We start from the raw sequence: 44,641 nt of genomic DNA on the forward strand, positions 1-44,641 counted from the left end.
AGAATACTTTCATCAAGATATCGGAATCGAAGAAGGCGCTTCGGATTAAGATTTAATTTGATCGCTGGTATTTATAATTATGAACTTTCTTTAAAGACTAAATTAGAGATCGCCTGAGACTTTCGCAAGAGGTCTAATAATCTTGGCTACTTCCTCACCACAAAGGATGCTAGCGATCGTCAGGCCAAAATCGATACCTGCTGTCACGCCTCCACCAGTAATACGATTGCGATCGATTACTATGCGCTCTGTGCCAACCTCAACGCCCAACTTTGCGAGTTGTTGGCGCATTGCCCAGTGAGTCGCCGCTCGATAGCCGAACAGCAGTCCGGTTTTCGCCAGAAATAGCGATCCACCGCAGACAGAAGTGATAAATTTGGCGGTGCTGCCTTGTTTGCGAAGAAATGCTAGTATCTCTGGATCGTCTTCTACTGCCCCTTGCTCCAAGCCGCCGCCAATACAGATAACCTCCAAGCGCGGGCAATTTTCAAAGGTGGTATCAGGCAAAACCATCATGCCGTCATCGGTTTTAATCGGATCTAGCGTTTTCCAGATCCGATGAATCTGGACACCTGGCAACGCACTAAAAACTTGCTGTGGTCCCACCATATCCAGCGATGCCATGCCAGGATAAAATACCAAACCAATGATATGCTTTTGTGAGTCAGTCATGAATTCATCTCCTTGGGGCGATTGCGATTAAATCTGTCCTTATAATAGAAGTAGCAACCGACTTCGCCTAGTCCTCGATCGGGTACTCTTTTTGGCAGCATGACAATTTCCTTGCAGCTTTTATTTAAAGAAATCGACCAGGTGACGGATGAACAAGATTTGCGATCGCAAGTCGTGCCCAAAATCGGTGAGTATTTTGCAGCTAAACGATCGGGAATCTTCTTTTTCGACCAGCTTTTAGCCGATCGAAATCTTCAGAAATTACTAAAAGTCGCGTTATCTGTCGAACATAATCCTGTTGCACGTTACTTAGCGGAGCGCCATACGCCTGTGCATGAAGGATTAGTAACATCGCCCAAGGCGTGGGCAATCATTTGTCCCCGACCCGATCATTGGCACGTGATGGCGGGGCCGATTGTCAGTCGCGGTCAATTAGTGGGTGTAGTGGGTTGTACGCGCGATCGGTCAATGCCGGCCTTCGATACAGAAAATCTAGCGGATTTGAGTGCGATCTGTTTGCATTTGTCTGTTTGGGCTGCAACAGTACGCGCGGCGAAGCTATCCCGTAGGGAATCGCAACACCAACCTTTCAACACCTCACGCCTAACGCCTCGTGAATTGCAAATTGCCGAATTGGTTGCTTTGGGGCGAACCAACGCAGGAATCGGGAGGGAACTTTGGATTACTGAGAATTCAGTGAAGCAAGCTTTGAAGCGAATGTTCCGCAAGCTTGAGGTTTCGTCTCGGGCAGAAATGGTTGCACAGCTTTCGGCGACCAAATATAATTTGTCAAGTGTAAAAATGAAACATTAAACTCCCCGGAACACGTTGGCTTGGTCTCTCCCTCGGTGCCATGCTGACAGAAGGATGCGTTCTCATCCCCTAATGGCGATCGGTCCTGGGAGGACATCTTCGATCGCATTTTCAAAGGCTCATTCGGAAGTTCTTTTTGATGCCATTCTATCGATCTTTTTACGAAGATAATAAACAACAACCTGACAGAATGGCTCGAGTTCTCCTCCATTATCGCCATTCCACTTGCGTAGTTCTTTTCGTATATCTGCATCAGAGGGTTGTTTTTGAATCAATCCTTTGCGAAAGGCCTCTAATACTCCTTTACGAGTACGAACCAACGCACCTTCATTCAAATTCAAGACTTCCTTGATTTCTGTATCGAATTGGTCATCATCTAATTTAACTGTACCGTCTCCCAAGAAACGTATTTTACCTTCGACGTTATGAGATGGATTGGCAGGGTTAAATGTTAGATCGAGATTTCCTTTTTTTGTGTCACAGTGCTGTTTATCTTTCTTTTGCCCTTCTCCTCCTCGACAAGCCCCAAGGAGATTATTGTATTCTAGCTGTCTCTGAGGGTATATATCTTGGCTTTGCCAGTGTTCGATTTTCATGTTTGTTGAGTCAGGACGAATCCGTTGCATACAGTAACAGCAAATTCCTCTTTGCTCGCTCACCAGACTTGCTCTCAGGTCATCTTTTTCGGCATAGTTATCATAGTCAGTATTTGTATTGCACCGATGCTGTGTCAAGGATGTTGGTTCGGTCTTTTTCTGGATGTTTCTCATTCATTACCTTCTAAGAATTTAATCAGCGATCGAGCTTGAGTAATCTCAGGAGCTTCGTGTCCAATTTTTTCAACAAGGGGCATCATAGCTTGACGTGCGCCATCAAAATTTTCATCATCAATTAGTCTAAAAAGAGCGTGAAGCTTGTCTGCTACCTCTTGATTACGTTCTGACGCTCCCATCTGCTCCTCTAGTATTCGGTTGGCATCAAGACCATAAGATTCTAATGGAATTGTAGAAATAACTTTGCCAGTTTCTTCATCACGTTCGAGGACTCTAATACAGCTTGCTTCGACTTCACCAATAACAAGCGGCGAATGGGAAGTGCAAACAAACTGGATTGAGGGGAAGGTTTTGGTGAGGTCATTCACAACTTGACGTTGCCATTTCGGATGGAGATGTACATCTATTTCATCAATTAGGACTAGCCCTGGTGTTTCTTGCAAAATCAGAGGCAATTCTTGACTATATATATCTAATCCTCCTGTCAAGAAAGAGGCATTTTGAGTAACGATTTTGATGGCAATATCGGCAATTAGACCTACCATCATTTTTTGACCTGCACTAAGGTTACTAAAGGGTTGGGGGTTGCCTTGAATAGAAACAACAATTTCCGATCGCTCTGGGTCAAACCATAGGTCATCTGCATTGGGAATACAACGCAAAATAGCCAACTTTACCACCTTGTAACCAGGGCGCATTTGTCCCTGTCGATTGACCGAAGCGATCGCTTCTTTCTGAAACCAAGTATGGAGATCAGCGATTCTAATCCGTTCTTCAAAGCAGTCATAGAAGGCATCCCAACGGCGGGCGGGGCTGGTGTGGGTAGTGGCTTTGGGTTTGCGGTCGCGTTGGTTGGAGGGTAGCCAAGCTCGACCTGCTCCGTAGTAGGCGATGATGGGTAGCCAAATTTTTTCGCCTGCTTCAACCTGTTGAAATAAAGTGGAGATAATTGCTAGAGCGTCTTTGGCTTCTGTGTTGGAGGTTCTAGAGCCGTTAGTTTTGATTTGTCTGAGCCATTGGACTGGCTGACTGTTAATGGTGCCGATCGCTTTAATCTGGACGGGTTTTCGTTCTATAAATTGGGTGATGGTGTCGGATTCGATCGCTTTTAAGCGAATTTCTGAGGGAAGAATGTTACGGCGGCTATTTTTGAGGGTTGTGTCGGGGGAGTTGACCAGCCAAATTCCAGCCGCGATCGCCAAAGCATCGAGGATCGTCGTTTTACCTGTGCCATTGTCCCCAACTAGCAAGGTAAATTGGGGATGCAAGTCAAGGGTATAGTCTGAAAATTTCTTGAAGTTTTCGATTTCTACTCGGTCAATTCTCATGGTAATGTCCCACTGTTGAGCGGTATTCAGCTTGTAATTTGTAGCATAGAAATCATCCTAGTACGACACCAACAGCTTTAATTATAGGATATCTATATGTCTCAAAAAAAAGAACGATCGGACTAGAAACTAAAAGAGCGATCCTCTTCGAGGGCAACGCTTACACACGCTCATTGAATGGCGCTTGACTCACTGGTAATTTTGAATTATTGGGTATTGAGTATTGCGATCGCTAGCAACCTTAACTGATTACGCCTCAATCTTTCAGCGCTACATCAGATCGAGCGGACAATTTTCAGTCCGAGAAGGAAACACTAGGTAGGTGTTTTTTTATGGGCTGTGGAAATTACAAGTGTATCACAATAGGATTACTCCTATCTTCTTGTTATGGAAATAGATCGTGTGCCATTTGTCAATCGCCTCCGGCGCACCATGTCCTCAGCAGAAGCTTGGGGGTTTAGTGTGGTTGGATATCTGATTTGGTTTACCTTAGCGCCGTCGATGCAAGCAGAAATTGGCTCCGCATCGCTGTTGGTCTGGATTCCTGGTGCGATCGTCGGAATTCTGCTCAACCTTCAAGTTCAGAGTTTAGGTGAGAAATATCCAGATGTATCTGGGGGAACACCAAATTACATCACGCGATTGCTCCATCGTTACCCTGCTCTTTCCCGCTACTTGGCGATTGCCTACTACTTGGGGTGGGTTTCCTTTCCGCCCATTAATGCGATCGTCATCACAGAGTTGATCCAATTCCATTTAGAACCGATGGGGCTGAATATTCCAGAAAAAGTATTTGAGATCGGTTTTACTACGATCGCTTACTTTTTAGCATTCACTGGCACCCGCGCCGTCGCCATTCTGCACCTGTTTTTTATCTTTCCTTCGATCGGCTTTTTACTCCTCTTCTGCGTTCAGGGTTTAGGCTGGCTTGCCTTGGAGCCCCAAAGCCCCGGACTGTTGCCCAGCAGCATTGATGCCATCAGTGTCCAGGACTGGCTGAAATGGTACTTGTTTGCCGCTTATAGCTTCTATGGCTGTGATACAGCTTCATCCTTTGTAGCAGACAGCGTACACCCAAAAGACACCCTCAAGGCGCTGTCTTGGGTTGCCTCGTTCATGCCTCTGGTGTTTGTGGGTGGCACTTTAGTGTTGTTGCAGTTGGCAACAGATCCCGGTTTAGAAGGCAATTTGTACGGCAATTTCCTGGTGGCTGCCAAGCCTTTCTGGGGAGACGCTGCCCCTGTCATAGTCACATTGCTGGTTGCGGCTACCTGTTTGTTGGGATCTGCGACTAGCGTTTGCAATACGCCCCGCATCCTTTTCCAACTCGCGCAGGATGGGCTGTTGTCTCCAGTGTTTGGCGCAGCATCCCGTCGGGGTTCCCTAGAACCCGCGCTGCTGCTAAGCTTTATCTGTAGTTTAGGATTTTTAGTCTGGGGCAACACCACTCGAATTGTCGTGGTGTCAGGGGTGAGTTTATTCATTTCTATCATGGGGTTGCACTTGGGGCTGTGGATGCAGCGCCATGATCCAGTCGTGCGTTGGGGGCGACTATCTTTAGCATTGCTGGTGGTGGAGTTCATTTCCCTGGTGGTGGGTGGTGTTAGCTGGGGATGGATGGATTTTGGCCTCGGGTTGCTGTTGCCGTTAGCAGTGATAGCGATCGACGCTGGGATTCGGCGGATTCCTTGGGCATCTTTGCATTTACCGTGGTGGGATAGACTCCATAGCAAGCCAGTAACTCCTCCTAAAAACGAACACTTTGTGATGCTTCAGGTCGGAATTTTGATTGCGCTGATTTGTGGTACAGCGACGATCGCTTGGCTGATCAGATCCTGGCTGCGGGTAGAAGCCGGAACCAACAATCCCTATCTGCTGATTATTGTGTTGATGATGCTGGCATTTGTGGGAGTGGCGATTGCTTGCTGGACAACTCTGCCCCAGGTTGCTGCGATCGAAGAACTAGCAATCTCCTCGACCGCGCAAGCTAAAGAACTGGAGACGACCCTAAACAAACTGAAAAAAGCCCAGATGCAAGTTATCCAAAGCGAAAAAATGTCTAGCTTGGGACAGTTGGTTGCGGGAATTGCCCATGAAATCAATAACCCGGTCAACTTCATTCACGGTAATCTCACCCACCTGGACGAATATACCCAAAATCTGCTGCAGATGATAGAACTCTATCAACAGCGCCATCCCAGCAACGATCCAGAGGTGCAAGCAATGGCAGAGGAAATCGACTTGGAGTTCATCACTGAAGATATCCAAAAAATCGTGTCCTCTATGAAGGTAGGCACCGATCGAATTCGCGATATTGTCGTCTCGTTGCGAAACTTTTCTCGCATGGATGAAGCAGATTTCAAAGATGTTGATATCCATGAGGGAATTGAGAGCACTTTGCTGATTTTGCAACACCGGATCAAAGATAGAGCCGATCGTCCAGCAGTCGTAGTAATCAAAGACTATGCCACATTGCCCAAGGTGGAATGTTTCCCCGGACAACTCAATCAGGTATTTATGAATATTTTGGTGAATGCTCTGGATGCCCTTGAGGACATGAATACCAAACGCTCCTATCAGGAGTTTAAAGACACCCCGAACCAGATTACGATTCGGACTTCTGCGATCGACAATCAATGGGTGGAGGTGGCGATCGCTGACAACGGAATCGGTATGCCAGACCGAGTGAAGCAGCGCATTTTTGACCCCTTTTTCACCACCAAACCCACGGGTAAAGGTACGGGTTTGGGAATGTCGATTAGTTATCAAATCATTACTGAAAAACATGGCGGTAAAATCCAGTGTTTTTCTACACCTGGATCAGGCACTGAGTTTGTGATTCAGATACCCATTCGGCAACAGACAATTTCAGGATTCCCGATCGCTGCTAAATCTTAACCTCTTCGGGTTCAGTGCAGCCCTCAAACAATCTGAGGCGGTACAATAATCAATCAGGGTGTCAATTACCGCCAACTGCTCGATCGCAAGGCGTAAGAATTAAAGAAGCGCGATCGCCCTTGACAAATATGGCACTCTTGGCAGAACAATAAGGATAGAAACCCGCAAGTGCGATCGCAATACCGAAATGAAGAGCGATCGACCAAATGGTAATTTTAAAGTATTGGGTATTGCGATCGGGCGTTGGAAACTACAACTCATCAATCGTCACTAATCCCCCCTCAGTGAACTGAATCACAAGTTCTTGCTCGTCGAGCAAAGCAGTTCCAATCAGAGGCTTTCGCCCTGTAGCAAATACACGAACTTCTCGTTCTTCCCCGTCCCAAAGGATGATTGCTTCGTGAACTGCTACTAGGACTTCACTGTTATCTGCTAAGTTTACAGGCAGATCGTACAGGAACGGCAACCCCAGTAAGGTAACTGCCTCCGGTGGCAAACATAGGTAGTCAGTGAAGCCCGTATCTATGACAAACTCGATCGGGAAAGTAGAGCCGTTTGGGAGGAGAAACGTCAACGCGACGATCGCGTGCCGATCGGTCACAATACCAGAAATCACTTGTTGACACGCTCCATTACACCACCGAACGAAGCAGCCACATTGTAACCAATACGAATGCCAAAAAGTCGAGCATACGGATGCTTTGCCATCAGACTACGTGCTGCTTTTAGCCCTGTTTTATCAACTTCGTAGTCCCCTGTTTCTATATCAATGATGACCATCTTGCCAATATTCTCTTCTAATTCAATTTTTTGGCGGATGGTGCTCTCATACAAATGTTTCGCACGACGCGCGACTTCTTCACGACTCAAAAGGATTGTTTGCATACATTCCCTCTTTTTTGTAACTTTTGATCCTGTTATGGATATGATAGCTCACTTACTCAGCTCGATCGCTCTTGACAAAAATCGCACTCTTGGCATAACAATAAGGATAGAAATCAAGAGAGCGATCGCACTTAATTGAAGGGCGATCGACCAAATGGTAATTTTACGGTATAACGGCAAAGTGCAGCGGCGACCAGTAACCTTGAAATCAGCACCAGCGGCTTGCGTCGATCCGCTGCCATGAGGTGTTAGATTGCGTCGGTACTTGTCTGGGATTGCTCAACCCGGTGCTGATGTATCAAAATACAAGCAACAAAGCCTTAATGTAAGCCACCAAATGTATGACATCAATGGACTCATAAACTCACCATCACTAATTAGACCATGAGCCATACGATTTCTTAAGTTACTACCAGCATGTTCAACAAGTAAACATTTCAAGTCAAAGAGCGTATTTTCATCGAAGATAGAGGTTATCTCTGGACGGTAAAGAGTAGAGTTCAAATTATGTTCGTTCTGAATACCACTGTCGTCCAACCCAGAAGTAATTATGCCTCTTCGCCACATGATATAACGGACAGAGTTTTCAAGTTGGGGAATTAGGATGTGGGTAGATGTGAAAAAGTCTCCAGTAAGTCCAGCATACAGGCCCTTTGCAAACAGGTATTCACGGTTAGGTGGAATAAACGGACTATGCGACACGATTGAGAGAATATCGTTGAGTCGCACACCATGCTCTAGATTAATTTGATCTCTAGCAGGCTCAATATATGCTTTAGCTTGTAGGTTTTGATAGTAAATGGCGTTCCGACACATCTCAAAACGAGTTGCAGCCTCTGCTTCTTCAGGATTACTAGAAAGGACGGAACCTGGTTGACGAGCAATAACTTTGCCCATTTCATTCACCATGAAAACAGGAAAAAGATGAGATACTACAAACTCACGAGCTTGCTGTTGTACTTGCTGCCTCAATCGAGAGACATCAGTTGGGGCACCTAAAAGAGCCAAAGCAAATAGTGCTTCTTGAAAGTCTTTGCCCCTGACATGATTTCTTGCTTCCTCTACCTGCTCACTAATGTCAATTTCGTGAGAACTGGTAATCATCTCGTTGAGAGTTTTTTCCTGATACTCAAGAAGAAGTCTATGAACTTCCTCCGCTCTTGCTTTAGCACCTACAGTTTCCTCTCTTGTGCCTCGAATCCTTCTAAATGCCTCAACAGCTTGTTGTAAAAATTGCGATGCAGCCATGTAACTCGGTGGAGTTCTGGTAAGAGCAGCCTCGGCTTCTTTAACATAAGTCTCGGCGGCTGACATCGAAGCATCAAGTTCCTTGGTGTAATCTTTCTCGATGCGATGCCATATGGCTTTAATACTCCAGAGTGTTCTTGCTCTGGGCCAGTGAGAGGTTGATTCTGCTAAAGTTGCTGCTTTTGAGGAAAGAGCTGCATATTTGGCTGGTTCTCCGAATCGATACTCCTGCAATAGCTCCATTAACTTTGCAGATAACCATAGCGGGTCTTCCCCTTGATAGCGATCGAGAACTGCTTCTATGTGGGCAAAAACAACTTCGTCCTGATGTCTGATTTTGCGTGCCAACCGTAGTGCCCGTTCTATTCTGTCAACACAGCCCCTGCAATGGTCAGGGCTTTCTAACGTGGTTGCTGATTGTAAGTAAGCGGAAATTGCCAACTGAGCCATTCGATTGTCACGTCGTCTGACCCAGAGAATATCTGCTACTCGTGCTTGAAGTTCAGGATCTGATATTTCAGGTGCGATTTCAGCAAGAAAGTCTAGCTGCTCGTCTGTAAGATTCTTGAAAATATGAGCAAAAAACTCTTCGGTTGATTCTGGCTTAATTGCAGCGTTAGTCACGGCTGCCAGAATTGCAAAAACTTCTTGCTCCCTAAGATTTCCTGCTCCTTGCGCCTCCTGCGATTTTTCCCAAAAAGCACTATAATAGGTTAAACAATCTTTCCGTTCGCTGCTGTTCACTACATCGTACCAGCAGGTGTTATTAAAGTCATCTTTTGTAAGAGGTTGATTCAAGGGCGACATAGTAAGAATTTATTCTTTAGTTTCTATTATGCCAAATTTTTATCAAGTCAGCTTGAGTCCCAGCACTGACACATAACCTTTCAACGACTTCCCTCATCAGCAACTTAAGCAATCTAACTATCAATTATACCGCAGTTGCTGTCTAACACTCCGATCGCCCTCATTTACCGCCTGCCCATTTTATTTCTCAAACCAAACTCCAAATTGCTTGAGAGCCAAAGTTTCCCGGATTTGTCTATCAATAAAAATAGAAAACCCCCAAACTCTATCTTTCTAAGATTTTGGGGGTTTTCTTCCTAAATCTCGTTCAAATCACAACTTGCTCGGCTCGATCGCCGGAGCACGCAGAGACAGAGTTTTATCCGCAGCAGCCTTAGCCACAAGCGACGGCACAGAATCGCGCAACTTTGCAGTCAACTGTACAGTAGTCGCATCATAAACCTGAGTCAGCATCTTCGGATACAAACCAATGCCAATAATCGGCACCAACAGAGCCGCAATAATAAACACTTCTCGCGGTTCCGCATCCACCAACTCTTCGTGCTCCGACAATTGCTTATTTTCAGGGCCGTAGAAAATCTCCCGCAGCATCGACAGCAGATAAATCGGAGTCAAAATCACCCCGACAGCAGCTAGAAATACCACGCAAACCTTAAACACAGGATTGTAAGCATCGCTGGTTGCAAAACCTACAAACACCATTAATTCTGCTACAAAACCGCTCATTCCCGGCAAAGCCAAAGAAGCCATAGAACAAGCAGTCCACATGGCGAAAACCTTACGCATTTTCTGCCCTACACCGCCCATTTCGTCGAGCATGAGCGTGTGAGTGCGATCGTAAGTGCATCCTACCATAAAGAACAAACTCGCCCCGATTAAACCGTGGGAAACCATTTGCAGCATTGCACCGCTAGTTCCCAAATCGGTAAACGAAGCTATCCCAATCAGCACAAACCCCATGTGCGAAATCGAAGAATAAGCAATTTTCCGCTTCAAATTGCGCTGAGCAAAAGAAGTTAATGCCGCGTAAACAATATTTACCACACCCAAAATTACCAAAATGGGTGCGAAGGTAGCGTGAGCATCGGGGAGCATTCCCGCATTCATCCGCAGTAAAGCATAGCCGCCCATTTTTAGCAGAATTCCTGCTAGCAACATATGGGCGGGTGCGGTTGCTTCCCCGTGAGCGTCAGGGAGCCAAGTGTGCAGCGGAAAAATTGGCAGTTTGACGCCGTAAGCTATTAAGAAACCTGAGTACAGGAGCAATTCTACATTGGGGGCGTAATCTTTAGCTGCGATCGCCCGCATATCAAAAGTCACCGTATCGCCGTAAAACGCCATCGTCAGCCCGCCCAGCAAAATAAACAGCGAACCGCCTGCGGTGTACAGGATAAACTTAGTTGCTGCGTAGAGGCGCTTCTTGCCGCCCCAGATGGACAAAATCAGGTAAATCGGGACTAATTCCAGTTCCCAAACCAGGAAAAACAGCAACATATCCTGCACGGCAAAAACTGCGATTTGGCCGCCGTACATTGTCAGCATCAAAAAGTAAAAAAGCTTCGGTTTAAATGTGACAGGCCAAGCAGCTAAAGTAGCCAGCGTAGTAATAAAACCAGTCAGCAAAATCAGCGGCATTGATAAACCATCAGCACCCACAGACCAATTTAAATCGAGTTGCTGCACCCAAGTATAACTTTCTACCAGTTGCAGTCCCGGATTGCTGAAGTCGTACTGAGTGTAAAAAGCGTAAACAAGCAGAGCAAAATCAATCAAACCGACAATCAATGCATACCACCGCACCGTCTTGCCATCCTTATCGGGAATCAAAGGAATCAGCAAAGCCGCAGCAATAGGAAACAGGATTGTTGTGGTTAACCAGGGAAAGTTAGCTGTATCCATTGCGTTTTAAAATAAGCCGTCAGTTATTAGGTTTAAACACATTTTGGCAATGTTAGCCTAAATTTTATACTTTCTTTATACGGAACAATTTTTTTGGCTATTATTTGTTTGGACAAATTATGCGATCGCCCAAGTTGAGTTTAATCAAAGATTTATTTCTATTGGCTAATTGTCAATTGTGACTTATTAAGCTAATACCCGTTCTTAAAATATCTTTTGGTGGGAAATGCCATTGCCCATTGGTGTCAACTTAAGCCGATCATCTGCAAGTCCGCGAGTCCGCCAGGGGTTGAAACCCCTGGCTAATAGCGAAAGTCCTCGCTCAGAGGACTAATAGATATCTCCAAAAAAGCCAGTATTGAACAGGCAAGATGCCTGTTCCACAATAAGAGGTTTAAGGAGTTCTTCAGTCCTCTTAAGAGGACTTTAGCTTTGAGACAGGGAATTCATTCCCTGTCGGACTGTCGGACTATCAGTTTTACCTGTTTGTTGACACCATTTGGACAAGGCCGTGTCCCTACCGATTTAACTGACTCCCGAAACGATCGCAAAACCCAGAACTGCGACAAACACAATCAGGGCATAAAATTGAGCGCGACCGCTCTCAAAGTATTTCAAACCTTCGCCCGTAACCAGGGCGATCAGCCCTGTTAAGTTGACTACACCATCGACGACCCGCAAATCCACTTCCATGACTTGCCGCGCTAAACGGCGGCTGCCTTTGACAAAGAGAAATTCGTTGATATCGTCGAGATACCACTTGTTGAGGGAGAACTCGTAAAGCGGTTTAATTTTTTGGGCGATCGCACTTGCGTCAATTTTACGGCTCAAATACATCAGAGAAGCCAAAGTAATGCCCAGCAAAGCAATACCTACAGAGCTTCCGCCCATAATCAAAAATTCCGTCAAATTGAACTCAGCAGCGTGTTCCAAAACTTCTTCGAGAGACTCGCCAGGAGCGCGAACAAACTGCTCGAAATAATTGGCAAACGGCGTACCGAGAAAACCGATAAACACAGAAGGTACTGCCAACAACACTAGCGGCAGAGCCATTGTCAGAGGAGATTCGTGAGGGAAATGGTCGTGTTCATCGTGACTTTCGCCAGTTGATGCCAATTCCTTAACGTTCATCGCTCCAGGGCCGAAAACAACACCGGGTTGCAGGAGTTGCCGCTTGATGGCGCTGTCATTTCCCCGGAATTCGCCCTCAAAGGTGCTGAAATACATCCGGAACATATAAAACGCGGTCATCCCGGCCGTCAGCCAGCTAACAGCCCACAGAGCAGGATTTGCGGAGAAGGCGCTGGCGAGGATTTCGTCTTTTGACCAGAAACCAGCAAACGGCGGAATTCCGCAGATTGCCAAATTTCCGATTAAAAAGCAAGAAGCGGTAATCGGCATATATTTCCGCAAGCCGCCCATGACTCGCATATCTTGAGCGAGTGCGGGGTTGTGGCCGACGACATCTTCCATACCGTGAATGACTGAACCTGAACACAGGAAAAGCATTGCTTTGAAGTAAGCGTGTGTCATCAAGTGGAAAAGTCCGGCACTGTAAGCGCCGACGCCCATTGCCATCACCATGTAGCCGAGTTGGGAGATGGTGGAGTAGGCTAAGCCTTTTTTGATGTCATTTTGGGTAATCGCGATCGAAGCACCCATAAATGCCGTAAAACAGCCCGTGCAGGCGATCAAATTCATGACAGCCGGCAGCCCTTCAAACACCGGGTACATCCGAGCGATCAGGAATACGCCGGCGGCTACCATTGTCGCGGCGTGGATTAAAGCCGAAATCGGTGTCGGGCCTTCCATTGCGTCTGGTAGCCAAACGTGGAGGGGGAATTGAGCCGATTTGGCTGCTGGTCCCAAAAATATGAGGACGCCGAAGATTGTCGCCAGAGTCGCCGAAAGAGCACCGGATTCGACTAATGAGTGCAGACGTTCGCCCATCACCTCAAATTCAAAGCTGCCGGTGGCCCAGTAAATGCCGAGGATGCCCAGCAGCAGGCCGAAGTCGCCGACGCGGTTGGTGACAAAAGCTTTTTGGCAAGCGTCAGCAGCGGGTTTGCGATCGTACCAAAATCCGACTAGCAGGTACGAACACATACCTACGAGTTCCCAAAAAATGTAAATCTGAACGATGTTCGGGCTGATGACCAGACCCAACATCGACGCGCTGAAGATGCTCAGGTAGGCGTAAAAGCGCACGTACCCATCATCGTGAGCCATGTAGCCGTCGGTGTAAATCATCACCAAAAAGGCGACCGTGGTTACGATCGCCAGCATTACCGCCGTCAGGGGGTCGATGATATAGCCCATATTCAGCGAGAAGTCGCCTGCAGAAGCCCACTGAATAGTGCGGGTGTAGGGTGCGTGGCCCTGTAGTTGACTCCACAGCAATGCGAAAGAGAGTACCATTGACCCTCCGAGCGCGGAGACGATTAATATCGCATTCGCTTGTCGGAGTTTGTTGGTTGCCTGGTTAAAGGTGATTAAGCCTAGACCTACTAGCATTGCGCCTGCCAGTGGCAGGACTGGAATCAGCCAAGCGTATTGATAAAGCAGTTCCATGACTGATAGGTAGTTTAAAGTTTCTACTAGATATTGCCAAAACTGTAAACAATTCTGACACACGCCTGCGCGACTGGGCCAAAATACTTGATTTATTTTTGGAATTATAGCCTACAATCGTAGGCATGGAACGCGCCAATATAATTCGGGTAAGGCTCTCCGATATGGAACTTCATGCCCTCAAGAAGTATGCAGAGTCTAGAAATATCTCAATGTCCGAAGCGGTTCGAGATTGGGTCAAAACTTTGATTCCACCAAAGGAGAATTAAAAATGATTGCATCGTTATTCGACAAAGATAATGACGATACCAAGGAGGAAAATAGGCATTCTGCGACATCTGCCTCAGATTGCGAAAAGATGGCACAGAATCACAATTGGGAATTGAAACGAGTTGAGCCAACCGAAGATCGAATTCTGAAAGTTGATTGCGTCTTCAAGGGGCCGCAAACCAGCTTTCAAGATGATTGGTACGACCACCAAGATTAGGAGTTTTGTCTATGACTGTTGTGCAAGAACTATTTGAAACCTACGATCCACTTGAGAAAGCCCCTACCTTGACGCTTTATATGCTCAAAGACGGTGAGGAGTGGGCGCGAATCAGCAGCGATGAACCTGTGATTGGGACACAATTAACTCGTTTGCTTCAGATGTCCCAAGATAGCCGCCCCATCCTGAAACGCCTGGTAAGTAATGGCGAGAGGCTGACTTATCACGTTAAAAAGCAGGGTAGTCCTTGGAAAGCTTACAATATTGTTCCCTCTGATTGGGTTGTTACCAAAGTCGTGCAGTACGAGCCATTTGATCTCGGTGAGTTGCCAGAATTTCGAGGTGTGACAATTGCTTACTGTGAGCGTCAGCCTTTATCTCCCGAAGAGATTGAAGCGATGACCCGCGAAACCATCAGCAAGGTTTCAGTTGATTCCTTTGGCGGAAACGAGGAAGCTTACAAAAGGTTCCTCGCCAGCGAACAATCAAAGGAGTATGTTCAAACTTAGATTGGGCACCATTCTCAATAAGCCTTTCAAGGGCGGGCTCGCCACCACCCCACAATCAAATTCACTCTTTGTGGAACAGGCCCGAAAGGCCTGTTAAGCGAGAATAGACTTATTGCAAAAATCCTTTTCATCAATTGATGGGACGGGCAAGATGCCCATCCCACAAGATTTATTTTTTCTTGTGGGATGGGCATCTTGCCCGTCCTAATTATTTTTGCAAGAGGTCTAATGATGCAAGATGTGAGTTCAAACTGATATCTTGCACTAATTTCAGTAAGTAAGCCCACTTAAAAAAACATAAGACCCAGATACCCGACTTCTTAAAGAAGTCGGGGCTATAACAGCTATGGCAGTTAAAGAATGTTACCTGTTGGCTACTTCCTGAAGTTGCAGCCGTTGAGATGGGGAAACTACGTGAGCCGCGAGCATCCAGGAATCCAGAGTCCGCCGCAGTTCCTCGCGTCCTTGGTAGTCTTCCAATCTAAATCGAACTTTATCGCCCTCAAACAAAATCAGCGTGGGCAGACTTGTCAGCCGGTAAGTGTGGGCCAACTTGAAACATTGATCGGCATTCACCCCTACCAGCTTGACTTTTCCTGCCCACTGTTCCTCAAAAGTCTTAAGCGTCGGGTCGATCGCGCGGCACAAACCGCACCAAGGCGCCGAAAAGTGAACTAAAACGGGGGTAGAGGCTTGAAACACCTCTTGTGCAAAAGTGCGTTCGCTAACCGACAACACCATGAGCCCTCAAAATTTAATAATTTTTTTCTATCCTAGGGATCATGCTACCAGTATATGTTCCTAGTGACACGCATCAAAAAAGGATGAATTTTCCACAGCAGGCCCGTAAAAATGACTACACCTACGTAGGAAGGACGCAGAAACTCTAGCAAATCAAGGGTTTGACGCTTTTGTAGGATTGCCAAAAATGGAATTATTGAGGTTCGAGATTTGATGGTTTCAAAGGATTCTCCAAAACGAGCCTGAAGTCTCCTGTCCCCGTGCCACACTCCGAACAGGTGGTGAAGTACCAAACCGAGGGAAGTGACGAGGGTAAAGCTAGTGCCAATCCACAGGGTGTGGGCCACGCACCAAATCACCTGTCCCACCATTTGCGGGTGACGGGTGATGCGAATGATGCCGGCTTCGTAGAGGTGAACTTGGGGCTTTTGGACGGCGGCAATTTCTAGGAGGTTGAAAGTTGCTGGGTACAGAAACAGAAAAGAAATTGCCGAAAGTATCCAAACTGCAGGTTTAACTCCGGGTAATCCCTGTACTTGCCAAAGCTGCAAACCGTCGTACCGGTGGTTGAAAAAGTAGACAATCAGAATGACGGCTAGTGGCAAACTGACAAGGGCAAACAAAACCCGGTAAAGTCTCGGCCCCATCAGCTTTTCACCTTTTGGCCGGAGGGCTGCTAAACCGCTGTGGGCGATCGCAAAAACCAGTAACAGGCCCAGAATAACTAAGTGGGAGTCGAGCGCCAAGTCGATCGTCATTGTAAATATTAAGAAAAGTTATTGATTCGTGGCCAAATTGTGTCACAAAGTATCTATGGGAGCATTCAGCGGTTATCAGTCAGTTAACTGTTCACTGTTCGCTGTTGACTGTTGACTGTTCGCTGTTCGCTGTTGACTGTTCGCTGTTGACTGTTCGCTGTTTGCTGTTGGCTGCCTACAGTCAACCGTCAACCGTCAACCGTCAACCGTCAACTGACAACTGACAACTGACAACTGACAATTTAGATATATGTCTGACCTTCCTTTCACTTTAGACCAGTTACGCATTCTCAAGGCGATCGCCTCTGAAGGAAGCTTCAAACGCGCCGCAGACAGCCTCTATGTATCGCAGCCAGCAGTTAGCTTGCAGGTGCAAAACTTAGAGAGACAATTGGACGTGCCACTGTTTGACCGGGGGGGGCGGCGGGCTCAACTGACCGAAGCCGGACACCTGCTGCTGAGTTACGGCGAGAAAATTTTATCGCTTTGCCAGGAAACTTGTCGAGCTCTGGAAGACTTGCAAAATCTGCAAGGCGGTACTTTGATCGTGGGCGCTTCTCAAACAACGGGGACCTATTTGCTGCCCCGGATGATCGGGATGTTTCGCCAAAAGTACCCGGATGTAGCGGTACAGCTTCACGTTCACTCGACCCGCCGCACGGCGTGGAGTGTGGCCAACGGGCAAATCGATTTGGCAATTGTTGGCGGAGAAATTCCTACCGAACTTGTAGAAGCTTTAGAAATTGTTCCTTACGCTGAGGACGAACTGGCTCTGATTCTCCCTCCATCTCACCCGATGGTACAACAAGAAACTATCCAAAAAGAAGACCTTTACAAATTGCAGTTTATTTCCCTCGATTCCCAGTCTACTATCCGCAAAGTAATCGATCAGGTACTGACTCGCTGCGGCATTGACACGCGCCGCTTGAAAATTGAGATGGAGCTCAACTCGATCGAAGCAATTAAAAATGCCGTTCAGTCGGGGCTGGGAGCTGCTTTTGTCTCGGTTTCGGCGATCGAAAAAGAGTTGCTCATGGGCGTCTTGCACAAATCTCAAATGGAGGAAGTTTTGGTAACTCGGATTTTGTCGCTGATTTACAACCCCAACCGCTACCGTTCTAAAGCAGCAGAGGCTTTCAGCAATGAAATTTTGCCTTCCTTTGCTACTTATTCCACCATCCACGAGAAGAAAGAACCCCCGGCGATCGATTTGGGATTCATAGAAATAGAAACTCCCAACTCGGCGGGAGCTTAATCTATTAGGTCGCCAGTGGTTAGCAGTTTGCGGTTAGTTGAGAGATTAAAATCTGGTTTAATAACCCTTGGGAAAAATGGCAAATTCCCAATTACCAATTCCCAATTACCAATTACCAACAACTAATTACCAAACCAAAATGGAAGTTTACTGCACCCGCCCGGGCTGCCCGCGCCCTCAAAACTATTTTCCCGACCTCGATGACAGTTCGCTGCTAAAAACGGTGCAGCAAAAGTTTTGCACGACTTGCGGGATGCCCCTGATTTTGAGCGGTCGCTATTTGCCCGTGAGGTTGTTGGGTCAAGGCGGTTTTGGGGCGGCGTTTTTGGCCAGAGACCGCTATACTCCGGCGATGCGGCAGTGCGTTGCTAAACTTTTGCAGCCCTCGGTAAGTTTGACTCCGGCACAGCTAAAAATCGCTCAAACTCTGTTTGAACGGGAAGCGGCGGTGCTGGAAGAGCTGGGAAACGAACATTCGCAAATTCCGAGTTTGCTGGCGTTTTTTGAGGTGACTGTTTCGAGTTTGCAGCCGGGAAAAAACGATCAGTTTTTCTATTTGGTTCAAGAATTTATTGACGGTGAAAATTTGGAGGATGAACTGGCTGTTAAAGGCAAGTTTTCGGAGGCCGAGACGGTGGAGGTGCTGCGGGAAATTTTGAAGATTCTCGATTTTGTACACTCTCGCGGTTCGATTCACCGGGATATTAAACCTGCTAATATTATGCGGGGTAAAAATGGTCGGCTTTATTTATTAGATTTTGGGGCTGTTAAACAAGTAACACAAAGTGTTGGGAGTGCAAAAGCTTCGACTGGTATTTATTCTTTGGGTTACGCTCCCCCAGAACAGATGAGCGGGCAAGAAGTGTATCCGGCAACGGATTTTTATGCTTTGGCTGTGACTTGCATTACTTTGCTGAGTGGTTTGCAGCCGACGGAGTTGTTTGATAGTTACAGAAATGAGTGGAATTGGCATTCGCGGGTGCAGGTAAGCTCGCGTTTGGCTCAAGTTCTCGATCGAATGTTATTATCAGCTCCCAGTCAGCGGTTTCAATCTGCGGGGGAGGTAGAAGCGGCTCTGATGTCTCGGCCTCAACAGCCTAACATCGTCGTGCAGCCGCCGAACCTACGGACTCCGACTCCCCTACCGACTCAGCAGCTACCACCGACTCAGCAGCCTCCTGTACCTGTTCCTGCGACTCCTCCAGGAGGGCTGCAACCTTCGCCGAAAAGGGGTTTTTCGATTTGGGAGGTTTTGTCAGGGGCGGCGTTTACGGGTTTTGAGGGGGGGCTGCTGGCGATCGCCCTGACGAGTTTGCTGCCCTCTCCTGGCTTGAGTATCGGATTGTTGGGGATGATTGTGGGGGGTCTGATTTACGGCCAGTACCGCAGGGCGATCGAACAGACTGAGATGTTGATTATTGGCGTAGGTACTTTGGCTATGCTGGTGTTTTTCCCGGCTTTGCGATCGGCGGCAACTATGATTTATCCTGGTGCTCCGATCACTGGCATATTGTTTGTGGGATGGCTGGCTGCTTTGGGTGCGATCGCTGGAACAGCTATTTTTCGGTTGATTTATAAGTTACTTTCTAATATTTTTTAATCTAAGTAAATCGATGCAGACTCAGAAGTCGATTAACCCGAATTGGGTCATTGGTTGGGGCCCAGAAGCCCGATCGCAGCCTTCAACTTGGGAAACCTCCGGTTTTGTCGCGATCGGAACTGAACCCACCTTCAGCCCCAATCAGCGATTTGTGCTGGTGGGCGACTGCAGCTTCGATCGCATCCCAAGGCTCAAACAACAGACTGACACAGATGGATTGAGCGATCTGGCGATCGTCGCGCGGCTGTGGGAGGAGTCCGGTACTGAAACTCTCAGCTTGCTGGAAGGACAGTTTGCCCTTGCTGTGTGGGATCGAGAGCAGCAAACGTTGTGTCTGGGGCGCGATCGCGTCGGAGCCAAAACGCTCTATTACACCCGTGAGGGAAGCACTCGCTGGATTGCGCCTCGACTGCGATCGCTCAATCCGTATCACGATCGAGAACTCGATTTGGTTGCTTTGCGCGACTATTTGTGCTGTGCCTTTGTACCCGGAGCGCAAACGCTGTGGCAGGCGGTGCGAGAGTTGCGGCCTGGTAGCTACCTGTACTTACCTGATGTTGAGGCGCACAGATACTGGCAGCCGCAGGAGCAAATTGCTAACGCCGATCGCCCTTTGGAATGGCACGGTCAACAAGTGCGATCGCTCTTGGAACAACTGGTGGAGTCAGCGCTACCAGCGGGGGAACCAGTCGCAGCATACCTTTCGGGCGGTATTGATTCCAGTTGCGTGACTGCGATCGCCACAAGGTTGCACGATCGCCCGGTGCACACTTTTTCGATGCACTTTGGCGCCGAGTATCCCAGCGAGATTGAATTTGCCAACCTCGTCGCGACACATTGCGGCACTGTGCACCATATTTTAGAAGTTTCGCCCCAGCAAATTTGGGAGTTGCTACCGGAAACCCTGGCGGCGATGGACGATCCGGTGGGGGAAGGTTTGACGGTTCCCAATTTGCTGCTGGGGCGATCGGCAAAACAATTCGCAGACGTGGTATTAAATGGCGAAGGTGGCGATCCGTGTTTTGGCGGGCCGAAAAATAAGCCGATGTTACTCAACAGTTTGTACGGTTCGATTCAGGGTAAAGCCGATCCGATCGCAGCTTACTTGACTTCGTTTCAAAAATGCTATGTCGATTTACCGCGCTTGCTGAAGCCGGATGTTTGGAATCAGGTTAAAAATGCGCCTTCGGTGTTTGCTGAGGAATTGCAACAGACAGAAACCGGGTTTTTGAATCGGTTGATGCGGCTCAACATCGAGTACAAGGGAGCCGATTATATTTTGACCAAGGTGAATAATCTCACGGCTGCTGCGGGACTAAAAGCTCGATCGCCCCTATTCGATGCGCGAATGGTGGCGCTGAGTTTGCAAATTCCGCCAGAATACAAGCTTTCGGGCGCGCAGGAAAAGGCCGTACTCAAGGCTGCTGTGGCGGATTTGCTGCCCGATGTCATTGTCAATCGTCCGAAAAGCGGGATGGTGATGTCGATGCAGCAGTGGTTTTTGAGGGATTGGCAGCGGCAAGCGCGATCGTTGTTGTTGAATCGTCGTGCTGCGATCGCACCTTACCTCGATCGGGCATTGATTGATGAGTGGCTAAACTATCGTGGCGAAGTTTTTCCGCGCTACGGGCTGAAGCTGTGGCTGTTGGTGACGCTGGAAATCTGGTTGCAGGTGAATCGCCGTTAACTAATATCAAATCCACCCTTCATCGAAACTATTCATCTCTCTCTTCTCTTCCTCTGTGTTCTCTGCGTTCTCTGCGGTTAAATCATTCCGATGCAACTGTAATGGATATTACCTTGACACTCCCCTGGCTGAAGCCGAGGGGATTCTTAAGACATTTCGGCCTTAATATCCTTGTTGCCAAGGTTCCCAAACTCACCACGTTTGCTCTTCGAGCGTGGTGATATTTTTTGGGCGTTTAGGTGACAAGCACCAAGTTTCGCGGAGTCTCCACGTACTATTTCCAAAGCTCGATCTCTGATGGTTTTTGCTGCGCCAATATCTGCGTGTTCGTGATATCCACATTCAACACAGATGAATTTTTCACCATCTCTGTTGGATTGATCGATATGCCCACAATTCCTGCATTTTTGACTGGAGTATTTGGGATTAACTTTGATGACAACCTTTCCTTGCTTTGCAGCCAGATACTCGATCTTCAAAATTAATTCGCCCCAACCAGCATCAGAAATAGAACGATTTAGACCTTTCTTTCTGGATTGCCCGTTTTTAAGAAATCTACCTGTTTTTTCATCAACCTTCACCCGACATCGGCGCATCATGCCGGAAATGTTCAAGTCTTCCAAAGCAATCGCATCAATGTTACGAGCAACTATTTTATTAGCAACTTTCCACTGATAAGCTTGGCGCTTATCGCCAATCTTTTGGTGGAAAAGTCCTAGCTTTTTGGCAGCCTTTCTCCGATTTTTACTACCTTTCGCTTTTCGACTAACCCGTCTCTGCCTAATTTTTAGGGTACGCTTAGCTTTTTTACTGGTTGAAAACTTGGGATTTTCGATTTGAGTTCCATCGGATAGATGAACTAATTTTGTAATTCCCAGATCGCAACCAATTACTTTGACGACATCTTTAAGAGATTTCGTCAGGTAATCGGGGACAGATTTGTCCTCAATGCGAACCGAAACATACCAACCATTCTGTCGCTTCCTTACTGCACAAGCTTTGATGGTAAAGCCGTTGGGGATTGGGCGTGAATTGTGAAACCGCATCCAACCTAACTTTGGTAGGTAAATTCTACTACCCTGTATCTTTACTCCCATCGCGAAAGTAAAAGAAGTAAAGTTGCTGCGGTTTTTGAATTTAGGAAAGCCACGCCCGTCGAAGAAGTTCTTATAAGCAGTATCTAACCGTTTAATATTCTGTTGTAGAACGGTTGAATCTATTCCCGCAAACCAGGGTCTAGCTGCTTTCAATTCGGGCAACGCGGTGATTTGAATGTCCGTCGCACTTCGACGGGGATTTTTAGTGTTGCCCTCCTTGTCAGACTTAGAATCTTTCCACGGATTCCCAGTCGCACCACTCTTGCTAACAAAGCAAGTTAGTGGTGAAGCTTCACCACGAGCTTTAATGTCGCAATAATCTCCCTGGATAAATTGTTGGTTGTATTGAACAATTCTGTCGTTTAAGCACCAATTGTACTGGCTTCTGAGCAGATCTACCCAAGCTGACATTTTTGAGGTCTGCGTTTGATTGGGACGCAGTTTATAAACATAGTTGGTCAACAATTGCAGTTTACCTCTTGTATTTAGCTTGTGTCTACTATATAGTGTCTGTAAACACAAGTCAAGGAATATGGCTAAATTTTCTCCTGATGAGTACAGACATGAGGGTAATGCCGTCTCTTTACTGAACTATCATTTTGTTTTTATCCCAAAAAGACGCAAAAAAGTATTGATCGGTTCAATTGCTGAGCGGCTACAAGAAATTATCTGCGATGTCTGCAATGAAAATCGATGGCGTATTATTGCAATAGAAATCATGTCGGATCATGTTCATTTGCTAATTAATGTTAAGCCAGTAGATGACCCAGCTACAATCATTAGGAAGATCAAGGGACGAGCATCTCATCATTTAAGAAAGGAGTTTCCCGAACTTCTTAAGCTACCTACTTTGTGGACACCTAGTTATTTTGTTTCGACTGCGGGGAATATTTGCACGGAAACCGTTAAGCGTTACATTGAAGCACAAAGAGAATAGGCAGGATAAATCCTGCAACGCCCTTTCATCCCCGGACTGAAGTCACGGGGTTTTCAGGGTATTTTTTATAAATACCCAAGAAACCGGGTTTTTTACCAATTTTAAAGGTTCAAATGCAATATTTTCGTAAAAAACCCGGTTTCTGCCTAAGTCCTAGAAGTTTGAAAACACGCCCTAACCAAAACTATCGGAGACAAACACATAGCCGCCGCCATACCCGACAGCATCATCCACTAATATTAAGCCCTCATTGCCCTGCGGATCTCCACTCTGAGCAAGTCCATAGTTCACCACGCGCAACAACCGCTGCGGCGTAAAAGATTCCAATTCCACAAAATTGCCTGCATCCAGCCACGCTAGTTCTTCTGCTGTTAAACCTTGCCTCACAGTGATGGGCAATTGACGGGCGATTTGTGCCATTGCTTCAGATTTTTGTATAAATAGATCGCGAGTTTCCAAGATTTGACGGGGAGAAGTACCTAAATCAAAAATCGTCACCGCTTGATTGGCAAACCAGTCTGGATTAGTTCGCAATTGATGTACTAAACTGACTCCAGCAGGACTCGCATTGTGCAGCGCATAAACTTTTAAATCGGCATTGCGCCGCAGCATTTCGATGACGGTGTGGAAGATGCTTTGGGGATAGCCGCTGATGCTAATAATGGCGCAGTTGTTTTCAAAATGGATGTTGTTGGCAATCAGGAATTGAGCTATTTCGTCACTGTCACAGATGATTGCGCGATCGAAACTGTAGGCGCTAACTTCGGGATCGATGCTGGCGGGTAAAGCGTCTTGACGGGGAGCAGGCAGCAGTTTTTGTACCGTTCCGTTCGCAGTTTGCCAGCGTTGTAGCCACCCATCACTCTGCGCTGCATTGACGAGAAATAGTTCACCAGTTATCTGTTGACGATTTTTTTGTGAGGTGCCGAGCCAGTACGAAAATAGACCTAGTGCAGAGGCTATGATGTATCCTGGAAAATAATTAAGTATCAAGCTTCCTGAAATACCTGTTACTAAAATAATTATTGCTAAACTTTGTAGATTTGTAGCATTAATTCTTTTTCCGCGAATACTTTGCCCAGTAGATTTGCTATTTAAAAAAAATCTTCCGATACAAAAACAATTGTAAACTGTCCAAACAATCAAAAATGCGCTAGGAATATCTGAAATCACAGAGGAAAGGAAGCCACCGCCGAACGCTACTACAAAGAAGCTTTGAATAAAGTATTCAACAATCCACTGCCATAGGTTTGCTGAGGTGCGAGATTTAAGCCGCTTGTCAATGAAATACAAAAAGTGTTTGGGTGTGAAAAATAGCATATTCTGACTGGAAATATCTGCGATCGCCTTCTGGAAAAATGGATCGGTGAATTGCAGCTTTTTATCAGTGACAGTGGTTGGTTCAAATACAAACGGATGATTGCACAGTTTACAGCGACCTGAGTTCTTGATGCGATCGCTTAAACTGTTGCTGGTTGCACACTGGACGCATTTCATTCGCATTTCGGTTACTCCTGATTAATTTAATGGATTTATATCGTTGGCGGTTGTTTCGGAATGATTTTACCGCAGAGGCCGCAGAGGGCACAGAGGAAGAGAAGAGAGAGATGAATAGTTCGGTTTAAAAGATTTGCCCGTTTAACAAAATGGAATAGTCTTCTCGCTGTCGAATTAATCGATCGCCCTTAGCATCAATCAACACCTCAGCAGGGCGGGGGCGGTGCAGAAAATGCGACGACATGGCATAGCCGTAAGCCCCGCTATCCAAAATCGCGATCGCATCTCCAATTTTGAGTTTCGGTAGCCAACAATTGCGCCCCAAATAATCCCGCGAATAAGTCGTGTTGCCGCAAATATCCGTTTGATGTCGCGATACATCGTCGGTTTCCCAAGTCGCGATCGCCCGATAGCCACCGTGCACCGCAGGCACTGATAGATTTGATACAGTCGTATCGACACCGACAATTTGCCGATTGCCCAGCCACTTCACAGACACAACCTTCGCAAGCATTACGCCGCAACCTGCGATCGCCGATCGTCCCGGTTCAATCACCAACTCGATCGGGCGAGACAGAGCACTCAGTCGTTGAGTAATCGCTGCACCAAACTCCCGCCAGTCAAACACCGCACCGCCTCGATAGGGATAGCCAAAGCCACCGCCAAAATCAAGGGTTCGCCAATCGGGAAGCTTTTGGGCGATCGCAATTAGGCGATCGATCGCCTGCGTAAAAGCACCCGTGGCGTTAGTTCCCGTCCCCCGATAAAAATGCAGTCCGGTAATCCTGAACCCGTGCTGCTGCGCGATTTCGTTGGCTTTCTCGAATTCGGCGGGACTCAGCCCAATCCGGCTGTCTCCCGTCAATTCCGGTGAGTTGAGTCGCAGTCCGATTTCGGGACGGATGGATCTCGGTTGACTGCGTGAATATTCGCAAAAATCCTGGAGTTGCCAGAGGCTATCAAAGTTGAAGCGATCGATCTTCCACTCGATCAGTTGCTGAATATCGGCCCGGCTGAGGTTACTGCCGGTGTAGACGATCCGATCGCACGTAAAACCCGCTTTCAGTCCCAAAAACACATCCCCTGGCGTATTCGCGTGTAGCCCCCAACCAGCCTGCTGGATCAGTTGCAACAGAGCAATATTGCCGTTGGTGACGGTGGCAAAATGAAACTGAACGTGCGGATAGTCGATCGATCGCGTAATATGCTCAATGGTTTGACGCAGGCGATCGGCCTGATACACATATAAGGGCGAACCATAGGTTAACAGCAGTCGCTGGGCCAATGCTTCGGAGAACGGGGGCGAATGTATTTTGGTTTCATTTTTTAGCAGAGATTCAGTCATATTAAATCCGTTAGTAATCAATCTAATTCATCTGCGTTAATCTGTGTTTATCTGCCTCTATCTGCGGTTAAAAAAAGAGAATTTCGCAACCGCAGATGATCGTGGATAAACGCAGATTCACGCAGATGAAAAAAAGAGAGATATGAAGAATTCCGATGAAGCGCGGATTTGAGATGATATCATTCCAACCTCCTTCGATATTTCCAAATGCGCTGTCCAATCTCCGGCGGCAACCAAAAAACATGATCCAGCGATCGCTTAACCGGAATTTCGCCTAAAACCTCAGTTCGCCACGCCTGCCACATCAGCAGCAACCAGAGATTATTGCCAATATAGCGATCGCGCATGGCAACTCCGAGTTGTCCAGATAACATCGCGTCGGCCAAATGGGGCTGCCAGCAATTTTCCGATCGCAACACATTCGGATTCAGCCGATCGCCGATCGCACCCCAAAACTCCCGGTAATACCAAACCTTCAAAGGCACACCCATCCCGCGCTTTTCCCGCCAGACAATTTCCGGCGGCAGCCAGCGTTCGGCGGCTTTTTTGAGGATGTATTTTTCGCACGCACCTTGCAGCAGCAGCTCTCCAGGCAGTTGAAACGTCCAGTCCGTGAGGTCGGGGTCACAGAAGGGCGATCGCACCCACAGCCCGCAAGCAAACCCCAACGCCGTTGCCCTCGGCTGAATATTTTGTGCGCCTTTGAGCATCAGCGAAGCGCGCCGCAGTCTCGCCAGCAAAGAGGGACACCTCTTCGACAAACAACCGACACCGATCGCGTCTTGCAGGTAAACACTCAAATCGTGGGCTTGAATACGATCGAGCATTTCCGGCGAAAAAATCCGTTTTTCATACCCATAAAATCGCTGAAACGTCCGCAAATACTGCTGTTCAAAGGTTTCTTTTCCGGCGGGATGCTCTGCACTGTAAACTCCGTTGGCAATCAAGGGTTTATTCGTCCATCCGGCAAATAGCTGATCGCCATTCTCGCCGTTAAACACCACCCGCACGTCTTGTGCCGCCGCCTGTTTGAGCAAAAACAGCGCGGCTGTTGTGCCGTCTCCATAGGGTATGTCGAGGGCTTTGGCGGTTGGCCCGATCGCGCGCAAGATTGCATCGCCCGTCGCCGCCACTCGGATCAGCGGAATCTGCAAAAAGTCCGCCACCTGTTGGGCGTAGGGCAGTTCGGAATAGCTTTCGACACCAAAATCGAGGGCATAGGCGCGCACCTGCAAGCCCGCTTTGACTAGCAGCGCCGTCACCAGTGAAGAATCAATGCCGCCGGAGAGTAAAACGCCGACGGGTTCGTCGATCGGCAAATCTGCCACTTGTCGATCGATCGCCTGCTGCAACAGCATTTGCAATTGTGCGATCGCCTCGTCTTCACTCCGCAGTAATTGGGGCGCTTCCTGCCAAGCTGATTGCAGCGATTGCACTTTCGGCACAGCCTTAGCATCAGGGATTTCCCAAATCATCTCGGTTCCGGCTGCTACGGATGCAATTTGCTCGATCGCAGTTAACGGTGTCGGTACATAGGAAAAGCAAGCGTAACTGTGTAGGGCGATCGGACTCACTTGAGGGGAATCAATCAGCGGTAGCAGCAATTGCATCTGCGTCGAAAACCAAATCGTTTCTTGCGATCGCATCCAGTAAAGCGGCACTCGCCCAAACGGATCGCGCCCCAGCCGTAGCTGTCCCGCTTCCACCTGCGCCCAAGCATCGGACGGTAAATCGGTTGGCCCAAATCGCCCGCAAGCATTCAGCGTCACTGTGTCACCCGCGAGGACTGATTCAGAGGCGATCGCCCACTCTGATAATTTGCCCTGTCGGATGCAGTAGTCAGGCACTAAACGGCTGAGCGTTTTTGTGAGATCCGTCTGTCCCCAGTAGCCGATGAAATGTGAAGGTTTGCCGATCGCACCCATTTATTTCACCGTGAAAGGTTCACTGCCGATCGCGCGCCCATCCAGGGACATCTGCACTTCCCAGTTTCCCGGTGGTGCAGCAGATCCGAGATCGTAAAAGCAGTTGGTATTCCAAACTGACCTATCGATCGTGCGAGTTTTATACTTACTTTGATGAACAATTTGACCGCTGGGATTAGTCCAGTCGCATTGCAGAGACAACTGGCGGTCGATCGGAGCATTTTTCAACCTCACCTGGTAGTAGATGCGAGGATTGATTTGACGGTTGACTTGAGTGAGGCCCTCACCACCCGTTTTAGATAGGGCAATCCTGTCTTGATCTCCCACAACTCGATCGGTTTGCTGCTGCTGATTTTGCGCGAACAGAGTGCCTATACCGATCGCAGAAATGACAGCGGCTGTCGTGGCGATCGCAATCCAGCGATTCCGTCGCTGCTGTTGTTCTAGGGCTTCACGGCGACGCATTTGGGCGATCGCATCTTCCAGAAGTTCATCAGGCAGATTCAACTCTCGTAAAATTTCTCTTACCTGATCTGGAGCCAATTCTAACTCGCGCTGCTGCGATAACTTGTCGATTTCCGCGATTACCTGTGCTAACTGAGTTTGAGTGAGTCGAGTTTCCATAATGTTCTTTCCCAGTAAAAATTAGATATAGAAATCACCTCTGTCTTCTCTTTCTCTGCCCCTGTGTAACGCCAAGAGCGGTTAAATCATTCATACAGCGTATTCCAGGTTTATGAAGTAGGGACACGGCTTAGCCTAAGTCCCTACGGCGGGGATCGATCGGGGGTGTTTTTCATAAAACTGGAATCATTCATATATAATTAGCATTATTCCATAAGTAGCTCTCAAAGTCAATTCATAAAAATCATAACCTTGACCTCATAAAATTCATATTTATAGGACAATACGGTTCAGTTACGGTCGAAACAAGTTAAACACAGAGGTACTGGAATCATAATGAATCCTCCTGTATTTATTGTTTTAAGCACTGCATAGCGCTTAAATGAACCGTATGGCGCCGTGCACACCTTACCGCTATTATTTAAGTTTTGGACTAATCACCAATGACTAATGACCAATGACCAATGACTAATCGCTTTCTTCAGTCTTGCTGGGTAGTAAACTGACGGGCACCGATTAAAGAAAAGGCGATCGCAGCCACTAACAAAACAGGTATGCTGTACCAAGGAAACTTTGCTACATCGTAAGCAGCAGCTCTCAATCCAATGCTGGCATAAGTCAGCGGCAACAGATAAACTATTCCTTTCAGGGCTACGGGTAGCGAGGCTGGGTCGAAAAATGTCGCTCCTAAAAATGACATGGGAGTTATCAGAAAATTGTTGTACAATCCCACAGATTCCAGAGATTTTACGGTTAACCCAACTATCACTCCCAGACCCGCAAATACAGCGGAGTTGAGAATTATCACTAACAAAAATAGTGGATTCAGAAAGACGAGCTTTTGAGTAAACAAAACTGCTACTAAAATCACAGAAACTGAAGTCAGCATTCCCCGCAATATTCCTGCTAGCATTTTGCCCGCGTGCAAAGCGAGCGGGTGTACTGGCAGCAACAGCAATTCCTCAAATGTTTTAGTAAAAAGGCGTTCGCCGCAAATCGAAAATACTGTGCCAGTAAAACTTACTGTCATCGATGAGAGTGCTACCATTCCCGGCAGCATAAATTCTAGATAATTGCTGCCAATTGCAGGTTTAGGCAAGGAACTTCCCAATCCAAAACCAAAAGCGAGAATGTAAATGACTGGGGATACTAAACCAGCGGCGGCAACTGGCAAGATTCGGACTCGCAAATCTAACCATTCTCCCCAAAACACGGTGATTGTGTCTGTTAATATAGTTGTCAGCGATGTTTTTTTCATGATTATATACTACGGTCTCCCTCTAGCAGTAAAGCTATTGATGTATTAAATCTTGTACGTTAGTTAATAACGGTAAGGTGTGCAGCGCGCACCTTACAGATAACGATAAGGTGTGCAACGCGCACCCTACAGATAATTGATTTATTAAATTGTGTACGTTACTTAAAATTGTAAAGTTAAAATGCCAAATAATCAAGGCTGCTGCACTGTTCTATTTTCCTTTCAGTTAAAGGCAATTTGCCTGATTCTACTTTTTCCTGTTCTCGGTTCAACCAAATTGCTTTTAATCCAGCGCCTTTAGCACCGCAATAATCTGCTTTGAAGCTGTCGCCGATATGCAACACATTCTCGGCAATACCGTTGTGCTTTTGCAAAGCAGCGGTAAAAATTTGAGAGTCGGGTTTTGCTGCACCAACTTCGGTAGAAATTGTCACTGATGTGAAATATTCTGCTAAATTTAGCGCTTTTAATACTGCATAAATTCTGGAATCGAAATTCGATACTACTGCTAATTCAATTCCTTGTTGCTGCCACTTATTTAATGCTGGCAATACGTCGGGATAGACGAACCAAGGTTCGGCGGTGGCAAAATGAGCGTAGAGTTTGGCAAAGAATTTGGGAAAGTCTGAAAATTGGTTGAAAACGCCTGCTATTTGAAAAGCTTTCGCGGCAACAGCTTGCCACCATTCAAATTCTAGTTGGGGAATTTTTGCTGTTTCTATCCCGGGAAATGCCATCGGGCTTGCTGAGGCGAAGCTTTGGGAAAATGCTGCATTTAACTCTTCGTTAGAAACAGTTACTCCCCAACTGCGGGCTAATTTTCCGTATACCTCGCCGACGCTACCGCGAACGTCAAATAGTGTACCAGCGGCATCTAAAAAAATAACTTTTGTCATTTGTCATTTGTCATTTGTTATTTGTTATTTGTTATAAGACTTACGCAGGGAGTCCAGAAACCGGGTTTTTTTACGAAAATACTTTGTTACAGCCGGCATCTTGGGTAAAAAACCCGGTTTCTTTGTCGGAGTCCCTAAGTCCTAAACTATTAACTTTTCAGCAACTCCTGAATCGGCTTGCTAATCCAATTAAAACCAACTTTCACTTGATGGTCAAATGTTGGCATCCGATAGAGATAGGCTAAGCGACGAGCAATATGCGCTAGTTGTCCGTCGAGTTTAATTCCTAAACCGGCGAGGGTGGCGTTGTCTATTCCTAATGTCATCATTTCTCCTAGTGGCTGATACCGGAAAGGAAGTAATGGCCGGCCAGTGAGGGATGCCCAAATGTTCCATGCGGTATAATCAGCTTGCTGGAAGGCTGTTTGGGCTGTGGCGGGGATTTTTTGACCGATCGCGTCGTGGCATTCGGCTATATCTCCGAGGGCAAATATGTCTGGACGATCGACTATTTGCAATGTGGGAGTAGTAATTAGTTGACCGCGCTGGTTTTGTTTGAGGGGTAGCGATCGCACTGCTTGACTAACTTGAGTTCCTACTGTCCACAATACTATGTCTACGGGGAGAACATCTAATTGTCCTTTGTAAAGTAAGGATATTGTGTCCGCTTCGATCGCCTCTACTGCTGTTTCTAAGTCGATCCACACTTTCCGTTTTTCTAAAGCTTTGCTGGCGGCTTCGCGGTTGAACTCCGGTGATGTCCGCAGAATCATGTCGCCTTGCTCGACTAACCGCACGCGACCTTTGTCTCCGAGTCGATCGGCTAATTTACAAGCTAATTCTACTCCCGAATAACCGGCGCCGACGATCGCCACCCGGATTTTATCGGTGTTGCTGGCTTCTAAAAACCGCAGTCTTTCTTCTAAGCGGTAGGCGTCGTCGAGGGTGCGAAATGAGTAAGCGTATTCAACGGCCCCTTTGACCATATCTAGGGGGGTTTCGCCGCCTAAAGCTAAAACAAGGCGATCGCACGGAATTTCTGGCCCGTCGTGCAACTGCACTCGCTTTTGATCCACATCGATGCCGGAGACAGTACCTTGACAAAAGCGCACACCTGTACATTGCAAGATTTCGGCAAATGGTGGGGCAATTTCCCAGGTTTGGAGTTCGCCTGTCAGGAGTTCGTACAGCAGGGGAACGAACAAAAATCGATCGCGGCGGTCAACTAGGACAATTTCGGGTTTTTCGGTTTTGGAGAAGGGTAACTGACTCAAGCGCAGGGCTGTGTAGAGTCCGCCGAAGCCTCCGCCGAGAATGCAAATCCGGGGTTGTTGTTGAGTCATGGTGTTTTGTTTGAGGGGCTCACGGTAGCAAGGCAAGTTATCTTAATTGTAACGAGAGTGGGGGAGTGGGGGAGTGGGGGAGTGGGAGACTGGGAAAATGGGAAAATCTTCCCTCTTTCCCTCGAACCTCAACATCCATCTGTTGAATCCGTTAAACTCACGCCCAGAGCACCATTCGACCTAAGCTTTTTATGGGCGGGCAGGATGCCCACCCCACAAGAAAATGCACTTGTTGTGGAACAGGCATCTTGCCTGTTCTTGAGAATGGTGTTCTTCACAAGAAAATGCACTTGTTGTGGAACAGGCATCTTGCCTGTTCTTGAGAATGGTACTCTGGACGTGAGTTAAATGCGTTAAATCCGTTAAATCCGTTACCGAACTGTTTTCTACCTCTCTAGGCTTAATTAGCTCTACCTATTAGCCACCCTCAAATTTTCCGAATGTTCACAGAACTAATTTTGTACTATATTAGTTTATAACGGATTATTTCGCAAATTAAATTCACTTTTAATACGGTCATCTACTCTAACACTTGCCCCCGCACTCACAAGTGAAAAAATCATGCAAATTTCCTCGAATTCTTCTAAATTTAAGAACGGCGATCGCAATAACGAAGACAGCTCATCTTTGTTAAGCAGCGAAGAAAAATATAAAAATTTAGTAGCTAATATTCCCGGTGCTGTCTACCGCTGTACCTGCGACTGTACAAGCCCCGACGGCCCATTAACACGGACAATGGCGTTTTTGAGCGAGGCTGTTCAAGAAATATCAGGCTATCCATCCTCTGATTTTATTAACGATTGCGTCCGTTCTTTTGCCAGCATTATCCATCCTCAAGACCGCAAAAATGTGGATGCTGCTGTCAAAAAAAGTGTAGCAACAGGAACTCCCTACATCCTTGAATACCGCATTGTCCGGGCTGACGGCGAAATTAGCTGGGTTTACGAAAAAGGTCGAGCTGTTGGCTGTGAGGCCCAGGAGAGTAGAGTTCGACAAGAGATACAAGGGGAAATAGAAGGATTTTTGGCAGCACGGGTTTCGCCGATTTCGCCGATTTTGCCCAGCGCAAATTCTCTGTCTCGGGTTGTTTATCTCGACGGAGTGATTTTGGATATTACGGAGCGAAAGCGAACTGAGGAAAACCTGCGAAACACTCAAGATTTTCTGAATGCGGTACTGCAAAATCTGCCGATTAGTGTCTTTATTAAAGATGCTGTGGAACAAAAATTTATTTATTGGAATACTGCTAGCGAAGAATTGTTTGGCTATTCCAGGGATGAAGTGATGTTAAACAATGCTGCTGATTTGTTGGATACAGAGCAGGCTAATTACTTCCAAGCACAAGATTTAGAAGTGTTGGCAACGAGAAAATGCGTCGATTTGCCAGAAGAAACTATCCAACTTCCGCGCCGGGGAAAGCGAATTGTACACAAGAAAAAAGTTCCTTTGTTTGACGAGTTTGGCGCGCCTAAGTACATTCTGGGTATTGCTGAAGATATTACGGAAAGCAAAAAAACAGAAACAGAATTGTCGCGCTTGGCCATTGTGGCTCAAAAAACGCAAAAGGGTGTGATTATTACTGATGCTCAAGGCTGCATTGAATGGGTGAATGAAGGATTTACTCGGATTAGCGGTTACGTGCTGGCAGAAATGCAGGGAAAAAAACCGGGTGATGTACTGCAAGGCCCTCAAACAGACCCGCTAACTATTGCTCAACTGCGATCGGCTTTGGCTACGGGCGTACCGTTCAATCAGGAAATTTACAATTACAACAAGGATGGAAAGGGTTATTGGGTGGCGCTTTCGATCGCCCCAATTTATCAAGAAACCGGGGAACTCGAAGGTTTTATTGCGGTGCAAACTGATATTACCGATCGCAAGCAAGCAGAGGCAACAGTCAGGGAAAGCGAGAGTTATTACCGCTGCATTGTCGAGACGGCTTCGGAGGGTGTTTGGATGTTTGACGCCGAAAGCATCACGACTTTTGCTAACTGTCGGATGGCCGAAATGCTGGGGTATACTGTGGAGGAAATGCTGGGGCGATCGCTATTTGAGTTTATCGACGCAGAATCTAGGGAAATAGCAGAAAGTTACGTGCAGCGCAGGCGGCAAGGCATTCGCGAACGCCACGATTTTATGTTTACTCGCAAAGACGGATCTCACTTGTGGGCGATCGTATCGGCGACGCCAACCTTCGACGCTGAGGGCAATTTTTCCGGGGTTTTGCGGATGATTACCGATATTAGCGATCGCAAACAAGCAGAAGCAGAATTGCGCCAAACTCTCCAAGAGTTGGAATTTGAAAAATTTGCTTTGGATCAATCAGCGATTGTCTCGAATACCAACGACTTCGGAGTCATTACCTATGTCAACGATCAATTTTGCGAACTCTTTAAATATTCCCGAGAAGAACTGATCGGCAAAACCCACAGAATTGTCAATTCTGGCTATCACCCAGCAGATTTTTTCAAGCAGCTTTGGTCAACCATCCGCCAGGGAAAGGTGTGGCGGGGAGAAATGAAAAATCAAGCTAAAGACGGCACATTATTCTGGTTGGATACTACGATTGTACCTTTCTTAAATAGCAGCGGAGAACCCCATCAATATGTAGCAATCCGTAAAGATATTACCAAGCGCAAACACGCAGAAGAAGCGGTGCGGCTTTCGGAAAGTCAATTGAGGACTAAAAATCAAGAATTGGCAAAAGCCCTGCGGGACGTGCAGAAAACTCAAAGCATGATGGTTCAAAATGAAAAAATGGTAAGTTTGGGGCAATTAGTCGCTGGCGTTGCTCACGAAATCAACAATCCAGTTAGCTTTATTTACGGTAACGTCATGCACGCTGACGATTACTTTCAAGACTTGCTAAAAATGCTGGAACTTTACCAGCAAGAATACCCGCACCCAACACCTGCAATTCAAAAAGAGATAGATAATATCGATTTAAATTTTCTGCTCATAGATTTGCCGAAGCTGTTAAATTCAATGAAAATGGGAGCAGAGCGAATTCGCCAGATCGTCCTGTCGCTGAAGAATTTTTCGCGATTGGACGAAGCCGAACAAAAGCAGGTGGATATTCACGAAGGAATTGAAAGCACTTTGTTGATTTTGCAGCACAGGTTCAAAGAAACGGCAGGACATCCGAAAATTACGCTGCTCAAAGAGTTCGGAAATTTGCCCCGCGTACAGTGTTATGCAGGACAGTTGAATCAGGTATTTATGAATATTATTAGCAATGCAATTGATGCTTTGGAAGAGGCAATGGAGACTGGACAGTGGGCGGACGGGGAACTGGCGCCTATTCCTTATTGTCCTTCGCCGACGCTGCGGATTTGTACGGATGTAAAATATGAACAGGATGCTTTGATGCAAGCAGATTCTGCTGTTTCTGATGATTCAATTCGGCATCCTTCTCATATTGTGATTCGGATTGCTGACAACGGGCCGGGGATTCCGATAGATGTTCACGAAAGGCTGTTCGATCCGTTTTTTACTACGAAAGAACCTGGTAAAGGTACTGGTTTGGGGCTGTCTATCAGCTATCAAATTGTGGTGGAAAAGCACGGCGGGCGGCTTTTGTGCAATTCTGCACCGGGTCAAGGCACGGAATTTGCGATCGAAATTCCTGTGGCGAATAGTCAGTAGTCAGTAGTCAGTAGTCATTAGTCATTAGTCTTTAGTCAGTTGGCAGTTGGCAGTTGGCAGTTGGCAGTAGTCAGTAGTCAGTTGTCATTAGTTAACAGTCAACAGTCAACAGCTAACAGCTAACAGTCAACAGTCAACAGTCAACAGTCAACTAATGAAATATAACGTAATTTACGACGGCACTTGCAATCTCTGCGTTACCTTGGTACAGTTACTAGAAAACTTAGACCAAGGCCAGCGGTTTGAGTATATTCCCATGCAAGATTTAGAACAATTAAGTCGCTTTGGGATTACGTCTGGCGACTGCGAAATGGGGATGATTTTGATAGATGGCAACACCCCGGAACGACGCTGGCAGGGCAGCGATGCGGCGGAGGAAATCGGGCGAATATTGCCGGGAGGTGAGGTGTTTGTGGCTGCTTACCGGGCAATGCCGGGGATGAAGTGGATGGGCGATCGCGTGTACGAACAAGTCCGCGATAACCGCTATACTTTGTTTGGCAAGCGTCCGACGACTTACAAATCTGCTTATCCTGTTGGCTGTAGGTCGATCGACAATTGCGATAGTGTGAAATAACTCACTCCTTCGCACCTTTCTCAAGAACAGGCAGGATGCCTGTTCCACAAAAATTTAATTTTATTGTGGGCCGTTGCTCTGAGCAACGCCTCTAAAGGGATTATTACCAATGGTGCAAGATAATTGATATCAATTTACTTAGGATGTGGCGCCAAATCCCTGCTACAATCCCTCGAACTTAACTATTAAACAAACCGAATATCTCGCGGCAAAAGTCTTTGAGCTTTTGGGCAGACTCCGCAGCGGGTTCGGTTTGACCGAAAAAACTCCAATTTTCCACGGTGGAAAAGCGCCACTGCTGACCAGTATGATCGTAACCGGCCACCTCAACCCCGATCGCCCGACGGCTTCCTTCTACCGGATCTTGGTAAAATCGGATTTGAATCAGGATGCTGCGGCTTTGCAGCAAGCGGCTTCTACCGGGGAAATGGAAGCCAATGTCGATCGAATCTGGATCTACAAGTTCCCTGGTATCCTCGTCATTCATCCAAGGCTTCAAATCGACTTTCGTATCCGGGAATTCGGACTTGAATAAATTAACAACAGCAGCAATTTTGCTGGCAACTTCTATATTTCTGGCTTGTTCGGCAGCGTTCACTCGAAAAACTCCTATCAAATACAGTTATTACATGATTTAGCTAACAATGTAACTGCATACTGCCTGCTTTAAACAGTGAACTATGGACTATTTGATAGATATTTACGAATTGACAAATTTCCAACTGTGTGTTAAGCACAAGTCATACCATTTGAGATTTGAGATTTGAGATTAAACAATTGGCAATGACTGATTCGGTAAGGGTGGTTAATAAATTTTATCAAAACATAGGGTAACTGAAAAGGTGACATTGCTCCTTGGTGTCAACAAACATCTTAAATGTAATATCGGTCTTGTATGTGAGTCCAGAATGCTCTTGAGTCCCCTAACCCCCCTTAAAAAGGGCAGGATGGGAGCGATCGCACGCCGCCTAAAACAGGAGGGGATGCCAGCGATCGCACTCCGCCTAAAACAGGCAAGTGAACGGGTTCTCAATCAGTAACAACCGTAACTTCACAGATAGTAGAAATTGATTCTGGCTCTGGCAAAATACGCACGCGAGCGAATTTTAAACCGCTGACTCCTTGCAGTGATTCTACCAAGCCAGTCTGAACTTTTGGCTCTACCCAACCTTCGCGAGACAAGTAGCGCAAGTATTGTTGGTACTCTTCCCATTCGTCTTCCGCTGAATAAACTACCGTTAACATTCCTGGCTGGGTAATTCGCTCTTGTAAGTCTTTATCAACGGCTTTTTCGATCCGCTTTTTCACGAGTTCGTAGCGGATGTCGCGAGTGCCTTTTACGTCAAACATTTTTTCGGTGTTTTCGTTGTGAAAAATGTCTATCGTGGTATTCTGCACTAAAACTAAATGTGCGAGTTCCATGTTAATTTGAGACTCGGCTTGCAGGCGAAAAACTGTGCGGCCGCAGTCGCAAATTGCTCGCAGTTGTTCGTACCGCAAACTGTGCAGGTGAAACTGGCTGAATTTGGGGTCGATCGATTTTCCTACATACATCATGTGATCGATGCCGTCGGTGCATTCGATGTCGCAGTAGTGGGGGAGAATTTGCTGCATTTTTTCTTGCCAGCGGGCCCAAGTTTCTTGGAGTTTGGTGCTGATTAGGTTCAGCATTTGGTCGTAGCGGGTGCGATCGCTGTAAACGCAGTTGTGTTCGTTTTCACAGGCTGCTCGGTAAGCTTCAACGGCTGCCTGAACCCTGGAGTCGCACTGCAGAAAATAGTCAAAATATACTTCTAAACGCTCGTTTAAATACTCGGCTGCTCGCACCTCCATATCGACTGTTACTTTTTCTTTTAAATGCTGGATGTAGTCGAGCAAGTCGAGCCGGAGTTGCTCGCCGAGGTGGGTAGTTTGTGTTTCGCAAACGGCATCAGCTATGGCTAAAGCTAAGCGGAATTGTTCGAGCAAATCAGTTTGAATGGCTCGGTTTCTTTCGTCGCTAGAACCGCGAATGTCCGAAATTCCGTACAGCGGATGAACGTCAGCAAATACGATTGTTTCTGCGGGCAGTCCCCAACTTCGCCTTTCTGCTTCTTGGGCGAACCGCCACTCGACTGCGGGGTGGATGTTGTGAATTTTGGTAAACCGCTCCTGGATGGCTTGCCGCAGGGCTGCAATGAAGGCGGGAATGAGTTCTTGGGCGTGTTGAGCGTCAATGCCCTTGAAGTGGTTGGGCCGATCGCACAACAGCCCCACGACACCCAAAATCTGCTGCCCGCACCCCTCGCGGGTGATAGATTTGACTACTAGGGGCACCAGGAGCATTGATCGAGTCCCCATTTTCCGCAAAGTTCGATCGCACTCGGTTTCGCACTCCCGGCGCAAGTCTGGCACGTTCCAAACTTGATTTGCTGCTGTGGCCTTCAAAAAGTGAGAATCTTCTAGGGAGTGCATTGAATAAAGAATCGGCTGTAAAGGTTGGCGGTCTTTTGCAACTAATAGCTGTACCTGTTCGTCGTCGGGGCGCAGCAGCAAAGTGCCGTCAGCATTGAAGAGCGATCGCAAACACCGATCGATTCTCTCAAATTTTGCTGGCCGCAGCATCGAATCTTGATCGATCAATAACTGAGTCAGCCGCCGAATTTGCTCCTGCACGGTGACATCAAAACCTTCTAGCAGCAGCCAACCTTCTACGCGGTAATTATCCAACTGCAATCGAGCGGCTAAATTTTCCAGTTGATTCGGCTGCATCAGCCAAGCTTCCCGTTCCGCCACAGGCATTAATCTTAAAGAAACATCCGCAAATTCATCTATTTTTGAGTCAATCCGACTAATTTTCAACTGTTCCGAACAGAGCCAAAATTCAATAAATCTGGGTTGTCGGTGTTTGGGGTTTTTTACACTCGCGGTGACAGGTTCGTCTAGCACCTGCAAACCGTCGATATCAATTTGATAATATTGCTTAAATACCCAGTGCAAAAGGTGGTGGCGGTACAATTGTCCTGCTGTTTTGCCGTTCCAATCCTCGAACATTTCCAGCAGAGTGATGCCGGTTTCTGCAAACCCACCGTTGGTAGATTGAGTTGCCAAGGAGGTGCCCTCCCAACCGGCCAAGCGACAAAATGCAGCGTTAGCGTAACGCAGGGCAAAAGTTCTCGGTTCCATTACTGCGATTAAAACGCGGCGGTCGCCTAGAAATTGAAACAGTCGCTTTAAATCTTGTTTCCACGTTTTCAAGGGTTCAATTTCAGGAGATTCAGTGGGTACTTTGCCAGCCAAAGCTTCCAGTAGCTGTTCTATACTTGGTTCGCTGGGCAGATTGTTACTGTCTTGATCTGTTGGGACGATATCTGTCGCTGGCAGTGATGTTACGGAGTTGTTGTTGTTTTGATGGGAAGACGATTTAGGAGTTGACATGAGTAAAACACCTGAAAGCAGTGGATTTTGCCAAAAAATATCAGCGATCGGCGATTATGGCTTTGTAAAGAACTTAGATCCTGTTTGTAAAGTTTGTGTGTGGGTATGGGAAACTGGGTTTTTTCTCGGACGATGGGCCCAGGGACTGTTACTTTTATTCACAAACAACCTCTCAGTCTCAACGTTATAGGTAGTATTAACGTGTGTACTACCTAGGGGGTAACACCCATTATAAGCGGTATATAGTAGCGGATAGTGTCAGCAACTAATGCTATTTGACTCAGAGGCGAGATATATAGCAGGTTTGGGTTGAATGAGGCACAGCCCTGGGAATTGGTAATTGGTAATTGGTAATTGATAATTAGTAATTGGCAATTGGCAAGCAGGTTGTTTGTCAGTAATTTAGCAAATAAACTTGCGACCAAAATTTAAATATACTGGCTATTTGGTAACGCAAGTATTAACATATATAATACAGCAAACAGCATTGGGGAAAGGACATACTTATGGCTTTAACGATTAACAATCTCATCAGCGATGTGACTGGATTTCCTGTATTTGCTGGCGGTGGACCACGTCTTTTGGGATTTGCTACATCCGATGAGATTGACGTAGAGGATGGAAATTTGTCGTCTTTTCCCTGGGGAGTTTGGGGACTCGACGGCAACGATACTATAGGAGGTTCGTCGGATTCCAATGAACGGCTGTTAGGAAATAATGGCAATGATGCGATCGGCGGTGGTGGCGGAAATGACATAATTTACGGCGGGAAAGATAACGATCTCCTGGATGGAAATGAAGGCAACGACGTAGTTAGGGGCGACGCCGGAAATGACATTATCTTTGGAGGGCCGGGGAACGATCTCCTGCGGGGAGGGCAAGGAGACGACGATTTAGACGGCAATGAGGGCAACGATTTCTTGGTGGGCGATCGGGGAGTTGACGTGCTCACGGGAGGCTCCGGTGCTGACATATTTGTGCTCAGAAGCAACGAAGGATTTGGAGTCAATGGAGCCGATGTCATTACAGATTTTAGGTTTGACGAGGGCGATCGCATCGGTTTGACTGACGGTTTAACCGAACTAGACCTCCTCTTCACGGACGACAATTTAATCGCTTACGAAAACGACGGAATTGTAAATGATATGGTGATTCTCAACCGAAGAGACGGACTGATAGTGGGAGTAGTTTTAAATGCGGATAACTTTGAACTTGTCGGTGCATTTGAACAGGCTAGTCCGTTTGCTTTGGCAATTAATGGTTCTCAGTTCCAGTTTTTGGCTTAGTTATCTGTAGGGAACTAGACGGGCGATCGGGCTATTTCCGAGTAGGAGACACGGCAGTGCCGTGTCCCTACATATCGTGGTAAATCTATCTCTAAGCAACCGTACTTTGCAGAATTGATATTAAAATAGTTATCCCTTTAGATATTTTTTATGCTAATCTAAAAGTAGAAATTCCAACTCTGGGAAAGTATATATGACCCTTGCGACTCACCCCAAATTAACTGCACTCCCAGAACAGCGGTTGATTTTGCCGCTATTAATGACTTGGGAACAGTTCAAAGCTTTGGATTCCTTGCTAGAGTACACTCGCAGTGTTCGCTTGTCTTACCTCGACGGATATGTGGAAATTATGACACTTTCGCCGGAACATGAAACCATTAAATGCCTGCTGGCAGGAATGTTAATGACATTTTTCGTAGAAAAAGATATTAGTTTTAGACCGACGGGTAGCGCTACACTCCAAGGGGAAGCAAAAGGCAGCAGCAAGGAACCAGATTTATCTTACTACTTTGGCGAAAACAGACGGCAGCGAGAAACACCCGATTTGGCGATCGAAGTTATTTTCACTAGCGGAACTATCAACAAACTGGAATACTACCGCCGATTTAACGTAGCGGAAGTTTGGTTTTGGGAAGACGGAGTATTTTCGATTTACCAACTGAACTCGGAGGGTTACGATCGGGTTTCTCGGAGTATGCTGTTGCCGGATTTGGATCTAGAATTGCTGGGGAGATGCCTGCAAATGTCCGAAGAAAAAGAAGCTATGAAAGTGTTTCGGGATGCAGTTCGAGCTTCCTAACTTAGAACATCTACAAGTAAAATATGGCAAAATTACGAAATGTACGAATTGTCATAAAAATCGCGATCGTCTACAAACCTAAAGCGTTTATACTTTTCAAATATTTCATTTTCATCTATACTACTCAGAGTATTAGGACTTACGCATTTCGACCAAAGAAACCGGGTTTTTTACCGAATTTGTGGGTTATAACGCATCTTCTCAGCAAAAAACCCGGTTTCTGGACTCCGATGCGTAAGTCCTAAGTATAAAAAATCTTACTCTTCAGCAAGCACCTATGAATAGGGGTTATTCGCGGTTTGATTCCTTCGCCAGCATCCTAGCAGGAACAGTAACTGTAGCAGCAATAGTCGTTTTTGCACCAGCACCGATTTGCGCTATATCTTCACCAGAAATCGCCAAACTAGCTGAATCTGTCACCGTTCAAATCAATGCAACACTTCATGGTGGCGGGTCTGGATTTATTATTGCTAAACAAGGCACGACTTACACGGTTTTGACCGCTAATCACGTTGTTGCTAATACTAAGGATACCTATAAGATTCGCACTTCTACAGGAAAAGAGTATCAAGTAACCCGAAGTGTACTATTGCAGAAAAGCCAGAATGCTCCAGATTTAGCAGTCGTAACATTTAACAGTGCAGAATCTTATCCTATTGTAACTTTAGGCGATTCCGAACAAGCGGCAGTTGGTACAGGAATTTTTGTGTTTGGCTATCCAGGTAATAGCTTGGAAGAAAAGTACGGAGCTAAACGCAATTTTGAATTTTCACCTGGCTTTGTTACCAGCCGTCTCTCGAATCATCCATGGGGTTATACTTTGCGCTACAATGCTATTACGAAAGGGGGAATGAGTGGAGGGCCGGTATTTGATGGAGAAGGGCGCGTAGTTGGGGTTCATGGATGGGGCGATCAGGATCTAGATCGCGTCACAGATACGGACAAAAAAGTTGTCACAGGTTTAGCCATTACTAAAACAGGGTTTAATTCAGCGATTCCTATTAACACTTTTATAGCTAAATTATCGGAGGCGGGATTAAATCGATCGGCACTTTTAATTAATACCTCTCCAACCGCTAATGCACCTCTGAAACTGAACAATCCGCAAGATGCTAAAACTTATTATGTTCGAGGTTTAACTCGGTTTGATAAGGGAGATTTGTCAGGGGCTGTTGCCGATTTTAACCAAGCAATTCAAACTCAATCTGATTACGCGGAAGCTTATTTCTATCGAGCCCTCGCTTATTCCGATTTGAGACAAATGCCCAAGAGTATCGCTGATTATAGCAAGGCGATCGCCCTAAATGCCAGTTATGTCGATGCTTACTACAATCGGGGGCTGGTTTTGTCGGCATTGGGAGATAAACCGGGGGCGATCTCCGATTATACTCAAGTCATCCGCTTGGATAGAAACTTTGCAGCGGCTTACAACAACCGAGGATTAGCACTTTCGGACTTGGGCGATCAAAAAGGAGCGATCGACGATTTCAATCAAGCGCTGCAAATTAATCCCGGTCGCGCTAACACTTATTTTAACAGAGGATTGGCGCTGTTTCGCATCAATAACGATCGCTCTGCCTTAGCTGATTACACTCAAGCAATTCAACTCAATCCCAATTATGCTAAGGCTTTTGCTAACCGAGGAATTACGTTGGTAAGAATGGGAGATCAAAAAGGGGCGATCTCCGATTTGCAGCAAGCGGCTCGTTTATTTAAGGCTCAAGGAATGAATGCAGATGCTCAAAAAGCATTAGATTTGATTGGTCAATTGCAAAGGTCAAATTGATTTGATACAGTACACCTTTTGCATTATTTCGGTACTCAAAATTAGAAATATTTCGCCAGTCCTGCCTTCGCAATAGTCCGACAGTCCGGCAGGGGTTTAAACCCCTGCCTCAAAGCTGAAGTCCTCTCAAGAGGACTAATATCAAATCCGATTAATTGCACAGAATATTTGTAGGGAAACGGCACTGCCGTGTCCGTATCCGCCGTAGGGAAACTATCGAAATAAATACGGAAAGAGGACACAGCAGTCCTGTGCCCCTACCGAATATCTGTATTACGATCCGTCGATCGGCATTTCAGTCCTTTTCAAAGGACTTTCGCTATGAGACGGGGGTTTGAACCCCCGTCGGACTCGATAACAAACGCGATAATTAATATTACTATTCCCCTAAAACCTCACCGTCACCAAAATCACCCGCCGAGGCTGATTTTCCGCTTCAATAGTATACTCAACACGCCCAAAACCTTTCGGCCCCGGTTCAACTAAATCATAGCGAGATGTCACTGTACCGGCTGCTGTACCGTATTGAGCAAAAACAGCACCAGGATTTCTCCCAGCAGACGCATCCGCATCGCCTCCCCAAGAGCTCGTATCATCTATTCGCGATCGAGTTGGCAATACAGAAGCCGCGATTTCTGGAGGTGTTAATCTTTGATCGGCTAAAACTTGTTGAGCGTTATGAATAGCGCACATTGTCGGCCCGGAAATTTTGGCATCGCTATACTGATCTTCCCACTTTTGCACGAAGCCAAAGCCCACATTCGGGCCGACTTGCTCCTGTCTTTGTCGGCCCCACAGCCGACTGGTATCTGATGCAGAATTAGAACCGCTCCCTGTCTCGGCTAATTCGGTTCTTTTGCTAGTAAAATTGCGAGCGACAAATTCTTTATCTGCCGTGCGAATCCGGTTGGCGGCGGCTGATTCTATTTTACTGCTAACATTACTATTGCCTTGTAAGATTGGTGAGAGAACGCCGGGGATGGGCTGTGCTCCACAATATTTTTGAATACCGTTAAAAACGCGATCGGCTGATAAAGCACTAATCGGAAATTCTAGGGAATAAGCTTCGGCAGGTTTGGGGAAAAAGATGCCGGATGTTGCGGAAGCAGCAAAAGAAGCTCCACCCCAGATTACGATACGATTAAATTGACGGCGGCTAATACTCATAATTTATCTTCTCCCTGGAGAGCTAGCGCCCGGCTCAAGATTAAATTTGAAGAAGTGGTAGGGTCTTCTGTTACAATTTTGAGCTGTGGAACAAGATATCTCAAGAGATAA

The 44,641-nt window shown here is 46.7% G+C and carries 35 protein-coding genes and 1 pseudogene; 15 read left to right on the plus strand and 21 right to left on the minus strand.

The window, feature by feature from the left end; translation table 11 throughout:
* Positions 1-117, plus strand: a pseudogene (locus tag ACUVJL_RS21775) (IS5/IS1182 family transposase); the annotation flags it as partial.
* Here the strand turns inward: ACUVJL_RS21775 and ACUVJL_RS21780 are convergent.
* Positions 103-672 (minus strand): DJ-1/PfpI family protein, encoded by a 570-nt coding sequence (locus ACUVJL_RS21780; protein ID WP_445247739.1) that lies wholly within the window; start codon positions 670-672, stop codon positions 103-105. The pseudogene ACUVJL_RS21775 and the gene ACUVJL_RS21780 sit on opposite strands and share 15 nt — an antisense overlap.
* A 99-nt stretch (positions 673-771) precedes the next feature.
* On the opposite strand from ACUVJL_RS21780, the gene ACUVJL_RS21785 reads away from it, so the two are divergent.
* Positions 772-1,485 carry a LuxR C-terminal-related transcriptional regulator gene (locus tag ACUVJL_RS21785; RefSeq protein ID WP_445247740.1) on the plus strand — a complete coding sequence of 238 codons (714 nt, stop codon included), beginning with the start codon at positions 772-774 and terminating at the stop codon, positions 1,483-1,485.
* Positions 1,486-1,604: 119 nt separating this feature from the next.
* On the opposite strand, the gene ACUVJL_RS21790 is transcribed toward ACUVJL_RS21785, so the two are convergent.
* Together ACUVJL_RS21790 and ACUVJL_RS21795 are read right to left on the minus strand one after the other, a co-directional pair.
* Positions 1,605-2,255: a retron system putative HNH endonuclease gene (locus tag ACUVJL_RS21790; RefSeq protein WP_445247741.1), complete on the minus strand. Its 651-nt coding sequence runs from the start codon at positions 2,253-2,255 to the stop codon at positions 1,605-1,607.
* Positions 2,252-3,586 carry an AAA family ATPase gene (locus ACUVJL_RS21795; RefSeq protein WP_445247742.1) on the minus strand — a complete coding sequence of 445 codons (1,335 nt, stop codon included), beginning with the start codon at positions 3,584-3,586 and terminating at the stop codon, positions 2,252-2,254. The genes ACUVJL_RS21790 and ACUVJL_RS21795 overlap by 4 nt, the downstream gene beginning before the upstream one ends.
* Positions 3,587-3,973: 387 nt before the next feature.
* On the opposite strand from ACUVJL_RS21795, the gene ACUVJL_RS21800 reads away from it, so the two are divergent.
* Positions 3,974-6,484, plus strand: coding sequence for an ATP-binding protein (locus tag ACUVJL_RS21800; protein WP_445247743.1), 2,511 nt, complete (start codon positions 3,974-3,976; stop codon positions 6,482-6,484).
* A 250-nt stretch (positions 6,485-6,734) separates the two neighbouring features.
* Here the strand turns inward: ACUVJL_RS21800 and ACUVJL_RS21805 are convergent, their stop codons facing one another.
* The 5 genes from ACUVJL_RS21805 to ACUVJL_RS21825 form a co-directional block, all read right to left on the minus strand.
* On the minus strand, positions 6,735-7,100 hold the full coding sequence (locus ACUVJL_RS21805) for a clan AA aspartic protease (RefSeq protein WP_445247744.1): 366 nt from the start codon (positions 7,098-7,100) through the stop codon (positions 6,735-6,737).
* On the minus strand, positions 7,097-7,369 hold the full coding sequence (locus tag ACUVJL_RS21810) for a hypothetical protein (protein ID WP_333324502.1): 273 nt from the start codon (positions 7,367-7,369) through the stop codon (positions 7,097-7,099). Before ACUVJL_RS21810 ends, ACUVJL_RS21805 begins: the two co-directional genes overlap by 4 nt.
* A gap of 279 nt (positions 7,370-7,648) precedes the next feature.
* A complete protein-coding gene (locus tag ACUVJL_RS21815) occupies positions 7,649-9,424 on the minus strand; it encodes a DUF4209 domain-containing protein (RefSeq protein WP_445247745.1) in 1,776 nt (591 codons plus the stop codon).
* Between the two features lie 312 nt (positions 9,425-9,736).
* Positions 9,737-11,323 carry a photosynthetic/respiratory NAD(P)H-quinone oxidoreductase subunit D1 gene (gene ndhD1, locus ACUVJL_RS21820; protein ID WP_445247746.1) on the minus strand — a complete coding sequence of 529 codons (1,587 nt, stop codon included), beginning with the start codon at positions 11,321-11,323 and terminating at the stop codon, positions 9,737-9,739.
* 525 nt (positions 11,324-11,848) lie between these two features.
* Complete coding sequence (locus ACUVJL_RS21825; RefSeq protein WP_445247747.1) at positions 11,849-13,894, minus strand: NAD(P)H-quinone oxidoreductase subunit 5; 2,046 nt, start codon at positions 13,892-13,894, stop codon at positions 11,849-11,851.
* Between the two features lie 125 nt (positions 13,895-14,019).
* Between ACUVJL_RS21825 and ACUVJL_RS21830 the strand changes: the two genes are divergently transcribed.
* Genes ACUVJL_RS21830 through ACUVJL_RS21840 form a run of 3 tightly spaced genes read left to right on the plus strand, consistent with a single transcriptional unit; the run spans position 14,020 to position 14,890 of the window.
* On the plus strand, positions 14,020-14,163 hold the full coding sequence (locus tag ACUVJL_RS21830) for a DUF6290 family protein (protein WP_445173545.1): 144 nt from the start codon (positions 14,020-14,022) through the stop codon (positions 14,161-14,163).
* 2 nt (positions 14,164-14,165) lie between these two features.
* Entirely contained in the window at positions 14,166-14,381 is a 216-nt protein-coding gene (locus ACUVJL_RS21835) for a hypothetical protein (RefSeq protein ID WP_445173544.1), read from the plus strand.
* Between the two features lie 11 nt (positions 14,382-14,392).
* A complete protein-coding gene (locus ACUVJL_RS21840) occupies positions 14,393-14,890 on the plus strand; it encodes a hypothetical protein (protein WP_445247748.1) in 498 nt (165 codons plus the stop codon).
* A gap of 363 nt (positions 14,891-15,253) precedes the next feature.
* Here the strand turns inward: ACUVJL_RS21840 and ACUVJL_RS21845 are convergent, their stop codons facing one another.
* On the minus strand, positions 15,254-15,631 hold the full coding sequence (locus ACUVJL_RS21845) for a thioredoxin family protein (protein WP_445247749.1): 378 nt from the start codon (positions 15,629-15,631) through the stop codon (positions 15,254-15,256).
* A 44-nt stretch (positions 15,632-15,675) separates the two neighbouring features.
* Positions 15,676-16,389: an NnrU family protein gene (locus ACUVJL_RS21850; RefSeq protein ID WP_445247750.1), complete on the minus strand. Its 714-nt coding sequence runs from the start codon at positions 16,387-16,389 to the stop codon at positions 15,676-15,678.
* A 250-nt stretch (positions 16,390-16,639) separates the two neighbouring features.
* Between ACUVJL_RS21850 and ACUVJL_RS21855 the strand changes: the two genes are divergently transcribed.
* From ACUVJL_RS21855 to ACUVJL_RS21865, 3 genes are all read left to right on the plus strand, one after another.
* Positions 16,640-17,644 (plus strand): LysR family transcriptional regulator, encoded by a 1,005-nt coding sequence (locus tag ACUVJL_RS21855; RefSeq protein ID WP_445247751.1) that lies wholly within the window; start codon positions 16,640-16,642, stop codon positions 17,642-17,644.
* A gap of 139 nt (positions 17,645-17,783) precedes the next feature.
* Positions 17,784-19,244: a protein kinase domain-containing protein gene (locus tag ACUVJL_RS21860; RefSeq protein WP_445247770.1), complete on the plus strand. Its 1,461-nt coding sequence runs from the start codon at positions 17,784-17,786 to the stop codon at positions 19,242-19,244.
* A gap of 13 nt (positions 19,245-19,257) precedes the next feature.
* A complete protein-coding gene (locus ACUVJL_RS21865; protein ID WP_445247752.1) occupies positions 19,258-20,931 on the plus strand; it encodes an asparagine synthetase B family protein in 1,674 nt (557 codons plus the stop codon).
* Between the two features lie 146 nt (positions 20,932-21,077).
* On the opposite strand, the gene ACUVJL_RS21870 is transcribed toward ACUVJL_RS21865, so the two are convergent.
* Positions 21,078-22,550, minus strand: a complete 1,473-nt coding sequence (locus ACUVJL_RS21870; protein WP_445247753.1) for an RNA-guided endonuclease InsQ/TnpB family protein — start codon at positions 22,548-22,550, stop codon at positions 21,078-21,080.
* Positions 22,551-22,560: 10 nt separating this feature from the next.
* Here ACUVJL_RS21870 and tnpA point away from each other — a divergent pair, with 10 nt between their 5' ends.
* Positions 22,561-22,965 carry an IS200/IS605 family transposase gene (gene tnpA, locus ACUVJL_RS21875; protein WP_445247754.1) on the plus strand — a complete coding sequence of 135 codons (405 nt, stop codon included), beginning with the start codon at positions 22,561-22,563 and terminating at the stop codon, positions 22,963-22,965.
* 174 nt (positions 22,966-23,139) lie between these two features.
* Here the strand turns inward: tnpA and ACUVJL_RS21880 are convergent, their stop codons facing one another.
* The 7 genes from ACUVJL_RS21880 to ACUVJL_RS21910 form a co-directional block, all read right to left on the minus strand.
* A complete protein-coding gene (locus ACUVJL_RS21880) occupies positions 23,140-24,462 on the minus strand; it encodes a hypothetical protein (protein ID WP_445247755.1) in 1,323 nt (440 codons plus the stop codon).
* Between the two features lie 124 nt (positions 24,463-24,586).
* Positions 24,587-25,807, minus strand: coding sequence for a diaminopimelate decarboxylase family protein (locus tag ACUVJL_RS21885; RefSeq protein ID WP_445247756.1), 1,221 nt, complete (start codon positions 25,805-25,807; stop codon positions 24,587-24,589).
* Between the two features lie 179 nt (positions 25,808-25,986).
* Entirely contained in the window at positions 25,987-27,732 is a 1,746-nt protein-coding gene (locus tag ACUVJL_RS21890) for an asparagine synthetase B family protein (RefSeq protein WP_445247757.1), read from the minus strand.
* Positions 27,733-28,356, minus strand: coding sequence for a DUF3859 domain-containing protein (locus ACUVJL_RS21895; protein WP_445247758.1), 624 nt, complete (start codon positions 28,354-28,356; stop codon positions 27,733-27,735). It abuts the gene before it with no gap.
* A gap of 481 nt (positions 28,357-28,837) precedes the next feature.
* A complete protein-coding gene (locus ACUVJL_RS21900) occupies positions 28,838-29,614 on the minus strand; it encodes an ABC transporter permease (RefSeq protein WP_445247759.1) in 777 nt (258 codons plus the stop codon).
* A gap of 176 nt (positions 29,615-29,790) precedes the next feature.
* Positions 29,791-30,510 (minus strand): HAD-IA family hydrolase, encoded by a 720-nt coding sequence (locus tag ACUVJL_RS21905; RefSeq protein WP_445247760.1) that lies wholly within the window; start codon positions 30,508-30,510, stop codon positions 29,791-29,793.
* Between the two features lie 149 nt (positions 30,511-30,659).
* Positions 30,660-31,853 (minus strand): NAD(P)/FAD-dependent oxidoreductase, encoded by a 1,194-nt coding sequence (locus ACUVJL_RS21910; RefSeq protein WP_445247761.1) that lies wholly within the window; start codon positions 31,851-31,853, stop codon positions 30,660-30,662.
* A gap of 561 nt (positions 31,854-32,414) precedes the next feature.
* Here ACUVJL_RS21910 and ACUVJL_RS21915 point away from each other — a divergent pair.
* Positions 32,415-35,498, plus strand: coding sequence for a PAS domain-containing sensor histidine kinase (locus tag ACUVJL_RS21915; RefSeq protein WP_445247762.1), 3,084 nt, complete (start codon positions 32,415-32,417; stop codon positions 35,496-35,498).
* Between the two features lie 154 nt (positions 35,499-35,652).
* Positions 35,653-36,075 (plus strand): thiol-disulfide oxidoreductase DCC family protein, encoded by a 423-nt coding sequence (locus ACUVJL_RS21920; RefSeq protein ID WP_445247763.1) that lies wholly within the window; start codon positions 35,653-35,655, stop codon positions 36,073-36,075.
* Between the two features lie 178 nt (positions 36,076-36,253).
* On the opposite strand, the gene ACUVJL_RS21925 is transcribed toward ACUVJL_RS21920, so the two are convergent.
* Together ACUVJL_RS21925 and ACUVJL_RS21930 are read right to left on the minus strand one after the other, a co-directional pair.
* A complete protein-coding gene (locus tag ACUVJL_RS21925) occupies positions 36,254-36,673 on the minus strand; it encodes a hypothetical protein (RefSeq protein ID WP_445247764.1) in 420 nt (139 codons plus the stop codon).
* A 431-nt stretch (positions 36,674-37,104) separates the two neighbouring features.
* Positions 37,105-39,492 carry a GAF domain-containing protein gene (locus ACUVJL_RS21930; protein WP_445247765.1) on the minus strand — a complete coding sequence of 796 codons (2,388 nt, stop codon included), beginning with the start codon at positions 39,490-39,492 and terminating at the stop codon, positions 37,105-37,107.
* Between the two features lie 506 nt (positions 39,493-39,998).
* On the opposite strand from ACUVJL_RS21930, the gene ACUVJL_RS21935 reads away from it, so the two are divergent.
* The 3 genes from ACUVJL_RS21935 to ACUVJL_RS21945 all read left to right on the plus strand — a co-directional run bounded on the left by ACUVJL_RS21935 (position 39,999) and on the right by ACUVJL_RS21945 (position 43,363).
* Positions 39,999-40,778: a calcium-binding protein gene (locus ACUVJL_RS21935; RefSeq protein WP_445247766.1), complete on the plus strand. Its 780-nt coding sequence runs from the start codon at positions 39,999-40,001 to the stop codon at positions 40,776-40,778.
* A gap of 193 nt (positions 40,779-40,971) precedes the next feature.
* Positions 40,972-41,577 carry a Uma2 family endonuclease gene (locus ACUVJL_RS21940; protein WP_445247767.1) on the plus strand — a complete coding sequence of 202 codons (606 nt, stop codon included), beginning with the start codon at positions 40,972-40,974 and terminating at the stop codon, positions 41,575-41,577.
* 277 nt (positions 41,578-41,854) lie between these two features.
* Entirely contained in the window at positions 41,855-43,363 is a 1,509-nt protein-coding gene (locus ACUVJL_RS21945) for a tetratricopeptide repeat protein (RefSeq protein ID WP_445247768.1), read from the plus strand.
* Positions 43,364-43,750: 387 nt separating this feature from the next.
* On the opposite strand, the gene ACUVJL_RS21950 is transcribed toward ACUVJL_RS21945, so the two are convergent.
* The gene (locus tag ACUVJL_RS21950; RefSeq protein WP_445247769.1) at positions 43,751-44,530 is read right to left on the minus strand and encodes a Tat pathway signal protein; all 780 of its coding nucleotides are present in this window, start codon (positions 44,528-44,530) and stop codon (positions 43,751-43,753) included.
* Positions 44,531-44,641: the final 111 nt, after the last annotated feature.

This window comes from Microcoleus sp. OTE_8_concoct_300, assembly GCF_031383065.1.
Classification (GTDB): Bacteria; Cyanobacteriota; Cyanobacteriia; order Cyanobacteriales; family Microcoleaceae; genus Microcoleus.

Excerpts from the sequence above, each read along its gene's own strand:
- ACUVJL_RS21940 (WP_445247767.1), top strand. The coding sequence starts at position 40,972 with ATGACCCTTGCGACTCACCCCAAATTAACTGCACTCCCAGAACAGCGG.
- ACUVJL_RS21795 (WP_445247742.1), bottom strand. The coding sequence starts at position 3,586 with ATGAGAATTGACCGAGTAGAAATCGAAAACTTCAAGAAATTTTCAGAC.
- ACUVJL_RS21930 (WP_445247765.1), bottom strand. The coding sequence starts at position 39,492 with ATGTCAACTCCTAAATCGTCTTCCCATCAAAACAACAACAACTCCGTA.
- ACUVJL_RS21895 (WP_445247758.1), bottom strand. The coding sequence starts at position 28,356 with ATGGAAACTCGACTCACTCAAACTCAGTTAGCACAGGTAATCGCGGAA.
- ACUVJL_RS21840 (WP_445247748.1), top strand. The coding sequence starts at position 14,393 with ATGACTGTTGTGCAAGAACTATTTGAAACCTACGATCCACTTGAGAAA.
- ACUVJL_RS21860 (WP_445247770.1), top strand. The coding sequence starts at position 17,784 with ATGGAAGTTTACTGCACCCGCCCGGGCTGCCCGCGCCCTCAAAACTAT.
- ACUVJL_RS21825 (WP_445247747.1), bottom strand. The coding sequence starts at position 13,894 with ATGGAACTGCTTTATCAATACGCTTGGCTGATTCCAGTCCTGCCACTG.
- ACUVJL_RS21790 (WP_445247741.1), bottom strand. The coding sequence starts at position 2,255 with ATGAGAAACATCCAGAAAAAGACCGAACCAACATCCTTGACACAGCAT.
- ACUVJL_RS21785 (WP_445247740.1), top strand. The coding sequence starts at position 772 with ATGACAATTTCCTTGCAGCTTTTATTTAAAGAAATCGACCAGGTGACG.
- ACUVJL_RS21935 (WP_445247766.1), top strand. The coding sequence starts at position 39,999 with ATGGCTTTAACGATTAACAATCTCATCAGCGATGTGACTGGATTTCCT.
- ACUVJL_RS21850 (WP_445247750.1), bottom strand. The coding sequence starts at position 16,389 with ATGACGATCGACTTGGCGCTCGACTCCCACTTAGTTATTCTGGGCCTG.
- ACUVJL_RS21855 (WP_445247751.1), top strand. The coding sequence starts at position 16,640 with ATGTCTGACCTTCCTTTCACTTTAGACCAGTTACGCATTCTCAAGGCG.
- ACUVJL_RS21845 (WP_445247749.1), bottom strand. The coding sequence starts at position 15,631 with ATGGTGTTGTCGGTTAGCGAACGCACTTTTGCACAAGAGGTGTTTCAA.
- ACUVJL_RS21900 (WP_445247759.1), bottom strand. The coding sequence starts at position 29,614 with ATGAAAAAAACATCGCTGACAACTATATTAACAGACACAATCACCGTG.
- ndhD1 (WP_445247746.1), bottom strand. The coding sequence starts at position 11,323 with ATGGATACAGCTAACTTTCCCTGGTTAACCACAACAATCCTGTTTCCT.
- ACUVJL_RS21800 (WP_445247743.1), top strand. The coding sequence starts at position 3,974 with ATGGAAATAGATCGTGTGCCATTTGTCAATCGCCTCCGGCGCACCATG.
- ACUVJL_RS21835 (WP_445173544.1), top strand. The coding sequence starts at position 14,166 with ATGATTGCATCGTTATTCGACAAAGATAATGACGATACCAAGGAGGAA.
- ACUVJL_RS21815 (WP_445247745.1), bottom strand. The coding sequence starts at position 9,424 with ATGTCGCCCTTGAATCAACCTCTTACAAAAGATGACTTTAATAACACC.
- ACUVJL_RS21890 (WP_445247757.1), bottom strand. The coding sequence starts at position 27,732 with ATGGGTGCGATCGGCAAACCTTCACATTTCATCGGCTACTGGGGACAG.
- ACUVJL_RS21920 (WP_445247763.1), top strand. The coding sequence starts at position 35,653 with ATGAAATATAACGTAATTTACGACGGCACTTGCAATCTCTGCGTTACC.
- ACUVJL_RS21810 (WP_333324502.1), bottom strand. The coding sequence starts at position 7,369 with ATGCAAACAATCCTTTTGAGTCGTGAAGAAGTCGCGCGTCGTGCGAAA.
- ACUVJL_RS21905 (WP_445247760.1), bottom strand. The coding sequence starts at position 30,510 with ATGACAAAAGTTATTTTTTTAGATGCCGCTGGTACACTATTTGACGTT.
- ACUVJL_RS21910 (WP_445247761.1), bottom strand. The coding sequence starts at position 31,853 with ATGACTCAACAACAACCCCGGATTTGCATTCTCGGCGGAGGCTTCGGC.
- ACUVJL_RS21950 (WP_445247769.1), bottom strand. The coding sequence starts at position 44,530 with ATGAGTATTAGCCGCCGTCAATTTAATCGTATCGTAATCTGGGGTGGA.
- ACUVJL_RS21915 (WP_445247762.1), top strand. The coding sequence starts at position 32,415 with ATGCAAATTTCCTCGAATTCTTCTAAATTTAAGAACGGCGATCGCAAT.
- ACUVJL_RS21865 (WP_445247752.1), top strand. The coding sequence starts at position 19,258 with ATGCAGACTCAGAAGTCGATTAACCCGAATTGGGTCATTGGTTGGGGC.
- ACUVJL_RS21945 (WP_445247768.1), top strand. The coding sequence starts at position 41,855 with ATGAATAGGGGTTATTCGCGGTTTGATTCCTTCGCCAGCATCCTAGCA.
- ACUVJL_RS21880 (WP_445247755.1), bottom strand. The coding sequence starts at position 24,462 with ATGAAATGCGTCCAGTGTGCAACCAGCAACAGTTTAAGCGATCGCATC.
- ACUVJL_RS21780 (WP_445247739.1), bottom strand. The coding sequence starts at position 672 with ATGACTGACTCACAAAAGCATATCATTGGTTTGGTATTTTATCCTGGC.
- ACUVJL_RS21830 (WP_445173545.1), top strand. The coding sequence starts at position 14,020 with ATGGAACGCGCCAATATAATTCGGGTAAGGCTCTCCGATATGGAACTT.
- ACUVJL_RS21885 (WP_445247756.1), bottom strand. The coding sequence starts at position 25,807 with ATGACTGAATCTCTGCTAAAAAATGAAACCAAAATACATTCGCCCCCG.
- tnpA (WP_445247754.1), top strand. The coding sequence starts at position 22,561 with ATGGCTAAATTTTCTCCTGATGAGTACAGACATGAGGGTAATGCCGTC.